Origin of the sequence: Flavobacterium notoginsengisoli (assembly GCF_042686225.1) — a bacterium.
GTDB classification, from domain to species: Bacteria; Bacteroidota; Bacteroidia; order Flavobacteriales; family Flavobacteriaceae; genus Flavobacterium; species Flavobacterium notoginsengisoli.
Genome location: NZ_JBHUOT010000012.1, coordinates 58780 through 116450 on the forward strand (window position 1 = coordinate 58780; position 57671 = coordinate 116450).

Here is a 57671-nt window from a genome sequence, read left to right on the forward strand (position 1 = left end):
AATGGCTCAAAAATGCCATGAAATCACCAAGAAACGTTTTGGAAAAACAATCCAAATGTATGCACCGTTATATCTGAGCAACGAATGCCAAAACATTTGCACCTATTGCGGATTCAGTCTCGACAATAAAATCAAACGTAAAACATTGACCGATGCTGAAATAAAACTCGAAGTTGAAGCCCTAAAAAAAACAGGTTTTGATCATGTTTTATTGGTAACAGGCGAAGCAAATTATACGGTAAATATCAATTATTTTCTGAATGCCATAAACCAGATTAAAAATGATTTTTCGATTATTTCTGTTGAAGTTCAACCTCTTTCTTTAGAAGATTATGAACGTTTGCATAATGCGGGAGTATATTCCGTTTTGGTGTATCAGGAAACGTATCATCAGGAAGTTTACAAAAAATACCATACCAAAGGAAAAAAATCAAACTTTGATTATCGTCTCGAAACTCCTGACAGAATCGGAACAGCCGGAATTCATAAAATTGGTTTAGGCGTTTTATTAGGTTTGGAAGATTGGCGAACAGACAGCTTTTTTAATGCTTTGCATTTAGATTATCTTCAAAAGAAATATTGGCAGACGAAATATTCGGTTTCGTTTCCTCGTCTCCGTCCAGCCGAAGGAATTATCGAACCCAATTTTATTATGGATGATAAAGATTTGACACAATTAATCTGTGCTTATCGTCTATGGAATGAAGATTTAGAAATCTCTATATCAACCCGTGAAAACGAGAAATTCAGAAATAATATTATTCCAATTGGCGTTACAAGTATGAGTGCCGGTTCTAAGACAAATCCTGGTGGTTATGTCGTCGATCCTCAATCTTTGGAACAATTCGAAATCAGTGATGAACGCTCTGCAGAAGAAATTTCAAAAATCATAAAAAATGCAGGCTATGAACCGGTTTGGAAAGATTGGGACAAGGTTTATAGTTGAAATGTTTCAAGTTTCAAGTTTCAAGTTTCAAGTTTGAAGACGTAACATTTTACAATTCACAACTCACAATTAAAAAATGAGCATTATACAAGAATTCCTTCGTTACAACAGGCAAACTATTCTGTCTGAAATTGGAGACGAAGGTCAGGAAAAACTAAAAAAAGCCAGAGTTTTAGTAATTGGAGCTGGCGGTTTGGGCTGTCCCATTTTACAATACATTGCAACCGCTGGAGTTGGTTACATCGGAATTATGGATTTTGATACGATTGAAATTCACAATTTGCACCGGCAGATTTTATATACTGAAAATGAAATTGGTCAGCAAAAAGCTATTGTGGCCAGAGAAGTAGTTTCAAAATTAAATCCGTTAATTGAAGCTGTTTCGATTAATGAAAAACTTACTATCGAAAATGCTTCGAAAATTATTGAAGAATATGATATAATTGTTGATGGTTCAGACAATTTTACAACGCGTTATTTGGTAAATGACACTTGTGTAAAACTCAGAAAACCTTTGGTTTATGGAAGTATTTTAAAATTTGAAGGCCAAATTGCTGTTTTTAATCATAACGGAAGTAAAAATCTTCGGGATTTATTTCCTGAAATGCCGGATCCAAAAGATGTTCCGAATTGTAATCTGAATGGTGTTTTAGGAACTTTACCCGGGATTATTGGTAATATGATGGCGCATGAAACTTTGAAATTAATTTTAGAGTTACCAACTTTAAAAAATGAAATAATAATCTTCAATACCTTAAACTGGAACTTTACAAAACTGAATTTCTAAAAAATGAGTGTGTCTCCAACCTTAATATTTCCTGAGTTCAGGCTTACGATGTTAGTACCAAATAAAACTGAATTATCTACGTTTCTGTACTTACTTAAAGTTTTCAAAGGTTCTTTTTTTAAACGTCCATTTTCTGGATCATTGTTTACCATAATACATCTTCCGCAAGGTTTTATGTTTTTAAACTGAACCTCTCCTATTTTGAAAGTTGTAAAATCATCTTCTTCGTGAGCCTTTTTTGTACTTACCACAATGTTTGGACGAAATCTTTTTATCGTAATTTTCTCTTCTAGTTTTTCATTTAAAAAATCAAGACTTTCTGTTCCTATTAACAAATAAGGATAACCATCTGCAAGACTCACATTGAAAGTTTCTTTTAGTCTAGAACTTTCGTGTTTACGAGCTCCATTTTTAAGTATTTTGACCAATTTACACTCAAAACCTAAATGCTGGCTGAACCATTTTGATGTTTCATGATTTACTTCAACCACTTCGCTTTGATCATCCCAAACATTCACTTTTAAAGTATTTCCAAAATGTTCATCAATAGAAAATTCATGTTTTTGATCTTCAAAAGTAATACTGATTTTTCCATCTGAAATCTGGGGATAAAACTGACTCATAATGCGATGCTCTCTCTGCGTTAACATTTGATTTTCAGAATTAATAAGCATCCATCTTCTGTCGTTTTCAAATCCCATTTCTTCCGCCTTTGCAGAAGAGAGACTAATTCCGGCAAGGCTTTTAATTGGATAAATATAAATTTCTGTTATAACATGACTCATACTCATCTTATTTACTGTTTAAAATAGACATAAACTCTTCGCGATCAATTTCACGACAGCCTAAACTGTCCAGATGAGGGTTATAAACCTGACAATCCAGTAATTTATAGTTTTCTTTTCTTAAATGATTCACCAGATGTATGAAACCCACTTTTGAAGCATTGGACACTTTAGAAAACATGCTTTCACCACAAAAAATATGGCCCAGATCAATTCCGTACAGCCCTCCTACCAAAACCTCATCCTGCCAAACTTCAACAGATTTAGCAATACCTTGATTATGAAGTTCGCAATAGGATTCGACTATTTCATCTGAAATCCAGGTTCCGTCCTGTCCATCTCTTAATATTTGCTGGCAGTTTAAAATTACTTCTCTAAAACGAGTATTAAATGTAACAGTAAAAACATTGCGATTCAAAATGTTGCGCATGCTTTTTGAAACATTCAGCTCATCCAGAAACAAAACCATACGCGGATCCGGAGCCCACCAAAGAATGGATTCTCCTTCATTAAACCAAGGAAAAATACCTCTTTTATAAGCAAGTTTTAATCGTTCGGGACTTAAATCACCGCCCACTGCCAATATGCCTTCTTCATCAGCTTCTGTAACAGGAGGGAAATATAAATTATCAAATAAAAAATACATCTTTTTATTATAATCAAAATCAAAAAAAATTCAATACTGAAATTTTAAATTTGCACAATTTGTGATTTCAGTTTGATACAGCACTTTCGATACAAAAAATTCCAAATTCCAAATTCAACTGAATGAATTGGAATTTGGAATTTAATATATTAGATTGTAAACCTTTAATTAGAACGGTAAATCGTCTGGTTCGTCGTCGCTTACATTTGTTGCCGGAGCAAAAGTTTCTGCTGTTGGCATTGGCGGTGCTTGTGTAGGCGCAGCGTCTGCTAATCTTTCGATTCTCCAACCTTGAATACTATTGAAATATCTAGTTTCTCCTTGTGGATTAACCCATTCTCTTCCTCTTAAATTGATAGAAACTTTTACTGCCTCTCCTTGTTTATAGCTACTCAATAAATCGCATTTGTCCTGTGTAAATTCGATTAAAATATGTTGTGGATACTGCTCCTCAGTAGTAACAACTAACTCTCTTTTTTTGAATGAGGCACTAACTTGCTGCTCTGGGTTAACCACTTTTACTTTTCCTGTAACTTCCATCTTCGTCTATATTAATTATTGTTTCTATTTCTTTTATTTCTTAGCTAAAAGCACTTTCCAAGCCGATTCTACGTCTCCTTTATCCAAATACTTTTTGGCCTCTAAGTGCACTTTTTTCTGGTCATCTGAGCTTAAAACTCCTTTGACAGCGAAATTTTCTTTCACAAATATACTAACTTCTTCTTTTGTAGGCAAGGCTTCAATATTTCCAAGTTTGCCTAAATCATTCCCGTCAAAAACAGGACTTTCTTTTACAAAATCTGGTATTGCATCTACGCCTACTCCCAGTGTTGTCAAGGGTTTTGCTACTTCAAAAAGGCCTTGATTGGATCTTGAATACCAGTTATTTCCTAATCTTGAAACCAAATCAATTTTATGCTGATCGATTGCTCCGTTTTCATCTAAAATAGATTCATGGATATGAATTTTTACTACTTCACATAAAATCAAATTCCCTGCTCCACCTTCTTCTCCTAACGGAATAATCTGCGTTACCTTGCATTCAAACTGAACTGGCGATTCTTTTACACGATAAGGTTTTACTAAATCTGAAGGAATCTGAGTTAATCCCGCTTTTATAAATTCGTTTACTCCGTCTCCATATTCTGTACTGGCTAAAGAAGTTTGCTGTACCAAATCAAAATTAACCACATTAATTACTACTTCACGGGTTGCTTCGGCATTAATTAAAGTATGTTTTATGGTATTATCACGAACACGTCTTGATGGCGAAAAAACCAAAATCGGCGGATTAGCACTAAATACATTGAAGAAACTAAACGGCGACAGATTCGGGATTCCTTTTTCGCTGATTGTACTCGCAAAAGCAATTGGTCTAGGCCCTATTGAACTCTGCAGATAGCCTTGTAATTTAGCCGTTGGTATCTCTTTTGGATTAATGCTGATCATACTTTTTGATTTAAACCAAATCTCATTTTGGTACCTGCAAAAGTATTGAAATCGTTTAATTATGAAAAATAGTTTTGCAGATAAAACAAAAAAACTTTCGGCTTCAGCAAAATATAGAATAGGTATATTTCGTTATATTTATACCACAAAAAAATGGATATGTCTTTTTCTGAAAGAACAAATACAATACGCTGGATTATTATTTCTGTCTGCTTTTTAATTATTTCTCTAATTCTTTGGAACACTTATACTTTCTTCCAAATTTTTAAAAATGAGGAACGCTTAAAAATGAAGCTTTTTGTAAATGCACAAATTACAATTCTTAATGCCAATGAAGATAGCGACCTAGAACTTCCGCTTCAAATTATGAACAATAACACTTCTATTCCTGCAATAGTAATATTGTTTGACAAAGTAGTGAGTTCCAACAATATTCCGGATGAAATTTTGACAAACAAGAAAAAAAGAAATGCTTATTTGAATAAATTAAGAAATGAAAATGAGCCAATCACTTTTGAATATGCTCCCGGGAAATATCAGACCCTATATTACGGAAATTCAGGATTACTCAATAAACTCAAATATTACCCCATTGCCTTATTTCTGATTATTGTTTTATGCGTGGCTTTGATCTATAATTTTTATAAAAGTACCAAAATGGCAACCCAGAATAAACTTTGGGCAGGAATGGCTAAAGAAACAGCCCATCAAATCGGAACACCTTTATCTTCTTTAATTGGCTGGGTTGAAATATTAAAAACGGAAGATATCGATCCGTCTATTAGTTTTGAAATTGAAAAAGATATTGAACGCCTGCAAACCATTACAGATCGTTTTTCAAAAATTGGTTCTGTTCCTGTTCTGGAGCCTCGCAACATTATTGAAGAGACCCAAAATGCTTATGAATATCTGCAATCTCGTTTTTCCAAACAGGTTTCGTTTTCATTTAAGGCTCCACAAGAGCCTATTTATGCTATGATAAATCCAACTTTACATAGCTGGACGATAGAGAATTTAGTAAAAAATGCCATTGACGCTATGAAAGGCAGAGGAACGCTGGATCTTCAAGTGGAGCAAGATGCCTTTCTTGTAAAAATCAATATAAAAGATTCAGGAACGGGAATTTTGAAAAAGCAATTTAAAACGATTTTTGAACCTGGTTTTACTACAAAAAAACGAGGTTGGGGACTTGGTCTTTCTTTAACAAAAAGAATTGTGGAAGAATATCATAACGGACACATTAAAGTTTTACAATCTGAGATTGGAAAGGGAACAACTTTTCAGATTTCACTAAATAAAAAAGTGCAGTAAAATTATCATTTACTGCACTTTATATATTTAAGAAAGACTTCGACTTCGCTCAGCCTGACAAATCTATAATCTGACAATTATAAATTAGATTGAATATCTTTTGCTAAAGCTTCAAACTCTTCTTTAGAAAGCGAAACTTTATTGATAAAACGCATTTCATCCATTTCATTTAAAGGAATCAAATGTACATGTGCGTGAGGCACTTCAAGTCCAACAACTGCAATTCCAACTCTTTTGCATGGAACCGTTTTTTCTAAGGCGGCAGCAATCTTTTTAGAAAATTTCATTAAGCCTAAATACAATTCTTCGTCCATATCAAAAATCTTATCGATTTCTTGTTTCGGAATACAAAGCGTATGCCCCTTAGCATTTGGATTTACATCTAAAAAAGCCAAATAATTATCGTCTTCAGCAATTTTGTAAGCTGGAATTTCTCCGTTTACTATTTTAGTGAATATTGAGCTCATTGTTTATTTGTTTAATCATTTATTCGTTTAACCGATTAAACAATTAACCGATTAAACAAAAGAAAATTTAGTCTCTTGAAATTTCCAGAATTTCAAATTTCAAAACTCCGTTTGGAACTGTAATTTCTGCTACTTCTCCAACAGATTTTCCAAGTAATCCTTTTCCAATAGGAGATGTTACAGAAATTTTACCTGTTTTTAAATCAGCTTCACTTTCTGCTACAAGCGTATATTTCATCTCCATTCCGTTACTTTGATTTTTTATTTTCACATTCGATAAAACCAAAACTTTAGAAACATCTAATTGAGACTCATCAATTAATCTTGCATTTGCATATACTTCTTCCAGTTTCGAAATTCTCATTTCTAATAAACCTTGTGCTTCTTTTGCTGCATCATATTCCGCATTTTCAGATAAATCTCCTTTATCTCTTGCGTCTGCAATATCTTGAGATGCTTTTGGACGCATTACACTTTTTAAGTGCTCCAATTCATCTTTTAACTTTTTTAGTCCTTCTGCTGTATAATAAGATACTTTACTCATAACTTCATCGTTTATATAAATACAAAAAATCCCATCGCGACGGGATTTTCTTACCACAAATATACTATAATTTTTAATAGTACATAATTATATGTTAATCATATAGATTTCAAATCTAAATAAATTATTTTTGTTTCACTAATTCTTATTCAAATAATGAAAAAAATCTGGTTCTTTATCGCATTTACCACTGTTTTATTCTCTTGCAGTGACAATAACAGAAGCAATAACAATCCATATATCCCGAATTATTCTGTAAACGCTTATCTTGACACCAACCTTCCAACTTACAACAAATTACTATATGTAAGCAATCCTGTGTATGTTTCCAATTACGGTGCTAAAGGAATAATTGTTATGAAAACGGGTGAAGGAACGTACACTGCTTTTGATGCTGCATGTCCAAATCAGGCTCTTACCTCTTGTACTGCCATGACAATTGACGGAATTTATGCTGTTTGTTCTTGTGACAAAACGCAGTATAATTTATTTACAGGACTTGGCGGAAAAGAATACCCAATGAAACAATATCGTGTTGAATCTTCAGGAACTGTGATCCATGTATACAATTAAAAACTACAATTTATAAGATACAGAAAATATAATAGCTCTTGGTAAAATGTAAGTTGACTGCTTACTAATCATATAATCTGAGAACTTGTTATTATATTTCTTTTTCACGTCAAGCAAGTTATTTACACTCAGCTGAAAACCAAAAGGATTATTTTTTTTCTGATAGAATAATGATGTATCTAACATATCGTAAAAGTTAGATTGATTTTTACTATATGTATTTTTTAAATAATCATAATTGATTTTATAAGTCCAAAACTTAAGAACTGTAATTTCAAATGCAGATGTAATTGCATCAGTCTGAAAATGTGACTTGGTCAAACCCAAAAAATTACTAAATCCTTTATTATACCCGACACTAAAAACCGGCCACTTTTTATGAGCTGTTTTAAAAACCAAACCAAGATTCTGACTATCTCTTTTATTAATTGTTGTAATATCATTTAATTTTTGTGAATACTCAAACCAAGAAAATCTTGTATTTAACTTTAAATTAAATCGATAAATTCGCTTAGAAACTGAACCATTAAAACTAACATTAGTTTCAGGATTATCTGTCATCACAGGAGTATTAAATTGATTTATGCCGTCCAATTCTATTTCATTTCGAATTACTTTTGTTTTCTTGGAATAATTCAGCATTCCATTCCAGGTTATTCCACGATAGGAATTCATTTTTGAATAAAACAAACTAGCTGAATGGTATTTTTCATTTTCTAATAATGCATTTCCTTTATAAACTGAATTATAGTATTGCAACGTATATCTGTCAGCCAATTGATTGGAAACTGGAAATTTATTCTCTAATTTATACGTAAAATTTATGGATTCAGAATTATTAAATTCATAGTCACTATTCCATTGTGGCTGAAAAAGTGTTTTTGCAATAGTATAGTCATTATTATTTTGAATTGTATTTAAATCATACCTGTGTAAATACAAACCTGGCTTGTTAACCCATTTTCCTATTCTGAATTTATATTCCAAACCTACATAAACATCATTTAATTGGTATTTAATGTCATTCCCAAAACCTGTTAATGCAAAGTCATTTACAGAACCATCTGTTAGAATTTGTTTTTCTGCTGTTTGAAAGGTTGAAGATTCATAATTATTACCAATGTTGGTATATAGATGATTGTTGTTATTTATAATCCAGTAATGTTTAAAAAGCGCATCAATACTATTTACATCAGATTTTTTGATTTGATTAATGGTATAAGTTTCGTCTTTTTTCAAGGGAATCAAACCTTGCAGAAACGGCTGATCTGTAAACCAGTTGTTGATTGGCGTAGTTGTATTATAAGCCTGATTAACAACAAAAGTCGTAGTATGATTTTGATTATAACTTTTATGCCATTCAATATACTGTTTTACAGAAATATTGTCGGCTTTGTTTATGGTTTCAAAAATGGAAGATCCTAAATTTGTAACTGAATTTAAGGTACTTATCAAATCATTTGTACTCGATTGATATTGTCCATTATAATACCATTTTTCTTTATTAGATGGCGAATAATCCAGCTTTACATTTCCAATACCAAGTACAGTATTGTTTTTTGCATTTCTGTCTTTATTCTCAAATGCAACAGCAGTGTTGTTTAAATATTCAATATTATTTTCAATTTTGGAAGCCATTAAAACTTTAGAAAATATTCCAAAACCTGAAACAGAAAACTTATCAGAAATATCATGACTTATATTAAATGCACCAAATTGTGATTTGTTTTTCAAAACATCGGTATTGTCATTAGAAAAAGAAGACAAATCAGATAGTGATTTCCTGCCTGATAGGAAACTACTTACTCCGCCTCCAAACCGCATTAAATCATCAAATGTAAATGTACTTTTACCAATAGTATTGGCATCGCCTATAAAGCTCACATTTGTTTTTGGACTATAATAAAACAAAGCTGTATGTGCCAGATAAAAACCGTTGTCGCCTGCTCCTACCTCTGCTCCTGCTTCTACATCTCCAAAAACAAATTTCTTTTTTTCTTCTTTAAGTTTGACATTCATAGCCAGATCATCACTGTCTGAAACCTGCTTCATAAAACCTACTTCATTAAAATGATCTATAACCTCAATTTTATCCAAAGCATCTGCCGGAATATTTTCTACAGCCAGTTTAGAACCGCCACCAAAAAATGATTTTCCTTCTACCAGCATTTTGGTTACTTTTTTGCCTTGTACCGTGACCCCGCCATTTTTATCGACCTCAACACCGGGCAGTTTTTCAAGAACTTCTTTCATTTTTCGTTCGTTTCCATTCGCAAAACTATTAACATCAAAAATCAGAGTGTCTTTTTTAACTATAATAGGTTTGAACTCGTGCTTGATGACAATTTCTTTCAGGTTTTCACCCGTTGCTTTAAGATGGAAATCATGTGTGTTTTTCTCTGAATAGGATTCCAGAATAAAAACCTCTTCAACATACCCAATATACGAAACTGTGATTTCATATTTCACTTCCTTTTCAAGCTCTAATCTGTAACGTCCTCTGTTATCAGCAATAGCAAATTTTAAACTTGCTTTTTCCTGCAAAGGTTTAGCAATTACATTTGCAGATTCTAAAGGTTTATTCAGGTCGTCAGAAACTACTCCTACAAAAGTTTTTGTCTGAGAATATGAAAATGAAAATATAAGAAAAAAAAGGAACACAAAATATTTCATACTCTAATTGCCCTGTTAAATACTACATATTATAAAAAAAATTAAGTATTGACTAAAGACCATTTAACTTATCAAAAGCTTCTTCCATTTCTTTTCTACTTAAGATTTTTATTTTGTTTAATACTCTAATATCAAAATTCTGTTCACTTTGAAGGTTGATATTTTTTACACCAAAAACGGCATTTCTTACCTGAAGCTCCAAAATTAATCCTGGCAAATTCCCATAGCCTATTGGCCCATAAGAATAGGGCAATACAGGACAATACCAGGCCGTAACAGGATGATTAAAAACTTTTGCACCATATTCAACCTTGTAAATATTGGTTGCTTTATAGCACAAATAATTATCTATTAGTTTGGTTTCGTTAGTTAAAGCCCAGTCTGTTTTTAAATCTTGCGATGTATAAACATTTTCTCCTAACTGTGAATGCTGTTCTAAAACCTTATCCTTTAAGCTATAAACAATTCCTCCATAATGTAACATCCCAAGAGCAAATCCATTTACGCCTCTATTAATATCACTCTCTAAGTTTTCTTTATTAAAAAATTTAGCTCCATTCTCTGTTATAATCAATTGAAATGTTATTTTATAACAATCAGCCATAGCTTTATCAAGAAGATTTTTGTATAATACATTATTCCCAAACAATCCTTCTTCTTTTTCAATCCTTGTACCATACTCAACAGTAATTTTTTTGCTTTGCCCTTTAATTGTGAGTGACAAAAACAGAACTAAAAAAATAATTTTATGCAATATTTCATCTTTTTGAATTATTAGAATTCTTCTCATCATTATACCTTGTAATAATTCCATCCAGCTCTTTTTCGGAAAGTATTTTACCTTTTTTCAATTTGGGTACTTCAATCTTTTCTTCTGGATTTATTGAGATTGTTTTTACTTCAAATACTGCGTCTTTTGTTTGAAGCTCCAAAATAAGTCCTGGCAAATTACCAAATTCTAAAGGACCAAAAGGCACATTTATTTCAGGACAATACCATGCTGTAACTGGAAACCTAAACGTTTTTTGGGGTGTAACTCTTACTATTTCTGTAGTGGCTTTATAACAAACAAATCTGTCTATTTTTTTTGTTTCATTATATAAAACCCAATTTTTCTCTGCTTCTTTTTTTACAATAAGATTATTTCCTAAGTATCCTAAGTTTACATCACTATAAACACTATCCTTAGTCTGCCAAATTTCGCCACCAAACTCAATTTTCAATTTAGCAAATGTTGTTTCTTTAGATGTGTCATATTTGTATATTTTATTGATATCAAAAAATGCATGTTTAGAATCAAAAATTAAGTTAAAATCAAATTGTCTGGCTCTTTCAATAAATCCTATGCTCATTTGCAAGTACATCTTATCCAAATTACTCCCATTTTCTATTGGAGTTAAACTGTAGACAATAGAACCATATTTTACTTGAGAAAAAGATGCATTAAAAAAAATGCAAAAAAATAATAGTATTAATTTTTTCATAGCTTTATTCTTTAAAACAAGTATCAATTAAAGACCGTTTAACTTATCATAAGCTTCTTCTATTTCTTTTCTGGTTAAAATTTTTATCTTATCTAATACTTTAACATCAAAATCCTGTTCACTTTGCAGGTCAATACTTTTTACACCAAAAACACCATTTCTTACCTGAAGTTCCAAAATTAATCCTGGTAAATTTCCATATCCTATTGGGCCATAAGAATATGGCAATGCAGGACAATACCATGCTGTTACAGGATGATTAAAAACTTTTGAGCCATATTCCACCTTATAAATATTAGTTGCTTTATAACATAAATAGTCATCAATCTGTTTAGTTTCGTTGGTTAAAACCCAATCTTTTTTTAAATCTTGGGATGCATAGACATTTTTTCCTAATAGTGATTGCTGTTCTAAAACTTTATCTTTTAGGCTATAAACAACTCCTCCATAACTCAACATTGCAAAAGCAAAATTTCTTACTCCAAAATTAATATCACTCTCTAAGTTTTCTTTGTTCAAAAATTTTGAACCCTTTTCTGTTATAATTAATTGAAATACTATTTGATCGCAATTTGTCATAGCTTTGTTAAGAAGACTCTTTAGCATATTATTATTGTCAAACAATCCCTCTTCTTTTTCAATTCTTGCACCATATTCAACAGTAATCTTCTTACTTTGTGTATAAGCTGTAAGTGATAAAAATAGAACAAAAAAAATAATTTTATTTTTCATTTTTTTATTTTTAAACACACCAAAATCAGTGAAATTGGTGTGTTTCTTTGATTTATACTTTTATCCTACGAATTCTTCATCTATTGGAAATAAACGCTCAGGTTCTTCTTCTAGAAAAGTGATACGTTCAAATTCAAGTCCCATACACATAAAATAAACAGAGTATGATGACGAACTTGCATAATTATGACCAAATCCTGCACTACGAGCCGCTGCATATGCAATAAACCTTGACCCCTCACAATCTGGCCCATCAACAACCTTATTTTCATTTTCTATAGGTTGCAATTCCAGCTTTTCTATCTCAACAGTATTCGCTTTTGAAATAGAACTAAATACCATTACTGCAAAAGCAGTAAAAATTAATTTTTTCATAATTAAACGGTTTAAAATTTATAAATAATGTTTTGGTTAACCGTTTCAAACATCTCAAATTAAATTAACAAAAATAAGAAAATACACATTTTTAACATTAAATTAACAAGATTTTGTATTAATTAAATCATATGTATTAAAAGTCTATTATGCCTTTAAATCTTGTAAAATCAAGGCTTATTTTAAATGTATGTAACAAAAAAGCCCGAAAGTGCATCTAAACACCTTCGGGCTTTTCATTATTTAAAAAATTCTTAGAACTTCAACGTCAAACCAGCTAAGAAATTAATTCCAGCCTGTGGATAATAATATGGATAAATATCCCACATGGCACCGTTTGAAACATATTTTTTGTCTAAAATATTATTAACCATTCCGGTAATGGTAATTGATTTGAAAATAGTATTTGGTTTTATTTCGTAAGAAACATTCAAATCGTTTACAAAGTAATCTGCCAGTTTAGCCGAAGGCAATTCGATATTATTCATGTATTGTTCTCCGACATATTTCTGTAGTAATGAAATGTATAATCTTTCGATTGGTTTGTACACAATAACATTTCCTGCGATTACTTCCGGAGAGTAAGCGATTTTGGTAGTTCCGTAATATTCACCGTCAACTGCCAGATCAACATTTTTGTTGCTGCTTAAAGTAAAGTTTGGTCGTAAGGTGAATTTTTCTGAAAGCGCTATAGTAGCATCAACTTCCAGACCTAAACGATAGCTTTTTTCTGTATTGGCACGAATTGGGGCTCCAACATCATCTAATCTTCCCGTTAAAATCAATTGATCTTTGTAGGCCATATAATACACATTAGAATTCAATTGAAATTTCTCAGAATTGAATCTCCAGCCTAATTCAAAATCATTTAGTTTTTCGGGTTTTACATTTCCTCCTTCATAATCTGTTCTGTTTGGTTCACGGTTGGCACGTGCATAAGAGAAATAAAGTGTGTTTTTTTCACTGAAAGCATAATTCAATCCTGCTTTGGGATTGAAGAAATTGAACGTATCATCAACTAAACCTGTTTCTGCACTATTTGCCTTGTAACCAACTCTTCTGTATTGTAAATCTCCATAGAAACTTAATTTCTCTGTGAATTGATAGTTTGCTTTCGCGAAAACATTCCCGTCAGTTTTAGTAGAAAAATCATCATAGTAATGATCTCCTAATTCTGAATTTGCAGAATTTCGAGCCCAAATTACTTTTCCATAATGATCACCTTCGTATTTATTCCAGGCTCCCCCCACAATCACATCCAGTTTTTCGTCTTTATATTTTGCAGAAAAAGTGGTTCCGTAAAAATCGTTATCCAACCATTTTTGACGAATTAAATCTGTTCCCGGAACTAATTCACCTAAATCATTCTCAACCATTTTTGTAGATTCAATTGGCCCATATCCTGCAATTGGCTCATCATATTTATAATTCTCAAAATAACCTTTCCCTTTAGTATAATGAAGAGCAAAGTTTGTACTCCATTTATCGGAAATCGATTCGCTCCAATGCAATTGATAATGGTCCTGATTGTAATTATCTGTTTCGTTATCATAATAACGAGTATTTCCAAGTTCATCTTTATATTCTCCGGCAGAATTATAAGTACGGTTTGTGTTTAATGTTTCTCCGTCTATTCCGTTCCAGGCCTGATAAGTTTTTTGAGTTCCTCCAAAAACCAAAGCTTTAATCAGAGTCGTTTTTCCAACATACGTTCCTTGCAGAAAATATGATTTTAAGTCGGAACTCGCGCGATCTACATAACCATCCGATTTGATTGTTGATAAACGTCCTGCAAGTTCAAAGTGATCATTTAATAAACCGGTGCTGAATTTTACAGTGTTTTTATTAGAATTGAAACTTCCGAAAGAACTTGAAATTTCTCCCGTTGGCTTAGAAGCATAACTATCTGTCAGCATGTTTAAACTGGCACCAAAAGCTCCGGAACCATTTGTAGAAGTTCCTACTCCGCGCTGTAATTGCAGACTTTCTACAGAAGAAGCAAAATCAGGCATATTAACCCAAAAAGTTCCCTGACTTTCAGCATCATTATACGGAATTCCGTTTATGGTAACGTTTACCCTTGTAGCATCGCTACCACGGACTCTGATTCCGGTATAACCAATCCCTCCTCCGGCATCGGTAGTTGTTACTACAGATGGCAAGTAGTTCATTAAAACTGGAATATCCTGACCGAGATTTCGATATTTGATTTCTTTTTTATCCATATTACTAAACGTAACCGGAGTTTTTGTTGTAACACGGACAGCAGAAACCAACACATCATCAAGCTGATTTACTTTAGTTGAATCTTGCTGTTGTGCAGAAGAAATCAGAGTGAAGAAAATAAAGAATAGAGTAAAGAAAATAGATTTGGTTCTCTTAAGATTTTCAACCTTTGAACCTTTGTTGCTTAGTACTTCAGTACCTTTAAAATAAGTTTTCATTCGTAAAGAATTACGAATAAAAGGGGGAATTATTCTTTTGTTAAATTAATAAATGTGTTTCCCGACAAAATAAAGTGTGCACGCTCGATAGTGTCGTTTTTCCCTTAGCAACATTACTCGCTCAGGTTCTTTGGGTATGATCTCAGCTCGTTATTTAGAGCACCCCTTTGAGACAGTGCAAATTTAGTGTTAAAAAATTTAAAACTCCAAAAAAGAAATTCCAAATTCCAAAAAACAGATTATATTCATTCTTTGGAATTTGGAATTTCTTTTCTATAATTTAATCCAAATTTGGTTTTCTGCGCGATTGTTTTAGATCAGAGATATTTTTTTTATCCTTTATTCTTTTCTTAATTACTGATTTTGGAACTTTTGTAGCTTTTCTAATTTTCGGGACATACAATCCTTTTTTGATTAGTTCTAAAAATCTTTTGGTAACAATTTCTTTGTTTTTAAGCTGGCTTCGGTCTTCGTCGCAATTTAAAATCAGAATATTTTCAGAAGTTAATCTCGCAGCTATATTTTCTTGTAAAAGTATTTTTTCATCTTCAGTCAGCGCTTGAGAGGCATTCAAATCAAAAGTCAAAACTACTTTTGAAGAAACCTTATTTACATTTTGCCCTCCCGCTCCACTGCTTCGAACGGCTTTGAAACTTAACTCTGATATAATTTTTTCTGCATCCATTTTTATTGTGGCTGATGAGCCGCTTTCAATAAGTCATTTACCGTTTTTACCGGATTAAAAGTAATCAGAGGAACAGCAACAAATACAGTTAACCAGTTTGCCATTGATCCGTTCCAAAGCCCAGGTAATTCATAATTTTTAACAGGTTTACCATCCACACTTTTTTCAACAATAAAACCTGTTTCCTGATCTACATATTGTAATAAATCAAATTTCCCGTTTTTATAATCTTTTGTTCCGCAAACTAAATCAACAGGATTAAAGTGAGTCGCCTCCGCCAAAATTTTCTCCTGTCTTTTATCTTCCAAATCAACTTGCGAAGTTTCTACAATCTGAAGTGACTTTACACCTTTCTTATTAAGAACCCAAAAAGGACCTCCACCTGGTTCCCCTTCATTTTTAACCATTCCGCAAACACGAATTGGTCTGTACAAAAGCTCTCTTAGCTTATTAATTTTGTTATCGAAAGTAAACTTACTAAAGTCAATTGTCATTTCAACATTAAACCTTTGCTGCAAAAAATTGACAATTTCTATGATATTATCTTCTTTGACTTCTTCTTTATCAATTAACTTCAAATACTGAAAAACCTTTTGCTGTATATCAATTAAAACTCCTGCCAAACCTTTTTTATACAATGTAATTTCATCAATATGATTTTGAATAACATTGTCAATATTTTTAATAAAAATAACATCTGCATCAAGATCATTCAGGTTTTCGATTAAGGCACCGTGTCCGCCGGGTCTGAAAATTAAATTCCCGTTTTTATCTTTTACCAGTTTATTGTTTGCATCAATAGTAATCGAATCTGTACTTTTATTTTGATAGGAATAACCAATATTAATATCAATTCCTGCAGGTTTTTCAATCTTATCTTTAACCTCCAGAACTGCTTTTTCAAACAAATCCTGATGTATTTCAGACACTGTAAAATGTAAATGAGATACATTTTTTGAAGAGGCATAATGTACACACTCATTCAAATGTTCCTCAATTGGATTGGCAATATGTGTTTTATATAAATGAAATGGTAAAACCGCTTTTGGTTTGTTTGCCGAATTAAAATAATCCGGAGAAAGTAGCAATTTTATAAAATAATAGTTTTTATGATCTCTTTCTAAACTCTCAAAATCTGGATAAATTTCTCTTAGTTTTTTATCTACTGTTTCAAAAAAAGGAAACTTCTCCATCCCTACAATAAAAATGGCAAGTTCTTTATCATTTTTTCTGTTGATATAAGCGTTTATTGTTTCTTTTGTGATGTCAAAATCATTTAAAAATGCCGTCAAAAACTTATACATTCTCGTAGCCGCACCAGAGGCAGGAACAAACTTCTTGATCTTGAACTGCTCTTTCTGAGCATCAAAAAACAAAGCTTTTTCCTGAAATTCATTTTGGGATAAATTTAAAATCCCATCATTAATGGTTGCAGGTCTGATTAGATTGCTTTTTGAAATTCCTTTTTTGAAATTTTTTAATTGCTTTAAAATAGTATCAAACGAAATTCCCTGATTATATATCTGCACAAAATCTTCCGAAGAAAAATCATTTTCTTTCGCCAGAGCCAAATCATTTATAATTGAAACTGCTTTCTTTAATCGGCATTCTTTATTCCCTGAAAGCGTTATAAAAGGTTTTTTGGTATCAATTAAAGTTTGTTTAAAAACAGAAAATACAGTTTCTCTTCCCTCCGGAGTATCCCGAATATCATCTTTTTCCCAAGGAACATCAATATCTGTTAGAAAAAACAAATCATATTCATGCTTTTTTGCTGCTTCATCTAAAAGCGGATCGCAAAAACCATAATACATTTCAGAGAAAACTTTGGTTACCATCAGATTGGTATCGCAAAACAAGTATTTATTTGCTGTTTCTAATTTTTTGTTTTCTAATGCAGTTTGCCCGTAAGCAATAGGCATCATATCGTCTGCTACACAGATATGCTTATTTTCTTCCCATTTTTCTTGTAAATAATCACGTGCAAACTCAGGAACCCATTCGGTTTTATAGTAATCTGCAAGTTGTTTTGCCAATGTGGTTTTTCCCGTACTTTCAGGTCCAAACAAAGCAATTTTTATGATAGCTGTTTTTTGCTGTCTAAGATCTTTCTCCATTCTAAATAAGCTGAAATAGCCAAAATTGTAAAAATTATATACTGAAGTGACAGCATCCCTAAACCACGATAAGCGTAGAGAGGCACAACAATAATATCACCAATAATCCAAAGTGTCCAGTTTTCTATTTTCTTTCTGGCCATATACCACATTCCTGCGAAAAATATCCCTGACGAAATCATATCGACATAATTGTCCGGATGAATTTCGTAATCAAAATAGTTATAAATCCCGAAAACTACAAAAACAGTTACAATAAACAGTAAGATTCCAATTATTTTTTCATTAAAAGTTGTACGAGTAATCGGCAGGTTATCTTCAACAGTTCCTCCTTTTGCCCAAACATACCAACCGTAAATGCTCATAATCGAAAAATACGCATTGATAATCATGTCTCCAATATAACCTGCAACATACAGCAGGTAAACCGAAATTACTGTGGCAATCAAACCAGTTGGATATACCCAAATGTTTTCTTTTTTTGCAAACCAGACACTTAAAATTCCAAAAACAAATACTAAAAACTCCAAAGCAATGTGCCATAAAGGAGCATTTTTATAACTATCCAGAAAAAAATCGATCATCTTGTGGTATTTAAAGGCGTTTAGTTTTTATTTATAAATCAAAAAAATGACTGTTATTTTCAAAAGCTGTACCAATTACAACCAAATCTGCACCGGCATTATACGCTTTTTGAATTCCCTGTAAATCTACAATTCCACCGCCAACAATTACAGGAATTTCTATATTTTGCGAAATGAGTTCGATCATTTCTAACGGAACAGGCTGCTTTGCACCACTTCCCGCTTCTAAATAAATTAATTGATTACCTAACATTTCCCCCGCCTGTGCCGTAGCCAGAACTAAATCAAGATTTTCACGACTCAAAGGTTTTGTTTTACTTACACGTGCAACGGCAGTTTCATTGCCACTTTCAATCAAAATATAGCCTGTAGAGATAACTTCAAGATTGGTCTTTTTAAGTATTGGTGCGGCCTGAACCTGATATTCTATTAAATAATCAGGATTTCTTCCGGATAACAAGGACAAAAACAAGATAGCATCGGCTTGTGGTGAAATCTGTGAAGGATCGCCAGGAAACAAAATAACCGGTAAATTTGTTTTTTGTTTTAATGCCGAAATCAATTCTCCTAAAATATTGTTTTGAACAATACTTCCGCCAACAAAAATATGTGTAGCCGGTGACTGATTGATCTTTTCAATTAAATGCCCCAAAGTTTCGAGCATAATTTTATCCGGATCCAAAAGTACTGCGAGTAACTTTTGTCCGTTATTTTTAGCTTCTAAAATCTGCTGACGAATTGTAATTATTTCTTCTTGCATCGTGGGTGTAAAAGTAAAAGTTTTTTAACGCAGAAGAACTATTTTGAATGAATTATATTTGCCTGATATCTTTTGATAACTTAAATGATACATTATGATTACAGTTGAATTATTAGAGAAATATGGTGTCATAAAAAAATCTTTTGATAAAAACGATATTATTTTCGAAGAAGGAAATCTGCCCTTAAACTATTATCAAATCATTTCCGGTGAAGTCAAAATGAGCAATTACAATGATGACGGACGGGAATTTATCCAGGGTATTTTTTATAAAGGACAGTCTTTTGGAGAACCTCCATTGTTTTTAAACCAAAAATATCCCGCAAATGCCATCGCGGTTGAGAATACTCAGATTCTTATTCTTCCTAAAGATGATTTTATGAAATTACTGGAAGAAAACCCAACAGTAAGCATTAAAATAATAGAAAATCTTGCACAACGTTTATATTACAAATCGGTTATGGCGGCCGAGATTTCTACACACGAACCGGAACATCGTGTTTTAAAATTAATTGATCACGGAATTGCTTATTTCAATTTCCAAAAAGATAAAAATGGTTATCTGATTAATTTTACCAGACAGCAAATTGGAGATTTGACCGGTTTAAGAGTAGAAACTGTAATCAGAACTATTAAATCTTTGGAAAAAAAAGGCGAATTAAAGATCATTAACCGAAAAGTATACAGATAAAAAAGTTCCTGTTTTATGATTTTAATCATAAAATACAGTTGTAATGTGGGCGTATCTTTGTCATATAAAAATCTGAATATCATGACACTATATCAAACAACATTCGACATTTTCAATAGAAATTATATGGGTTCTGCTGCAATGGCTGTTATTGGCCAAAGCTGTTTAGGAGGCGCTGCAGCAATGTACGTTTTAGCAAACGGAACTTCAATTCCTCAAATGATTCAATTAGGCATTATTGTTTTAGCCTGCGTTTTCGCAAACACTTCAATTTTAGCACAAATGAAACACAAAGTGGTCTTCAACCTTATTGCGCTAAGCACCTTCATAAGTATCTTATTTATACTTTTAAATTGTTTTGTATTGTGAAAAAGCAAATAGAAAGCAGAGAAGATATTTCATTCTTAGTAAATCAGTTCTATTCTAAAATAAGAGCCGATAAAGAAATCGGCTTTTATTTTAATGAAATGATTACGGATTGGGATTTACATCTGGAAAAACTAACGGATTTTTGGGAAACCAATTTATTTGCCGTTCGTAAATACAAAGGGAATCCGCATGCGGTTCATAATGAAGTCGACGCTCATTTTGACGAAAAAATCACAGCAAATGAATTCGGAATCTGGCTCAATCACTGGGCTCAGACTTTAGACGAACACTTTGAAGGCGAAAATGTAGAAACCTTAAAAAGACGTGCCCGCAAAATGAGCACATTTCTGTACATGAGCATGTTTCAGCACAGACAAAAAGAAAGTGAAGTTTAATTTTAAAGGCTTACGATTTACTTTGCAAAGATTCCTCTTTCCTCAGAATGGTAAATTTTCAAATTTGGAATTTGGAATTTGGAATTTTTATATTAAAATTTTATTTCTCAAAAGCATAAACCAAAGTAAAAATCCCCTCAAAATTATCCGATTTGATTTCCTGATAATGTACATCAAAATCCTTAATCAAATCATCAAAATGAAGACTTGCCTGCGTTTGGGTTTTATCTAAAGAAAAATCTGTGACCCTTATATGATCTTTAAAACTTATACCTTTTTCATTTCTGATTTTAAAGATTGCCTCTTTGGCTCCCCAGATAACGGTAAGTTTTTTTATATACTCTTCAGTAATTTTTGGCTGTAAATAATCACATTCATAATCAGTAAATTTATCAGCAATTTTCTGAATCTTTTCACGCTGCAATTCCATATCGATTCCAACCTTTTCATGGCTGATAATAATCGCCGCAAAATGATAAGAATGCGTAATTGATATATGATTATGACAATCGAAATAAGGCTTGCCAAATTCGTCATAATGCAGGTCTTTATCTGTAAAACCCATTTCCTGAATTAACATTCTCACACTCAAAAAAGCACGCTGATGCATCTGCGATTTCATTCCGTCCAGTCTGCGCTGTGTCTTTTCTTTTAATGTAACCTGACTATACAGTTCATCAAAGGATTCTGTGATTTCCCAAATTAAGATTTTAGTCGTTTCGTTAAATTGTATGGTCTGAAATAAAGGCATTACTTTTTAATTGTAAATTATAAATCGTGAGTGGTTAATTTAAACCAGATAACTGATATAAGAAAATATAACTGTTGGTTCAAAAAATGTATTAGTAAATATAAGCAATTCACTACAAAGGTAATAGTTTCAGAATCTTTTTTAAATGAACTTGCATTACTTATATGGTTTAATCAATATTTACAAACTAACATTCTAGAGATTAAGAAATTAAAGATTTCACAAATCTTAGAGAAATTAGTAAAAATAAAAAGCTATTCCTTAAATTTGCAAAAATTTTACACCTGAGCCTGAAAGGCGAACGGACGAAGTAATTATACAAATATAATATTTAAACTATAAATGAGTACAACGACTACGCCTTATGTGGCTTACAAAGTAAAAGACATTTCTCTGGCTGCTTGGGGAAGAAAAGAAATTGAACTAGCTGAAGCTGAAATGCCAGGTTTAATGGCGCTTCGTGCTGAGTACAAAGACGAACAACCATTAAAAGGTGCTCGTATTGCCGGATGTTTGCACATGACTATTCAAACTGCAGTTTTAATCGAGACTTTAATTGCTCTTGGTGCAGAGGTTACCTGGTCTTCTTGTAACATTTTCTCTACTCAGGATCAGGCTGCTGCTGCTATTGCTGCTGCAGGAATTTCAGTTTACGCTTGGAAAGGTCTTGACGAAGAATCATTTGACTGGTGTATTGAGCAAACTTTATTCTTTGGTGAAGACAGAAAACCATTGAACATGATCTTAGATGACGGTGGAGATTTAACTAACATGGTTATTGATCGTTACCCGGAATTAGTTCCTGGAATTAAAGGTCTTTCTGAAGAAACTACAACTGGTGTTCACAGACTTTACGAAAGAGTAAAAGCTGGAACTCTTCCAATGCCTGCAATCAACATTAATGACTCTGTTACTAAATCTAAATTTGATAACAAATACGGATGTAAAGAATCTGCTGTAGATGCTGTACGTCGTGCAACTGACTTAATGTTAGCTGGAAAAAGAGTGGTAGTTTGCGGATACGGTGACGTTGGAAAAGGAACTGCAGCTTCTTTCAGAGGTGCTGGTTCTATCGTAACTGTTACTGAAATCGATCCAATTTGTGCTTTACAAGCTGCAATGGACGGTTATGAAGTTAAAAAATTAAACACTGTAATTGCTAATGCTGACATCATCATTACCACTACAGGAAACAAAGATATCGTTCTTGGAGAGCACTTCGAACAAATGAAAGACAAAACTGTTGTTTGTAACATTGGTCACTTCGATAACGAAATCGACATGGCTTGGTTAAACAAAAACCACGGTGCATCTAAAATCGAAATCAAACCTCAGGTTGACAAATACAACATCAACGGAAAAGATATCATCATCTTGGCTGAAGGTCGTTTAGTAAACCTTGGTTGTGCTACAGGTCACCCAAGTTTTGTAATGAGTAACTCATTTACAAACCAGACTTTGGCACAAATCGAATTATGGAACAACAGCGCAGCTTACAAAAACGAAGTTTACATGTTACCAAAACATTTAGATGAAAAAGTTGCTGCTTTACACTTAGCTAAATTAGGCGTTGAACTTGAAGTTTTAAGAGAAGATCAGGCTGCTTACATTGGTGTTGAAGTTCAAGGTCCATTCAAACCAGAATACTACAGATACTAGTAAATTTTAGATTGAAGATTTCTGATTTTAGATTTCTTTAATTCCATATTCAAACCCGACAAGTTTTAAAAGCTTGTCGGGTTTTGTTTTCCAAATATTTTTTCTGAAAGAATATTCTCTATATTTAGCTATTTTTTTAAAATTAAATAATTATGATTTCAACTAAAGACTTTAGTTTACTACCAAATAAAAATGTCTTTCAAAACATTTGCAAAGCGATATCTGTATTAGATGCTATTATTTGTCAGGAGTGGGAATATCGATATTACTCTTACAACTCTAAATGGGGAGAAGGAGAAGAATTTTGCGAAATGCGAAATGGCTCAGGTGACTTATTGAACATTTTATTTCTAGCTGATAAATGTGTAATAAGTGGCTTTGCTCATGAGTATCAAAACAATGATAAAAAAGAAATCACAAAAAACCTTCCTGAAATTTACAACGAATTCATATTTGGTGAACCTGTTAAATCATATGGAACAACATTCTGTTTATGGCTTAATGAAAAGAATGAGTGGCAAACAGGAAACATCAAAGATAATAATGATAATTCCGAAGAAATGCTGGAAATTTTTGATGGTAATCCACAAACCTACATTGATTGGGCAAGTGAATATTTTGAAGAATCGTATAAAGAAACCGGAATTCCTTTAGAAACTGTTACAAAAATTTACGAAGGAAAAACTCTTACCAAAGAAATGATTCTTTCGATTGTTAATGAAATTGAAGACTGGCAGTTACTCGAATCTGATTTAAAAGAAATAAACTATCCTTATAATTTTAAATAGACAATAGATTATCTAAATACATATTCAAACCCGACAGGTTTTTAAAATCTGTCGGTTTTTTTAAATACTTCTAATCAATCTAAAATCAGAAATCTAAAATCATTTAGGGCGTGCCACCAACCCAATAAAAAGGGCAAAATCACTTTATGCTTATGCGCCCTTTTTATCGGGTTGCTGTCGGGCTATCCGCGCTACTTCGGTAGCCAGCTCCTATCCCTCACGCTTACGAATTTTAAGCACCTCAAATTAATCAGATTTTTTGTCTCTTTTTTAAAATATAAATATATTTTTGAGGACCAAAAACCAAATTATGAAAATCAGATTGATTGTTTTAATACTCTTATTATTTCCCATTTTTGTTCATGCGCAATACGATTATAGTATGCAATTACCAATTCGTGATCCAAGTACCGGAATGCCAATGTCCCGACCTAATACTCCTAAACTGGAAACGGTGAAACCTCTTTCAAGAAATTATAAAGAAAAAATGCAGGCCAAATTAGAAAAAGAGGAAAGAAAGCTTGTAAAACTTGCAGAAAAATCCTGGAAAATTGAACTTGATTTAAGAGAAAAAAAAGCAACATTAAAAACTCTCGAAAATAACACCAATGATCCGGATCACGAAAAAAATGTTGAAAAACAGAAAGAGCTTATCACTAAAATTGAAGAAGAACTAAAAAAGGCAAAAGCTGAAGAAGAAATAAGTTCAAAAAAAGTAGCCGATTTAGAACTTGCAGTTGAAGATGCAAAATTTAGAAGAACAGAATAGTAAATAATTTCAACCCGACAGATTTTAATAATTGGTCGGATTTACTTGCAATACCAAACTTTGTAAATGACTAACAAGACAATCTTCCAAACAGCATTCCAATTAAACGCAGAATTGGTAGAAAACATCAATTCCATGAATTTCGAAAATTTAAAAAGCAATTTTGGGATCAACTCCGCTGTTTTTGAAGAAATTAAAGAAGAATTATTCGACTATTTTGAAACCGAAGATATTCCAAAATTAAAAATCCTTGAAACTAATTTTAGTATCTTTAAATATGATTCGCTTGAAGGATTTGGAATAGAAGCAAAATTATTTACTGTCGACAACAAAGAAACCGAATTAACTTTACATACCGAATTCGACAATAATACGCTGCGTTTTAAGTTAATTGAAGTAATGTAGAATTGTCTTTTATAAATAAGAAACATAACAAAATGATTGAAAAAGTTTCATGTGAAGTACACGGTTTAAAAGAAATGTCTTTTTCCTGCATTCATATCGCAATGGCGATAGATTCAAAAGAGCAAGTCGGTTTTTTCTATTCTGAAGCTGAGGATGATTTACCCCAAATTGCCTGGTGTGGAGAATGTGAACAATATCTTTTGGATAATGGCGAAGAATGGACAGACATTTTTCAGACCAAAGCCGATTTTAAAACGCTATGCTCCGATTGTTTTGAAGAAGCAAAAAACAATGAATCAGAAGCTCATCTCCGATAAATAAATTCTCATGAAAAAGACTTTAATCCTTTGCCTGTTTTTCTGCCTTAATTTCTCCGTATTTTCACAAAATAAAGATACCTGGGTTTCCTTTTGGGATCAAGACACCACTCATATCGGATTTAAAGATAAAAATGGCGTTATTAAAATCGAACCCAAGTTTATGGGAATGACTATCGCTCATAAATTCGAAAATATTATTACTGTTACCGAAGAAAAAGGGCAAAAATGGGAAAGCTACTATTTAACCAAATCTGGAAAAATAGTCGGCCGTGACAGCTTATACGTTTTTGACAACGGACCAGATTGTGAAAATGAAGGTTTTATAAGATTTACAGATCACAAAACTGATAAAATGGGAATGTTTAACGGTTATGGAAAAATAGTTATTCCAGCAATTTATAGCAATTTGACTAAAGCCAGAAACGGAATGATTATAGCCCTGAAAGACGCGGAAAAAAAACAAGACGGAGAGCATTTTTTCTGGACTGGTGGCAAAGAATTTCTAATTGATACCAACAACAAAGTTCTAATTGAAAATTTCACTAACAACTACGATTTGAATTTTTATTCTCTTGAAAAATCAAAAGAACCGAGTAAAGATCCAATCAGAGATAGCTTTCTTGGAGTTGACGGACAGTATTATTCTTTTATAAACTTTGACAAAGAATTTAAATATTGGCTGCAAAATACACTGCTTAAAGATTTATCACAAACTGGCTTAGAAAAACATTCTTTTGATAAAATTACGTATTGGAAAGAGCCAAACGGCTGGATAAATTTACCTAAAACTAAATTTATAGATCAAAACTATACTTATCTAAAATTAAAACTTGACGAACTCAAAAATCCAAAGACAGATTATTTTGTTTCAACAGACGGATTGAATCAGTTTATTTTTGAAACGGAAGAGTATGATGTTTATTTCAACAATTGCAGGGAATCAAAAGAATGGCTTTATCCCGTTAAAAGCATCATTGTAAATCCAAAAAACAAAACCGAATTTAAACAGGATCGTTTCGAGTTTTTACGAACTGAAAACGGCTATAAACTGATTAGCGTTTCGAATGCAAAAGATAATCTTAAATAAATTTTCTCTTTTCAATAAAAGTTAACTTTGTAAAAAAAGAGTAAACCATGAAAAATTTCTTATTTCTATTTATTGCCATTGTATTCGAAATCATTGCTACCTCAGCATTAAAAAAGTCTGAAGAATTTACCAAACTGCTTCCGAGTATCATTACGATTATTGGTTATTGCGGTGCTTTTTATTGTTTAAGTTTTGCCATCAGAACCATTCCAGTTGGATTCGCATATGCCATTTGGTCCGGAGTTGGAATTGTTTTAATCACAATAATCGGCGCTATTTTCTTCAAAGAAATTCCCGATTTACCTGCTATAATTGGATTGAGCATGATTATTTTAGGTGTTGTTGTGATTAATGTTTTTTCTAAAACTACGGCGCATTAAATCAAAAAACAGTATTTTTGATAGTATCAAATGATACTATCATGAAACCTCCTTATGACATTACACCAATCATATTAAAACTGATCAGTTCTATATCTGAAAAGATTGGGGCAATAAATGCAGTATATCTTGATAAACATTCACCCCAGCTCAGAAAACAGAACAGAATTAAAACTATTCATTCTTCATTACAAATTGAGGGAAATACTTTAACAGAAGAACAGATAACCGCTCTGATTGAAAACAAACGCGTAATTGGTCCTCAAAAAGACATATTAGAAGTTCTCAATGCCATTAGAGTTTATGAAGATTTAGGAAATTACAAATCAACTTCTTCTAAGAATTTTTTAACTGCTCATCAATTGTTAATGAAAGATCTCATTTCTGATGCTGGTAAATATCGCAGACAGGGAGTTGGAATTGTAAAAGGATCAGAAGTTGCACACATTGCTCCTCCTTATGAGAATGTTCCATTTTTAATGAATGATTTATTTGAATATTTAAAGAATAAAGATGAATTGACTTTAATCAAAAGTTGTGTTTTTCATTACGAAATGGAATTTATACATCCTTTTCTGGACGGAAACGGCAGAATGGGAAGATTGTGGCAAACTATAATATTAATGGAAGAATATCCTGTTTTTGAATTTTTACCTTTTGAAACATTAATAAGTAAAACACAAGAACGTTATTACAAATCACTTGCTATGAGTGACAACGAAGGAAAATCAACTCACTTTATTGAATATATGCTCGATGTCATCAATAAATCTTTAGAGAACCTGCTTAATTACGAAAACCGAATAATAAAAGATATTGATCGTTTAGAATATTTTTGCTCTCTAAAGATTAAAGAATTTACACGAAAAGATTATATGCATGTTTTTAAGGATATTTCTGCAGCTACAGCTAGTAGAGATTTAAAAAAAGGATTAGTATTGAATCTGTTTAATATTACCGGACATCAAAGCACTGCAAAATACACTTTAGTTGAATCTTAGTTTTCTTTCATCTTAAATTATTAAAATGATTTTCAAAAAAGCCACAATTTCAGATCTTAACGAAATGCAGCAATTGTATATCGAAACAATAAAATCGGTCTGCAAAAACGATTACAATCCAGAACAAATTGAAGCTTGGATTTATGGCGTATATAATAAAGAACGCTGGATTGAAGTAATTGAAAAACAATATGTTTTACTAGCAATAATTGAAAACAAAATTGCTGGTTACGGAACTTTAAAAGATGGAAATTACATTGATTTCTTTTACATTCATAAAGATTTTCAACGACAAGGAATTGCAGATAAACTTTTGAAAGCATTAGAAGTAGAAGCCAAAAATCAGCATTCAAAAATTATAACTTCGGATATCAGCATTACTGCAAAACCTTTTTTTGAAAAGAAAGGATTTGTTGTTAAGGTAGAACAGAAAAATGTACGTTTAGGCGCAGAATTGATTAATTATAAAATGGAAAAAGAGTTCTAAATTTTTGTTTCAAGTTTCAAGTTTCAGGTTTCAGGTTGTTGTAACCTGAAACCTGAAACAAAACAAAAAAACTTCCGCAAGTTTCAGATTTTATCCCAGCAAAAACCAATCGATCTTTGTCTTATAAATTGAATGAAGATGAACACACAGGAAACCATTAATTATAATCGTATTGCTGAAGCCATCGATTATATCAAAGCGAACTTTAAAGATCAGCCTAATCTTGACGAAGTGGCTGAAAAAGTGCATTTGAGTCCGTTTCACTTTCAGAGACTTTTTAGCGATTGGGCAGGAACAAGTCCGAAAAAGTTTTTGCAATATACAAGTCTGGAACACGCTAAAAAACTACTCAAAGACAATCAGGCTACTATTTCTGAAACGGCATACGAAACCGGACTTTCGGGCACAAGCCGACTTCACGATTTATTCGTCAATATAGAAGGAATGACACCAGCCGAATATAAAAACGGCGGGAAAAACCTAGCTATAAATTACAGTTTTGCAGAAAGCCCTTTTGGGAATATTATTGTTGCCTCTACTCAAAAAGGGGTTTGTTTTATGGCTTTCGCCGAAGATGAAACAAACGGATTTTCTGCTCTAAAAGAAAAATTCCCCAATGCGTCTTTTACCCGAAAATTGGATTTGGCACAACAAAATGCCTTATTCATTTTCCAGAACGATTGGAGCAAATTGTCTGAAATAAAACTTCACCTAAAAGGAACCGATTTTCAATTGAAAGTCTGGGAAACTTTACTAAAAATCCCAATGGGACAACTTTCGACTTACGGAACAATTGCACAGCAAATTGAAAAACCAAACGCATCCAGAGCGGTAGGAACTGCAATTGGAAGCAATCCCGTTGCATTCCTTATTCCTTGTCATCGCGTAATCCAGTCGTCAGGTGTTTTTGGCGGTTACATGTGGGGAAATACCCGAAAAACAGCCATAATTGGCTGGGAAGGCGCGCAAACGAATCATCAATTATAATTTATACACAAGTCACATCTGTAGAGACGCACCGCAGTGCGTCTACGCAAAGATTGTCGACAAAGAAATCCTTTGTATAAATACAAGACGTTAGACGCACTGCGGTGCGTCTCTACAGATTAACGGTATGAATTATTTATCATTTTTTTTATTCCTCTAAAAAAATATTATGCAAAATATACAATCCAAAATTGCTTCTCAAAATTGGGAAAGTATCACCGAATCTATGCACGAAAATGGATTCGCCATAATTCCAAATATTCTCAATAACGAACAATGCGAAGACCTAAAATTCGATTACGATAATCCAATGCTATATCGAAAAACAGTCATAATGGAACGCTACAGATTTGGTTTAGGCGAATACAAATACTTCAATTATCCGCTACCCGATTTAATTCAAAACATACGAACTTCAATTTATCCAAAATTGGCTCCAATTGCCAATGCCTGGATGAAAGCGTTAAATATCAATACTTCTTTCCCAAATGAACATCAAGAATTATTGAAACAATGCCACGATAACAATCAACTGAAAGCAACGATTTTGATTTTAAAATATGGCAAAAGTGGTTTCAATACTTTACATCAGGATTTGTATGGCGATGTGTTTTTTCCTATTCAAATCGTACTTTTCCTTTCAGAACCTGACGAAGATTTTACGGGTGGCGAATTTGTTTTGACACAGCAAACTCCAAGAGCACAATCTAAAGCTATTGTTTTAAAACCTAAAAAAGGAGATATTTTAGTTTTTACAACCAATTTCAGACCTGTAAAAGGGACAAAAGGCTATTATCGCGTGAATATGAAACACGGCGTAAGCGAAGTGCATTCAGGCGAACGTTTTACATTAGGAATTATTTTTCATGATGCTCTTTCGTGAATATTTTTTTCCGCCACGAATTCACGAATTAAACTAATTCTATGCGCATAGATTTTAAAAATAATTCGTGAATTCGTGGCGAAAAAAATTAATACAAAACCAATATGATTCAACACAACAAAATTTCAGATTCAGATCTTCGAAATAAAATTAAAAAAGGCGAAATTTGTTTCGGTGGCAACCCAAAATTAAAAATCTACGGAACACTGAAATGTTCTTCCGGAAAAAGAATGAAACGAGAGAATCGTGTTTTCTTTTCCTCTGAAAATGAAGCGAAACAAAACGGTTTCAGACCTTGCGGACATTGCATGAAATCCGAATATCAAAAATGGAAAAATGGACTTATTTAATCCTCATACAGACGAAAACACCAACTTGCTTCCGCAAGACGGAACTGTAAATTACTACGGAAAATTGTTTTCGAGAGAAGAAGCCGATTTCTATCGTGATACTTTATTGGAAACAATAGAGTGGAAAAATGACGAAGCGATTATCTTTGGAAAATTAATCTTAACCAAACGAAAAGTGGCTTGGTATGGTGAAAAAGAATTTGAATATACCTATTCCAATACCACAAAAAAAGCATTGCCATGGACTCCGGAATTATTAAAACTCAAAGCGATTATTGAAGAAAAAACAGGGGAAACATTCAACTCTTGCCTTCTAAATTTATATCATTCCGGCGAAGAAGGAATGGCCTGGCACAGCGATGGCGAAAAGGATTTAAAGAAAAATGGAGCCATCGGTTCTTTGAGTTTTGGTGCCGAACGTAAATTTGCTTTTAAACATAAAGAATCCAAAGAAAAAGTTTCTCTAATTTTAGAACACGGCAGTTTATTAGTCATGAAAGATGAAACACAGACTTACTGGCTCCATCGATTGCCTCCTACTAAAACTACAGCAAAACCGAGAGTAAATTTGACTTTTAGAACTATTGTAGAGTAGAAATTTACTTAGAGACCTAACAGGTTTTAAAAACCTGTTAGGTCTGTTTAAAGCTATTTCTTCTTTGGAGCAACGTTCTTAAAAGAAAGTTTCAAAGCATCTTCAAACATTTCTGGTCTTACTCTGGCCAATTCTACAATTGTCCAGCCTTGTTTTCCCCACTTATTTGGAATTGGATAAAAAATCATTTCGCCTGAAGCGCAGAAAACAGACTGATCTATTTCGTTTAGCTTCAGGACTGCATGGTTATTTTTTTCATCAAAAGTGGCAAATATTTTTTTATTGACACGAAATGAGGTTTTCTCGAAATGGGGTTCTTCGGTTGCATTTGGAAATGACAAAGCCGTTTTTCTAAAATTCTCAATACTAACCATAATTGTAAATTTTAAAGTTAAACCTTAATTTACCAACCCTGATTCAATCCATTTTTTAAAACCTCATCGTATTTTTCTTTATCAAAAGAGTACAAATACGGTGCTTTATGTGCTACGTTACTTTTCTTTTCGTCCAGTTTAGTCAGAATTCCAATGTTGGTTATTTTTCTTAAAAAATTTCTTCGATCTAATTTTTTATCCAAAATAGTTTCATACAATTTTTGAAGTTCCGGAATTGTAAATTTTTCCGGCAATAAGTTATATCCAATCGGCATTAAATTTAATTCTACTCTCAAAGTATCCAGTGCTTTATCCAGAATTTCACGATGATCTAAAATCAGTTCGGGAACTTCTTTATGATCAATCCATTCTACGATTTCATGTCTGTTAGCCGGATTCGGGAGAATTTTTGAAAAATCTACTAACGCATAATATCCTATTGTTACAAAACGGCGCATGAGCCATTTCCCTTTTGCTTCTTCAATCTGAAGATATTCCAGTGTTTTTTTATCAAAATGCTGTTCGTTTCGTTTTACTTTTCCAAAGGTTGCAAATTGTCTCAGAAAAATCCCTTCTACTCCGGTTCTACCATTTAACACCGTAATGGCGGCAGTATCAATATCCTGATCCACAGGAATAAATCCGCCGGGTAAAGACCATTTATTCGCTCTTTCTACCTTGATCAATAAAACTTTCAGCTGATTATCATGAAAACCAAAAATTACACAGTCAATAGAAAGTCCTGGCTGATAGTTTTCGTTATTGTCTATAATGTCTTTTAACATTCAAATGTTTGTATAAATTCTTTCTTTAAATACCCTGCAATTTACTTCATTTTTACAAATCCGATTGGCTTTTTAAAAATAGACTTGCCTCTTTTAACAAAATTCAGAAGTGTATAAATCACAATTTTAACTAAAATTTAAAGTCAAATTTAAAAAAAATAATTACATTGCGTCAGAATAACACATTAATGATTTAAATCTTCGAATTTCAATCAAAAACAAAGAAAAATAATACAAGCTGTCCCATTTTTCTTCAAAGTGAGTGTAGAAAGTAAAAATGTAGAAGTTATGATTAGTAATCCATTAAAAAACATCAACCAAAAGATTAGAACCAAAATCTGGACTTCATTTGGATTTGTTTCTAAAACCTATCTTTTAGAGGCTTCTTTAAAATATAGCGCTGAACAAGAGAGAATTTTCAACGAGATGATTGTTGAAAAAGATGCCAAAAATAAAAAAGCAAAACAAGAAGCTTATGAAAAAGCATTGTTTGCTTCGTATAAAGGAATAGGCGCAATGGATTTTATAAATACCGTTTTAAAATAACCATTTACACATTTCTATAATTTATAATGCTAACCTCGCTCCTTTCCGGCGAGGTTTTTTTATTGTCATAAATTTCACATTTTTATTGAGCAAAATCAGGCATTATTACTTATTTTAGCTGTTTTAAAAGTAAGAATATACTCCTGTAAAATTATTAGATATGGAAAACATCATAGAATCAGAAAATTATAAAATTCAAAAACCGGAACACTGGGCCTCAATAATAGATGATAATCAACTGATCGAATACATACAAGAATCTGATTTCTCAAACAAACAAGTCGAAGAAGGGCGCGATTTCTGTTACTTCCTGGATAAAATTTACTATACAAGCGACACTGAAAATAGTGAATACGCTTGTGTTGCTTACACACTCAACGAACCGGGAAATCTGGAAAGTGCTTCTGCCAGAGATGTAATTGTGGAGGAAAATGAAACCTATATTATACACCGAATTAGTGTGCTTAGAGAAGGGGTTCTGATTGATAAAATTGCGGATACCAAAATTAAAGTCCTTGACAATGAAAATCAAAGTGAAGGCGGCGTTTTGAGTAGCAGCAAAAAAGTGAATATCACCATTAAAGATTTACGCCTTTATGATGTTTTAATTACCGAAGATTCAAGAGTAAAAGTTTTTACTGATCGTGATTTTCTTAGAAAAGAGTTTTTAAAATACGTTTATGTCACTCCAAATACCTATTGGGCTTACGGAAATTATAAATTTAGTTTTATTAATGACCGAAAAGAAACTATTGCGTATAAGAAAACATTCTTTAGAGATGATAATGGAGATGTTTTGAAACCAGAAATTAATTACCTGAAAAAAGGAGAACGTTTTGTAATCGAAAAGGAAAATTACATTAATTCTTTTGATGCTAATAGAGAAATTGCTCCATATATCGATTTTGCAACAGACCGCAACTGGACTGATTTGTCTAATTACATTTCGCCTTTGTATGAAGAAATCTACAGCAAATCTTCTTTAAAAGAATTTGCTCCGAAACTGGTTGAGAAACTGGATGCCATTACAGACAAAAATGAGCAACTGCAGTTTGCCATAGATTATGTACAAAATCATATTTACTATGTGTATAATGCTGATGAAATGAATGGTCACAAACCTCAGGAACCAGCCATAACTTATGAAAATAAACAAGGAGACTGCAAAGCAAAATCTGTTCTGTTGAAAGTAGTTTTAGATTACATCAATGTTGATGCTTCTGTCGTTTTAGTCAATTTTAATTCGGATCATTATATCACACATTACCTGCCTTCTTTGCTGACTTTTAATCATGTGATTGTAAAAATCAATCATAAAGGTGAGACGTATTTTATAGATGCTACAACCAGAGATGAATTTGGATTGATTGAAAATCGTGGTTTTATTTACTTTTTACATTATCTGGAAGTAAAACCAAATAAACAACTGGAAGTTAGAAAACCGCATAAATTTTCTTATTATGGAATTAATGAAAAGGTAGACCTTACTGCTAAAAATCAGAAAGGTGATCTAAAACTTATAACCACTTATAAAGGGAATCGTGCCAATTATATGCGTAAGTATTTTAAAAACACAAACAAAAGGGAGATTATAGACAGTTGGAATAATTTCTTGTTTTATACTTTGAATTATTCCGGAGACCGTGAAGGAACTGATATCAGAACAATTTTTAATAATGCCGTAATTGAAATTGTAAGTGATGACAAAAAGTTAAACGAATTCACCATTCAATACACTGCTTCTATTGATAATCCGTATTTTGTTGACAATCAAAACAACCGATTCTTAATGTACTTTGACCGAAATATGGTGAAGAATAATGCTAGAGATTTTATGCATAAAGACATTCCGTTCTGGCATAATTTCGATAATGAAAAATACGAAATCAATCTTCAGACTGATCAAAGAATAGATACTGAAGAGAAATTTACAATTCAGGAAAGTACCATAAATAATCCGTATTTTGATTTTACAAGCCGTAAAAAAGTAACCAAAAACGGAGCTTCTATAATTGTTGATTTCAAACCTTTGGTCAATTTAGAAATTCCTTCAACAGATTTTGAAAAGTTTAGAAATGATCATCATACTATCGCCGATAGTAATTTCGGGCTTGGAATTGATATTATTGAGCAAGGCTTATTGAATCGTTTGAAATTCAACTTTAAGAAACGTCTTAAATAATTCTAATAAAAAAATGGAGCTTTTAACGGCTCCATTTTTTTTATGCCTAAAAATTAAATTTATTAATTCGCAAGCAATTCAAAATCTGATCTTAGTTTAATATCTGCTGACGAAGCTCCAATCATTACTTCAAAATCTCCCGGTTCTGTTCCCCATTCTAGTTTATTATTGTAGAATGATAGTTTTTCTTTGTCAATTGTAAATTCGATTGTTTTAGATTCTCCGGCATTTAATTTTACTTTTTGGAAATCTTTCAATTCTAAAACTGGTCTTACTACAGATCCGAATTTATCTTTCAAATACAACTGAACTACTTCTTCTCCAGCCACTTTTCCGCTGTTTTTCAATTGGAAAGAAACTTTAATCGTTTCATTGCTTTTTATTTTTGTTGAAGATAATTTCAATCCCGAATAATCAAAAGTGGTATAACTCAACCCGTATCCGAATGGAAATTTAGGAGAGTTTTTCAAATCAATATAAGCCGAAACATAGTTGGTTGAATTTTCATCTTTTGCCGGTCTTCCTGTGCTAAAGTGATTGTAGTAAATTGGCACCTGCCCTACTTCTCTTGGGAAAGTCATTGGTAATTTCCCTGACGGATTGTAATCTCCAAAAAGAACATTCGCAATTGCATTTCCTGCTTCTGTTCCTAACCACCAAGTGTACACAATTGCAGGAACATTGTCTGCTGTCCAATTAAAAACTAGTGGTCTTCCGGCATTAATTAAAACCACAACTGGTTTTCCTGTTGCCTGAATTGCTTTTATCAACTCTTCCTGAACACCTGGTAAGTGAAGATCGCTTCGGCTTTTTGCTTCACCGCTCATATCGTGTCTTTCACCAACACTTAAAATTACAACATCTGCTTGTTTCGCAGTTTCAACCGCTTCTGCAAAACCATCTTTATTGTCACCCGTTACGTCACATCCTTTTGCGTACAATAACTTGGTGTTTTTACCCACTTTATTCTGCAAACCGTCCCATTGAGAAACCACCCATTTATCATAATTAACTTCTGGTAATTCTACAGCCCAAAATCCCATATTAGCTTTATATTCTTTTACCATTGGCCCGATAAAAGCAATTGTTTTGGTATTTTTTGAAAGTGGTAACGTTTGTTTTTCATTCTTTAACAAAACAATACTTTTCTCTGCCATTTCAAGAGCTGCTTTTCTGTGCTCCGGATTTACCAAAGCTTTCTCTTCTCTCTTTGGATCTGAATATTTGTACGGATCATCAAATAATCCCAATTCGAATTTCTTGCGAAGAATACGTCTTACGGCATCATCAACCAAATCAATAGAAACTCTGCCTTCTTTTACTAATTCTGCTAAATTCTTACGGTATGCATTACTTTCCATATCCATATCGCTTCCTGCTGTAATGGCAGAATAAGCTGCTTCTTTAAGATCTTTCGAGTAACCGTGAGCCACCATTTCTCCAATTGATCCCCAGTCAGAAACTACGAATCCCTGAAAGTTCCATTTTCCTTTTAAGATATCTCTTTGTAAATGTGCATTTCCGGTTGCCGGAATTCCGTTGATATCATTGAATGAATTCATAAATGTTGCCGCACCCGCATCTAAAGCCGCTTTGAATGGAGGTAAATAGGTTTCTAAAAGCATTCTTTCGCTCATATCTACAGAATTGTAATCTCTTCCGCCAACTCCTGCACCATAAGCTGCAAAGTGTTTTACGCATGCCATAACGGAGTTTAAATCACCTAATTTTGCTCCCTGAAAACCTTTTACTCTTGCGTAAGCGATTTTAGACCCCAGATAAGTATCTTCTCCTGCTCCTTCCATTACGCGTCCCCAGCGAGGATCACGACCAATATCAACCATTGGTGCAAATGTCCAGTGAATCCCGCTTGCCGAAGCTTCTGTTGCTGCCACTCTTGCTCCTAATTCAATTGCTGCTAAATCCCAGCTTGCCGCTTCTGCTAACGGAATCGGAAAAGTGGTTTTGTAACCATGAATAACATCCTGACCAAACAACAACGGAATTTTTAATCTTGACTGCATTGCCAATTCCTGATATCCTCTGGTATATTTTGTTCCAATAACATTTAGCATCGAACCAATTAAACCTTGTTTAATCTCGTTTTGTTTGTTCGGATTAATTGTAATTGGTCCTGTGGCCTGATTGTCACCAGTGTATTGATTTAACTGACCTATTTTTTCTTCAATTGTCATTTTCTTCAACAGATCATTTACTTTCTGATCTATTGACTGCTGTTGTGCCGACGCAAAAAGCGAAAACATGAACAACGTGATTGTGGTTACTTTTTTCATAAGTTTACATTTTTACCAAACGTAAGTCGCAACTGCACCTGCGTTTAGTGAGGTTGAAGTTTGTTTTTGGTTGTATTTAATATTAAATGTCTCAGCCGAAGCTCCATCATTTTCAACAATTAAAACTATTTGTCCTGATGGAGTTTTGAAAGCAACATTCTGCAATTTTCCTGCAATATTACTTCCAATTCTCACTGAACCTTCCGGAACAAATTTAGAAGCATGTCCGATAATATAATATCCTACTTCTCTTTTAATGTTTTGATTCTGATCAATCATCAAAGCTCCTTTACAGGTTGAACATCCTCCTGGTGTAAAAGGTTTATAAAACTCATCATTTGCCAATCCCCATGAAAGTGCATTTTTACTCCAGTTACGCATAGAACCAATTACTACATTTTTCACACTCCATTTCAAATCGTTTTCAAAATTACTTTCTGAACCTGTATATTGTTCGGTAAAATACAAATCTTTATCCGGAAAAGCATTATGAACAGTAGTCAAAGCACTAATATCTCCTTCATACAAGTGAAAAGCTGAACCTGTCACAAATGGATTTGCTTTTGGATCTTTCAGGATTGTTAAAGGATATTCCGGTTTATTACAATTGTGGTCGTAAACGATGATTTTGGTTTTGATTCCTGCTTTCGCGAAAGCGGGGCCTAAATGATTTCCAATAAAATCGGCCTGCTGTTCAGCCAGCATTAACAAACTCGGATTATTTCCTGGGTGTAATGGTTCATTTTGTGGTGTAATTGCGTCAATTGTAATTCCATGCGATTTCATTGCCTGAATATATTTCACAAAATACTGCGCATATACTCCATAGTATTTTGGCTGTAAGCTTCCTCCTTTTGAGCTTCCGTTGTCTTTCATCCAAACTGGAGGCGACCACGGAGACCCCATTATTTTAATTTTCGGATTTATGGCTAAAATTTCTTTTAAAACAGGAATGACATCGTTTAAATCCGGACCCAAATTAAAATGCTCCAGATTTAAATCGGTTTGGCCTTCCGGCATATCATCATACGAAAAAACTTTTTCATTCAAATCAGATGCTCCAATACTCAATCTTAAATAACTTAAACCAATCGCATCATCTTTTCTGGAAAACAATTCCTGAAGCAATGCTTCTCTTTTTGATTTGTCCAGTTTGATAATCGCCTGAGCACTTCCTCCTGTTAAAGAAAACCCGAAACCTTCAATGGTTTGGAATTTCTCTGCTGAATTTATCTCAATTGTCTGATTTGAATTTGTTTCTGAACCGAAAACTAAATCAGGCTGTTTTTTAAGTTTTGATGTTTCGTCTGTAGTCGTAATCCAGGATGCTACTTTTCCTGAATTAACCGTTCCGTTTTTTGAAGATCCACAGTTTAACTGCATTGCAATTAAAGGCAGTAAAACCAGAATTTGAAGTTTTTTGTTGATGTTTTTCATTTAATCTATTTCTATTAAAACAGGCAAATGATCCGATGGATATTTTAAATCTTTTGAATCACTTAACACTGCGTGTTTCTGAATTGTAAGTCCGCTATTTTTTGATACAAAAATGTAATCCAATAATAATGTTACGGGCTCGTTATGTTTGAAATCATTGAAAGTTCCTGACGGTCCAAACGGTTTTTCTTTAGAAACGTCTTTGGTGTCATTCATTACGTTTTTGATCTCTTTAATTTGTTTTGTGTCCGGTTCTGAGTTAAAATCTCCCATTAAAAAAACAGGATATTTTTTTATATTTAATGCTTCAATTTTAGACAAAACAAGCTGTACACCTTTTACTCTGGCTACTTCTCCCATATGATCCAAATGAAGATTAAAAACCCAAAACGTCTTTTTTGTTTTTAAATCTTTAAAAAGTCCGTAAGTACAAACTCGGTTGCAAGCGGCATCCCAGCCTCTGGAAACTACATCTGGCGTTTCAGAAAGCCAGAAAGTATTGGATTGTTCTACTTTAAAACGATCTTTTTTGTAATAAATACAACTTGCTTCACCCAATCCTCCTTCTTCTCTTCCTACTCCAAATCGGTTATAATTTGGCTGAGCCGATGCAATATCTGTCACCTGATTTGGCGTTGCTTCCTGAACTCCAAAAATGTCCGGACTGTAAAAACGGATCTGTGCATTAAAATAATCCTTTCGTTTTGGCCATGCATTTTCTCCATCAGATTCAACATCCAGACGAATATTATAGGTCATAATTTTCAGGTTTTGACCATAAAATGAATTTCCTGCTAAAAGGAATAATAATGCTAAAAGAAGTTTGTTTATCTTTTTCATGTTTAAAAATTTTAATCCCGTAAAGCTAGTCTTTACGATGCTTTAGAGAAAAAAATCCATTTAAAAGTTATGTTAATTGTACACTCTTACATAATCAATTTCGTAAGTCGCATTTTTGAAATTTGGATCTACTGCTCCACCAAAATTTCCTCCCATTGCAAAATTTAGAATCACAAAAAACTTAGCATTAAATGGTGTTGTAGTCGAATTTTTATAGGTATAAAATAAATTGTCATCTACATAAAACTTAATGCTTTCTGCACTCCATTCTGCGGCATAAATATGATAAGCTGTAGCCGAAGTCGGATTTGTAGTTGTCGCTGTATCCGGTGTATTTCCTGAACGGCCCGGAGAATGTAATGATGAATGAATTACATTAGGATTATTTCCAACTGATTCTAAAATATCAATTTCGCCACAAGCCGGCCAGCCTACAGTATCAAGGTTGTCTCCCAAAAGCCAGAATGCAGGCCAGGTTCCTCCGCCAACAGGCAGTTTTGCACGTATTTCTGCTCTTCCGTATTTGAATGAAAATTTCCCTCTGGTCAAAATTCTTGCAGAGGTAAACTGGCTTCCCATATAATCCTCTCTAATTGCCTTAATTTTTAAGATTCCATTCTCTACGATTACATTTTCCGGACGTTTGGTATAATATTGTAATTCATTATTTCCCCAGCCGTCCCCGGTTCCTGTATTGTAATCCCATTTATCAGGATTTGGTGCGCCATTAACATCGAACTCATCTGAAAAAATTAGTTTTCTTGCTACGAAAATGTTTACTGTAGTAGAAGCATTTGTATATTTTAAACCATCAAAAGCTGTAACTTCGATGGTATATACTTTTGTTCCAGGTTCTGTAAATTCGTAGGTAAAATCGTTTGTTGTAAACTCTTTTGTTTCATTATTAATCTTTACCTTATACGATTTTGCATTTGCAGCTGTAATATTCAATTTTATTTTTCCGCTGCCATCTCCATTTGGCAATTCAGCCGTTTTTCCTATTATATCAACCTGAACCGTAATTTTATCAGGTGTTACTACTTCAGGAGTATCAGTGGAATCATTACTACTGCTACAAGACTGAAATACGAATAACAGAATTAAAGTAAACAGTCCAGCTCTATTTGCGAGATTGATTATTTTCATCTTTATTTATTTTTAGTGGTTTAGTTAATAAATTGACTATCAAGATAAATATTATTTTCTCTACTTTTTTGTTTTACCCAAAACAAAGTCAAAATAGTTCAGATTGAAACTATTTTTTCTCAAATTTTTATTTCCAGGTATAAGTTCCAACAGATCCTCCTTCAAGAGAAGTTGCGACCCATTTTCCGTTAAATTTGATATTGAAAGTTTCTGTTGCACTTCCATCATTTTCAACAATTAAAACTTTTGTTCCTGAAGGAGTTATAAAAGCTACATTTTGCAGGTTTCCTCCAGAATTACTTTCGATTCTAACAGAACCCATTGGAACAAATTTTGAAGCATGGGCAATAATATAATAAGCCACATTACGCTGATAAGTATCCCCGGAAGTTATGGTTATCGCACCTTTACACATTGTACAACCACCATCCGTATGAGGACCAAAACTTGCATTATTAGCAACGTTCCATTCTAATGCATTTTTGCTATAATTTCTCATTGAACCGATAATTACATTTCGAAGATGCCATTTTAAATCACCTGCAAACTGCCCTTCTGAAGAAGTCCATTGTTCTGTGAAATACACATTTTTTGTTGGATAAGAATTATAAACATTAAGCAAAGCACTAATATCTCCCGCATACAAGTGGAATGCAGATCCGTCAACATAAGGAAAAGCATCAGCATCGGCCAAAATGGTTTTTGGATAATTTGGATTATCACAGTTATGATCGTAAGCAATAATTTTCACATTTAAGCTTGCTGCTTTGAATGCTGGTCCTAAATTATTTTTAATAAAATTTCCCTGATCAACTGCAGACATATACATACTTGGATTGTTGCCGTCGTGAAGTGGTTCGTTCTGAGGTGTTACCGCATCAATAGTGATTCCTTCTGCTTTCATCTGCTGAATATATTTCACAAAATATTTTGCATAAACATCATAATATTCTGTTTTCAGTTTTCCTCCTTTAAAACTGTTTACATCTTTCATCCAAATTGGAGCCGACCAAGGCGTGGCTAAGATTAAGATTTTAGGATTAATTGCCAGAATTTCTTTTAGCATCACAATTAGATTTTTGTCTTTTTCTAAACTAAATTTAGCCAGATTTAAATCTGTTTCTCCTGTTGCAAGATCATTGTAAGTAAAAGGTGCAGCGTTTAAATCTGAAGCTCCGATACTTATTCTGATATAACTTACTCCGATTGCATTTTCGCCTGAACCAAATAATTCCTGCAAAAGGGCAGTTCTTCTTGTTGGATTTAATTGATTGATTACATCGACACTTCCTCCGGTTAATGTGTAACCAAAACCATCAACGGTTTGATATTTCTGAGAATCTTTAACCTCTATAGTACTGTATGCATTTACTGTTGTTCCGAATCCTAATATTCCGGATTGTTTTGCCAGTAAAACACTTTGGTCCCCTTTTGTAAGCCAAAAATCAACATCGTTTGTCGTCGCCGGCGGATTTACCACAGGTGGGTTCACTACTGGCGGATTCTCAACTGCATCGTTGGAAGAAGAACATTTTACCTGAGCCAGTACGGCTGTCATAAAGAAAAATGCTTTTATGGTATTTTTAATATTCAATTTCATTTTTGTGGTTTTTAGGTTAGAGTCGCACATTTAGTACACTATAGTTTGTATCGCATGTGCTGGAATTGTAATAGTATTTTTTACATTTTGATTTTCTAAAGAATAAACAATCTCTTTTTCAGATTGGTTCATCACTATGATAATCAATTGTCCGTCAGAATTTTTAAAAGAAGTACTTAATAACGATTTATCACTTACTGTTTCTAAAACTCTTTTAGCATTTGGCCTGATAAATTTGGAGAAATGTCCAATATAATAATACATCGGAGTATAGATTAATTCATCTTTTGTAGTATCGGCATGAATGGGTGCAAAACAGAAATTACCAACATGATTAGGACCTCCATTTTGATCTAAAAGAATATTCCAGTCTGTCCAGGCCACAGTTCCATTATTGAAATCATTAAGCATATTGAGTCCGTAACGTTCTGCATTTCCCCAAAATTGATACTTTGATGCATCAAATTTTTCAATACAGCCTTCTGTAAATATTAGATTTTTGTTTGGAAAAGATTCGTGTACTTTTGCTACAGATTCAAATTGTGGAGGCCCGCCGTTCCAGGTTTCATACCAGTGAAATCCAATTCCCCATGTATATTTTGAAACTTCCGGATCTGAGAAAACCAGATTAGCACGTTTCTCTAACATGTCTCCTCTGTTATGATCCCAGATAATAATCTTTTTAGAACCTAGTCCTTCTTTTTCTAAAGTTGGTCCTAAATAATTTTTAAGAAAATCTCTCTCCGCTTCCGGCGTATAAATACACGATTCCCATCTTTGTTTTGCCATTGGCTCATTCTGAATCGTTAATCCCCAAACCGGAATTCCTTCTTTCTCATAAGCCTTAATAAATTTAGCATAATATAAAGCCCATGAAGAGGCAAACTCAGGCAACAAAACGCCGCCGTGTAAAATATCGTTATTATCTTTCATAAAAGCTGGGGGACTCCATGGACTGACAAATAAGGTTAGTTTTCCGCCGGCTGTTTCAATTGCTTTTTTGATTAATGGAATTCTATATTTTCTATCGTGATCTATGTTGAAAGTCTTCAACTCTTTATCACCTTCTGAAACATAGGTATAACTGTCACTGCTGAAATCACAGCTGTGAATATTCGTTCTTGCTAAAGTGTAACCAATTCCTTTGTTTTTATCGTAATAGGCAGCTAGAAATTCTTTTTGTCTTTTAGGAGATAATTTGGCAAAAACTTCTGCGCTTGCATCTGTAATTGCGCCTCCAATTCCGATAAAAGTCTGGTCTGTTTTTCCAGTATCTATTTTTATAGATACTGTTGATTTTTTTTGTTGTGTAGTGTTGTTGTTTGAAATTAAATCATTGGATAATGACAATTTCAAATTAGAGTTTTCTGCAGTCGTAAAAACCTTTATTTTACTGTTTTTTTGAGCTGTCAGTTTTGATGTAAAACAGCTTAATTGTATTAGGATAAAGGCTGATAGAAAGATTTGTTTTGTTTTCATGCTGTTTAAAAAGTCTTTAAATTAAAAGTAAGAGAAGACTAATCCGGATGATTCAAATTAGTCCTCCTCTATACTTAACTACAAAATATTAATAAACAAGTGTTTGTATTGCTCTTGCCGGAATTTTAACTACCGTTTTTTCAGCTCCGATAATCAAATTATAAGTAAGCTCATTTGCAGACTGGTTCATGACAATGGTTGCCATTGTTCCGTCAGTATTTAAAAATGATGTGCTTAATAACGCGCTTCGACTTGTTGCTGTACTTACTCTGACTGCATTTAAACGAATGAACTTAGAAAAATGTCCAATGTAAAAATAAGACGGTGTGTAAATTAACTCGCCTGTAGTTGTGTCGGCGTGAATTGGTGCAAAACAAAAGTTTCCAACATGATTTGGTCCTCCGTTTTGATCCAGTAAAATATTCCAGTCTGTCCAGGCAACAGTACCATTGTTGAAATCATTTATCATGTTGATTCCATAACGCTCTGCATTGCCCCAAAATTGATATTTTGATGCATCAAATTTTTCGATACATCCTTCTGTAAACATTAGTTTTTTGTCTGGATAAGCTTCATTTACTTTACCAACGTTGTCAAACATTGGTGCTCCGCCAGACCAGGTTTCGTACCAGTGAAAACCCATTCCCCAAACATATTTTGCTGCTTCAGGATCTGAGTAAATTACATTTGCACGGTAGTTCATTAAGTCACGGTTATGATCCCAAACAATGATTTTTTTATTTCCAAGATTTTCTTTTTTCAAAGTAGGTCCAAGATAGTTTTTGATAAAATCTCTTTCGGCTTCGGCGGTGTAAATACAAGATTCCCAAGTCTGTACTGCCATTGGTTCATTCTGAGTAGAAGTTCCCCAAATTGGAATTCCTTCTTTTTCGTATGCTTTGATAAACTTCACATAAAAATTTGCCCAGGTCTGATAGTATTCGGGAAGTAAAGTCCCTCCTTTTAGAACATTTTTATTGCTTTTCATAAAAGCATTTGGAGACCACGGCGCTACATATGTAGTTAATTTTCCGCCCGCTTTTTGAATTGCTTGTTTTATTAAAGGAATTCTATATTGTCTGTCATGTTCAATAGAAAATGTTTTTAATTCTTTATCCCCTTCTTCGATGTAAGAATAGCTTCCACTGCTAAAATCAGAACTTTGAATTGTTGTTCTTAGCAGAGAATAGCCAATTCCTTTTTGCTGATCGTAATAAGCGTTTAAGAATTCTGCTTGTTTTTCTTTTGAGAGTTTGGCAAATATTTCGGCACTTGCATCAGTAATAGCGCCACCAATTCCCATAAAAGTCTGAAACTTTTTAGCTGGTTCTACAAATACAGATGTTTCAGTTTCCAGAGGTTGTTTTGCTGCAAAAAAAGTCAAATTATCTGTTGATGTCAATCTTAACTTTGAGTTCTCTGCTGTAGTATAAACGGTTACTTTTTTACCATTGGTTGTAAATTCTTTTTTTGTTTTTGGCTGTTGCGCAAAAGCCGCACCAGCAAACAAAAGGCATAAAATTTTTAGACTATTTTTTTTCATTTGCTCCCAATTATTTTTGTTTTAATTGAAGTTCTGGAGAAATCTAAACCTGATTCTAATCCTTTTAAAGAATTTAAAAATAGCCCATACTCATAATGATTACGGGCTATTTTACAACCAAACTTAAACTTAAACTTAAACTTAACTCTTTATTTTCCTCTAAATTCAACCTTTGTAACAGTAATTGGTTCATTACCCGTAGCGTTGCTTCCGGATCTGATTAAAAGATAGATTGTTCCGCTTTGAGCGAATTTAACAACATTAGAAACGGTGTTAGTTACAGCGTTTTTCTTGCATCCAACTCCGGATAATCTTCCTGAAAACTTAGATAATCCACAACCATCCCAAGTACCTATACCCATCACTAAGTTATCTTTGTACTCAACACCTGGTTTTGGCACTGATGTACCTGCATAGACTTCAAAAAAAGTTTCTTTTAAACCACTAGGACAAGAAACTGTCATATCCACTGTATATTCTCTGTCTTTTACAACTTCGATAGCCTGATAAAGTCCTTCCTGAGCCCATCCTCCAGGTGAATAAATTGTAGCACCATTGGCACCGAAAGACCAAAAAGCAGCACCTGATGGACTTAATTTTGCATTTGTCCATTTAGCCTGATCTGCTGCTGTAGCAAAAGTTCCTCCCTGTACTAAGTTTCCTTTAGCCGGGTCTGTTTTTTCTACAATAATTTGTTTAGAAGCAGTTCCGGTTGCAACACCTGCTCCAATAGCAGTATGCGTAATAGTGTAAGTACCAGCATCCGGCAAAGAAATTACCTGATTCATTTTTCCAACTGAAGCTCCGTCTCCAGTATCCCATTTTGATAAAATAACTCCTTTTGTCTGAGCGGTTAGAAGATAGGTATTCATTGCTCCTTCAACCGGCGTTATAGTAAACGAAGCATCAACATCGGTAGCTGTAAGCGGATTTGTATCAACACTGTCATCACAGCTATTTAGCGTGCCTAATGCTAAAACTAGCATTAGGTATACACTCTTTCTGAAATTTATATTTAGATTCATTTTGTTTTTGGTTTATTGGTTAGAGAATACTATTGATAATTAGGATTTTGTTTCAATTTAGTACCGTTTAACTCTTTGAAAGGAATTGGAAAAATCTCATCTGTACCTGCATCAAAACCTCTGTCTGATAATGCTGCAGCGGCATCTCCCCATCTTACTAAGTCAAAAAATCTGTGTCCTTCTCCAGCCAATTCCATTCTACGCTCATTTTTAATAGCAGCTAATGTAACAGGAACAGATGGCAATCCAACTCTTGCTCTAACAGCATCTAGTAAAGCTTGTGCTCTTGCTCCGGAACCTAAAGCTTCTGCTTCCATTAAGTAAGTATCCGCAAGTCTGATTACATAAGAATTTTGCTTGTAGTTCAACTCAGCAGCTCCTCCTCCGGTTCTTACATCAGATTGTCTTGGAAGATATTTGTTAAGGAAATAACCTGTATCATGATAAGCTGGGATATAATCTGCTTTACCAGCTGCTTTTAAAGCTTTCAAATCAAAAATAGTGGCTTCAAATCTTGGATCTGTTTTCATTGCATCATACAATTTCTGAGTTGCCACGTTAAATGCCCAACCTGCAGGAAGATCTGGTGCGTCAGATTTTTCAGGTCTTGAATAACCTCTTGGTCCAACCATAACGTTTAAAGAGTTTCCTTCGTCTTTACCTTGTCCCCAGAATCCCCAGTCAGAATTACCGGCACTACTATGAGATACTTCTAATATAGATTCTGCATTAAACTTGTTTGATGTTACCCATAAATCACTAAACTTAGTAAGCAATTTATTTCCGTATTGATTTGTTGCTCCCGGTGTACCATTTACTTCGGCTAATACAGCTGCAGCTTCAGTCTTTTTGTTTTCAAACAAATAAACTTTTCCAAGAATTGCCTGAGCTGTTCCTTTGTTAAATCTTCCAGATTCTGTTTTTGCATCAAGAGTATTAGGCAAAGCCGGAATAGCTTCTAATAAGTCTTTTTCTATTTGCGCATAAATTACTTCTGGTGTAACTTGCTCCGGATCATAGATAGTCTGAGTATTTAAAGGAACCAAAACCAATGGAATATTCTTGAATAATCTTACCAGATTAAAATAATAAAATGCTCTTAATGCTTTTGCTTCTGCAGTAAATCTTGCTCTTACGTTATCAGACATAGTTGCCGTCGGAAGTTTAGAGATTAACATATTAGCTCTTGAAACACCCTGATAATGATCATCCCAGTAACTACTTGGAATACTAATTGATGTAAGAGAGTGCGTAGAAAAGTTCTGGATTCCGTTTCCATCTGTTGCGCTACCACCTCCGGCATAAAAATCATCCGAACCTGCATTTAGCATAGCTACCAGATTTTCGAAACCACCAGTATTTTTTCTTAATGGATCATAAACTCCAATTAAGGCTGCATAACATTGCTGTTCGTTAGAAAAGTAGGTACTTGAATCGAATTGTCCTTTTGGATCAATGCTCACAAAATCTTCAGAACAAGCTCCTGCTAAGGCTGCCAGTGCTACGGCAAAGTATATATATTTAAATTTTATAGTTTTCATAATTCTTTTAATTTTTAAAATTGAACGTTAGCTCCTAACAGAATAGATCTTGCTTGTGGATAAACACCTTTATCTACACCGAAAACCTGACCTCCAATTTCTGGATCATAACCAGTATATTTTGTGAAAGTGATTAAATTTTCTCCAGTTACGTAAAAACGAATTCTGTCTGCACCAACTTTAGATGATAAACCAGTTGGCATTGTATATCCAAGAGTAACAACTTTCAAACGTAAATAGTTTCCGTTTTCAAGGTAGAAATCAGACATATTACTGAAGTTTTTGTTTGGATCATTGTTAGTCAATCTAGGATAATCGTTTGAAGTTCCTTCTCCAACCCAACGTCCTAAAGCTTCTGTTTGATAGTTAGCTGTTAACATATCAAGTCTTCTTAATCCCTGGAAGATTTTGCTTCCTGCGGCTCCTTGAGTAAACGCCATGAAATCAAAGTTTTTGTAGTCTAAGTTTACAGTAAATCCGAAAGTATATTTAGGGATGTTAGTTCCTAAGTATTGCTTATCATCATCTGTAATTACTCCATCTCCATTATTATCTACCCAACGGAAATCACCTGGTCTTGCATTTGGTTGAATTAAACCACCTGAAGCATTTTTGTAAGCTGCAACTTCTGCTTCATTTTGAAAAATTCCAGCAGTTTTAAAACCGTAAAACTCATTAAATGAATGTCCAACCTGAGTTCTTGTTACTTGCCCCATAGATTGGAAACTAGCATCCCCAGCAATAAAGTTTGTAGAAGATCCTACGTAAGTAACTTCATTTTTCAAATAGGCAAAATTGGCATTAACCCCTAAATTAAAATCACCAAGTCTTTTCTTGTATCCTGCTTCAACCTCAAAACCACTGTTGTTCATATCAGCAATATTAGCGGCTGGCGCATCAACAACTCCAACGTAACCAGGAATAACAACGTCTCTTAAGATTCCGGTAGTTCTCTTTTTATAATAGTCTAAAGTAAGAGTGAAGTCATTAAAAAGTTTAGCATCAAGACCAACAGTAGTCTGTGATGTTTCTTCCCATCCTAAATCTGCATTTGGCAAAGTAGAGTTTCCATAACCTGTAGTAATTGTTCCTTCATTTCCAACAGCGTAATTGTATCCTCCAACAACTAAACCTCTATATTTAAAATCCCAAATATTATCATTTCCTACAACTCCATAACCTCCACGAAGTTTTAAAGTATTAACGATATTGTTCTCTTTCCAGAATCCTTCTTTCGAAATTACCCATCCTAAAGAGAATGAAGGGAAAACTCCAAATTTCTTGTTCTCTCCAAATCTTGTTGAACCGTCACGACGAACAATTCCTGTAAATAGATATTTTTCTTTGTAATCGTAGTTTAGACGGAAAAATAAAGATGATAACTTATGCTCAATTTTATCACTTGCTCTACTCACCATATCATCTTGTGGAAGGTTAAAATTCCACGAAGCATCTTTATAGCTTGTAATTGGCAGACCATAGAATGTAGTACCAATTGTTTTTCCAATGTTTTCTACATAAGCACCTTGTCCTACTAAAGCATTAATAGAGTGATCCCCAAATTTGTTAGAATAATTAAGCGTGTTTTCTATATTCCATGCAAATGCTTTTTCATTATTCTGGCTATAATTGTTTCTATCCGCTTTCATATTAGGATTTAGGTAGAATGTTGGAGTAAACATTTCATTACCCCAGTAAGCCAATTTACCTCCAAGTGTAGATCTTACTTTTAAATGACTTGTAATATTTGCTTCTAAATAAGCATTCCCAACAAAATCATCAGACCAGTTATAACCACCTAATCTAGTTTGTGTATAAGCTAGTGGATTTGTCATCTCCTGTTGTACTACCGGAGAAATACCGTAAGGATTTCCGTGAGAATCCAAAACAATATTTGGACTGTTATAAAAACCTGAACCAATTACTGAAGGATCTGCGATTAGAGGAGTTATAGGATCTAAGTTAATTGCAGAACTTAGTACACCACCAAATTCACTGTTAATATTTCCAATATCCTTTGTTTTTTGATGAGTATATCCAAACGTTTGTCCAAAAGTAAAGTAGTCAGAAATTTTGTGCGTTGAATTTAAACGGAAGTTTTTCTTTGTGTAGTTTGAAATATCCGTTGCAACGATACCTTCCTGATCCTGAACTCCAAAAGAAGCATAAAAAGTAGATTTTTCTCCACCACCACTAAAACTTAGCTCATGTGTATATCTAAAAGCTGAATTGTTAAAAACCGCATCTTGCCAGTCTGTACCTTTACCATAAGAAGCCGGATTTGCATACTTTATAGTGCCTCCGTCTGCAACAGACTTTTCATTCATAATTGTTGCATATTGACTTGCATCCAAAAGGTTTAATTTTTTTGCCGGAGCTGCAACTCCTGCAAAACCACTATAATTCACAGAAATTTTTCCTGACTTTCCTTTTTTAGTAGTCACTAAAATAACTCCAGTTGCTGCACGAGTACCATAAATTGCAGCGGAAGCAGCATCTTTAAGAACCTCGATAGATTCAATATCAGATTGGTTGATAAAACCAACAGCACCTGCATCAATAGCAATTCCGTCAACAACCCATAACGGATCGTTTCCACCTTCTCTAAAAGTAGTTATACCTCTAATACGAACCTTAGAAGCTGCACCAGGCTGTCCGGAAGTAGCTGCAATAGTAACACCGGCAACTCTACCTTGTAAAGCTTGTTCTACACGTCCGTTTGGTACTTTTTCAAGATCTTGTGCTTTTACACTAGAAATTGCTCCAGTAACAACAGATTTCTTTTGAGTGCCATATCCAACCACTACAACCTCATTTAAAGATTGTGATTCTGGTTTTAATTGAATTGAGATTTTTGTTCTGCCATTTACAACTTCGTTAACTGTAGTATAACCAATAAACGTAATTGTTAAAGTTCCGTTTGAAGGTACCTGCATTTGAAACTTCCCATCAAAATCGGAAGCCGTCGATTTAGTTGTACCTTTTAATAAAACGGTTGCACCTGGAACAGGCATTCCACTTTCATCGCTTATCATTCCATTTACTGTGACATCCTGAGCCACAGCTATAACCGAGAATAACAAAGACGAAATACAAAAAACAAGTAATTTTGTTAATTTCATTTTTCTAAAAATTTTGGTTAATTAATTAGTAATTCGATGCAATACTAAAACTATTTTTTTGTTTTTCGCATTTAAAAATCCATACAAAAACACATCAAATTGAAAATTTTAATATTATAAAAACACATCAAAAAAACAGTAATCAATTAATTTAGAACATTTTAAAAAAACAAAAAGTAGTACTAAAGAAAAGTTAATTTTAAAAATAAACACTACATAAATATAAGGCATCAAAATACTTGCAAAAATTATTAAACTACAACGTGATAGTATCGCAAAAACAGATATAAATGCTTATTTTACAAATATTTAAAACATAAAATCAAGCCAAATCTGCAAAATAACCAAAACAGAGAATATGATATTTTTACGTTATTTTTTTTACATTATCATTAAAAAATTTAACAGAAGAAAAATCTTATATTCATGTATTTAGGTAGATTTTACTCACAAAAACAACTTATTCAAGCTCTTTTTTTGAATTCATTTTAGTTATAAAAATGGATTTATACTTAAATTTTGAAAGATAGAAGGTCGTATCTCCAATTTCAGGACAAGTAATTCTTCAAAGAGATAAATTTAAGCTCAAATCATTCTCTAATCTGAATATTGTCTAACAAGCCTATTAAGTGAAAGAATTTAGCTCTAAATGAACTATTAAGAGTATTTACACAACAAAAACTTGACATTTTAAAATGATGTGATTAATTGATGACTATTTTCAATTATCTTAATATAATAATCTCTAAGGAAATCAAAAAACACATTCAAATGATGTAAAAGGGCAATTATAAGGAGAAAAAAATGCAATAGGTATTTTGTCTACTCATTAAACTTTAAAAGACAAATAAGACTAAAAAACAAACTTAAAGAAGAGTCAATATTACTACAGAATTCTATTAAACATAAAATACTGTCTGATAAATATTATGTTAAAAAAAATAGCCCATAATCGAAATTATGGGCTATCCAGGCAATAAACTTAACTTAAACTAACCATAGTAGTTTAAACTTTCCATTATTTTACTCTGTACTTCTGAGCAAAATAGATAAATGTTAATATAATTCGAAAAAGGAATTTTTTAATCTTCCTTTTTCGAAAATAACTAACACAAAATATTATTCAGGTTTGTAGACAAATGTCCAACCTGTACCAGGATCTTTTAAACTTCTTGGAACATACAATACTAACTTATCTGCTGTAAGCGTAATAATATTGTACTCATTTGCTGTATTACCAGCTTCATAACCTAAAAGCTTTGAATTTTGAATAATTAGCTTTTTATTAACTGGATCTAAAATAAAACCTCCCTTTTCTGCTGCTGCAGAAGCTGTCTGGTAATGATTATAGTTTGCAGCTTTATCTAAGTCAAAATGCATTTTTCCACTTACATCAAGAGGAGGACAACAGTCTCCGGCATTCCACCATGCGGTCATTGCCGAATCAGGATTATCAGGAGGTGACATAAACCAATAAGCTGCACCTGTACCCGCTGCTCCATCAAATACCCACGTTTTACCCGCTGAAGTATTTTCGCTTACCAGATTATACCAAGCCTGATCCAGACGCGTATCTAACTGATCAATCTGAACATCAATTGTTTTAGTAAAAAATTCCGCACCTAAAGTTCCAACAAAAGTAAACGTAGATTTACCAGGTATGGGATATACAACTGTCACTTCGTTTGTAAGAGCCTTTCCTAGGTTATAATCCCAATAACCGGTAACACCCGGAGTGTCCATAGTCAAAGTAATTTTATTACCTCCCGGTGTGCTGTGAGTCACTTTCAAATTAACTCCTGCGACATCTGTTGAATTTGTCAAATGCTGCTCATCTACAATTGGGTCGCATGCTGAAAAGACCAGCATAAACGCAGCAATTAATAAATATTTTATATTATAAATTTTCATCTTTCTAATTATTAATAGTTATTAAATATTACCAACCCGGATTCTGAGTATAAACTCCATTTAACACCCTCATTTCTGTTTCCGGAATTGGAACTAAACCTTTTGTCTCCGGTCTGTATTTCACACTGTAATTAGCATCTACACCAGAATTTCTAACTTGAATCACATCATTAAACGCACTCTCTACATCTCCCCAACGAAGTAAATCAAACCAGTGTAATGCTTCAAAAGCGAGTTCATGTAAACGCTCATCTTTAATTGCATCAAGAGAATATCCTACAGGACCAAGTTTTGCTCTGGCTCTTACTAAGTTCATACCATCTGCAGTTTTGGTAATTTCAGAATGCATTAATAATACATCTGCAAAACGCATTAGTATAAAATCATGAGCATGCATTAACTGCATATCCGGATTAGACCAATTGTACATCTGAACAAACATACCTACATTTGATCCAGTACCATCATTATGCTGTAATGAAGCGTATTTTTTATTAAAGAAACCTGTTTCATGATCCCCTTTATCTCTGGCATAACCTGCCGTTCCCTGATCTGCTCTTCCTACCTCCAGAATGGAACCTCTCTTTCTTGGATCAAGATCTGACCATCCACTATACAATTTTGGATTTATTGTACACCAGCCCCAACCTTCACCAAAAGGAACTTGAGAATTACCACGCATTGAGTTAAACAATTCCATCCTGTTAGTATAAATATTACCTGTACCGTTCGACCAGTTCCAGTCTCCAAAAGAAAATCTTTGTACAAACATTGTTTCATAGTTTCCAGTCCCAAAAGTCGGACTAATACCATCTTGTCCAACCCATGATAAACCTTCTGTGGTAGCCCAAGGCAATACATTGCTTCCAGCACTTATATTTACATAAGAATAAGGCCAAAGATTTCTAAAATCCGGAGTTAGTTTATGTCCACTGTTGCTAATACAATCATTTAAATAAGTAGTGACCTCTGTTGCTGTTATAACTCCGCCATCAACAAGTGGTAAATCTGTAGTAGCTTGTTTTTCAATATTTGTCATGTATCCTGTATAAAATAAAAATACGCGAGCTAAATATGCCTCGGCAACCCATTTGTTTGCATGCCCGTATCTTGCAGTTGGTATACTTGTGATAGGCGTAGCAGGCATTGTAGCTATCGCCGCCTTTAAATCCGAAGCGATAACAGCAAAAGTTTCCTGGTATGTTGATCGACCTACATATCTATCAGCATCATAAGTCATAATAAGAGGCACACCTCCAAAAAACTTTGCTAATCTGAAGTAGTAAAAAGCTCTCATAAATAAAGCTTCTCCTAATGCTTGTTTCTTAAAATCTTCTGCTTCAGCAGGAGTTTTAAAATAGGTAGAAAAATCTGCCAATGGAACTTTTTCTATAATTGCATTCGCTCTTGAAATACCATTATAAGACTGTTTCCACATGTCATGATAAGTATCTTCTGCCGGGTCTTCAAAATTATCTACCCATTTGGCTGTCTTATCATCCGGTCCACCACCACCTAACATCATATTATCCATTAGATTGGCTGCTATCTGCTCTTCACTATGAATATTTACAGTATAAATAGCATTGTAAACGCCTGCCATTGCTTCTTCAATATCTGTTGGTGTTTTATAGTATGTAAGTAAGCCTTTTTCTCCAAGGTTTTCCTGATCCAGATAATCATCACAACTTGTTGCGATAAAAATTGCTGAAACTGCTATAATATATTTTAGTTTTTTCATCTCGATTGTATTAATATTAAAAATCTGCACTAAGTCCAAACATTACAGTTCTTGCTTGCGGATACAATCCTAAGTCAATTCCCGAAGCCCAACCATAATTTGTATTATCTCCTCCCCATCGAACATCCGGATCCATCCCATCATATTTAGTAAATGTGTAAAGATTATTTACTGCAACATAAAATTTAAGATTCGAGATAAACTTAACATCCTTTAAAACTTCATTAAAGTTATAGCCAACTGTCAGATTGTTAATTCTTAGATAATCTGCATTATGCATGTAGATATCAGATATTTCATTTGAGTTTCTGTTTGATACTGAACTTAAACGAGGCATTTTGTTTGAAGTTCCTTCTCCATGCCAACGATCAAAAACATCTGATGTGTAATTTTGTTTTGGCATATCAGAAAAAGATCTGTAAGACTGCATTATCTGCATACCATATTTCCCAGCCATTGTAGTATTTAAATAAACATTTTTGTATTCAAAGTTTAATTGGATACCTAATTGAAAATCCGGATTTGGATCACCTAACATTGTTTTATCTTTTTCATCAATAACACCATCATTATTTAAATCGACAAAACGCACATCTCCAGGACGCTGATCACTGAAATAAGGTTGTCCGGTTGGACCAACATAAGCCGCTACTTCTTGTTGATTTTGCAAGATTCCTGCAGTTTTAAATCCATAGAAATAACCAATTGGGTAGCCAATCTGAGCTCTTGATACTTCTGAAGTTCCTTGTGATAATACGTGACTTAACCCATGTATTATACCATCTGCATTTGCTACTCTTGTAACTTTATTTTTGTTAGCTGCTCCACTTACAGTCAGACCATATTTAAAATCACCGATTTTATCTTTCCAGCTTACAGAAATTTCAAAACCTTTATTTTCAATATCTCCACCATTGATGTAAGGTGGTTCCGCACCAGATGTTCCAGGAGGTTTAGCAATTACAAGCCAGTTTTTGGTAGTCTTGTTATACCAATCAAATGTAAGACCTAATCTAGAATCAAATAAACTAGCATCCAAACCAAAATCTAACTGTTCTGAAGTTTCCCAAGTAACCGATGGATTTGGTACTCTTGCTGGATATGATGTCGGTCCGGAAACTGGTTTTGTATCCCCAAAAAAGTATCCAGGAAAAGCATAAGCCATTGTAGAAGAATAGTAAAAAGGAGGAATTGCCTGATTTCCATTCTGTCCCCAGCTTCCTCTTATTTTTAGGAAGTTAAGCACTTTTGATGTATTAGCCATAAAATCTTCTTTCGTAACCACCCATCCTGCAGAAACTGAAGGGAAATTACCATATTTATAACCACTTCCAAAATTAGAAGAACCATCTCGACGTATAACAGCCGAAAGCAGATATTTTTCTTTATAATCATATTGTGCTCTTGCAAAATAAGACATTATACCACCTCCACCGGCAGCAGAATCATATCCATAAGTATTAATATCTGCAATTGAAGTAGGGCTTTTAGTGTTTTTTATGTAAGCGTATTTCGGGTCACCCGGATACAATAGTCCGTTTCTGGAACCATTTAACTCGTTATTTACCACATTTTTAATTTGCTCAACCCCTATAACAGCATTAACATTATGATTTCCAAATTGTTTTTGATAGGAAAGTGTGTTGGTCCAAGTTGAATTAGCACCAAAATAAGAAGACTGAGAAGCTCCATCGATAGGATCATTATATAAAACCCCTAAATGATATGTTGGATTCATTGACCTACCGGTACCAAACCAGGAGTCTATACCAAAAACAGATTTAAATCGAAGATTAGCTATCGGCTCTATTTCTACAAATGCATTTCCTGCAATCTTATAATCTCTTGGATAATTATAATTACTTCTGTAAAATAATACCGCAAGTGGATTTGTTTGATTTGTAGACAAACCATCTAATGTTGGTGAAAAACCAAATTCACTAATATTTCTCACAACAGATGTATCCCAATAAGCCGGCTGCAAAGGATTTTGAACAATAGCATTATGCAAATCATTACCATAAATATTACCGTTTGACACTCCTCTGTTTTGACTACTTGTAAAAGTAACATTCTCACCTACAGTAATAATACTATGACTCTCATTCTTTTTCAAGACCATTTGGGTATTCATTCTTGTTGTCAATCTTTTAAATCCGGCATCTACAATATTACCTCCAATAATACCGTCCTGATCATAATAAGAGACTCCGAATGAATACGTAATATCTTCGCTTCCACCTGTAATATTAAGCGCATGACTTACAACAGGCGCGTCTTTTTTTGACATTTCATTAATCCAGTTTGTACCTTTCCAGCCATTTTGAAGCTTGTCCCAGATTTCATTACCATATTGTACTCCAGCACCGGGGTAATTATTTTCCAGCCAGCTGTTGTTTGTTAAGATTGCTTTCCAATCGTGTGGAGCTAATCCATCATTAACACGGGCTTCATCCATGATATACATATATTCCTGAGCATTTAATGGATCTACATTTTTATAAGTATTCTGAATTCCATAGAAAGAATCGTAACTAATTCTGGCTGGTTTTCCTTTACGCCCTTTTACTGTCGTAACAAGTACAACTCCATTTGCAGCTCTTGAACCATAAATAGCGGCAGAAGCAGCATCTTTCAAAACATCAATAGATTCAATATCTGACGGGCTTAAATAATCAATATTCCCAACAGTAACACCATCTACAATGTAAAGTGGATCTGAGCTTCCAATAGTACCCAATCCACGGATTGTCACTTTAGTCCCGGCTCCCGGAGCACCACTATTTCTTGTGATACTGATTCCTGGTGCAATACCCTGAAGTGCTT

At 33.5% G+C, this 57671-nt stretch carries 54 protein-coding genes (2 of these 54 only partly in view); 22 read left to right on the top strand and 32 right to left on the bottom strand.

Features of this window, described 5'->3' with window-relative positions:
• Together thiH and ACFS3A_RS22355 are read left to right on the top strand one after the other, a co-directional pair.
• Nucleotides 1-946, top strand: partial view of a 2-iminoacetate synthase ThiH gene (gene thiH / locus ACFS3A_RS22350; RefSeq protein WP_379827796.1) — the 3' portion only. The gene continues 167 nt to the left of window position 1, outside the view; 946 of the gene's 1113 nt are visible here — the last part of the coding sequence; the start codon falls outside the window, past its left edge; the stop codon is at nucleotides 944-946.
• Nucleotides 947-1022: 76 nt separating this feature from the next.
• Nucleotides 1023-1733 (top strand): HesA/MoeB/ThiF family protein, encoded by a 711-nt coding sequence (locus ACFS3A_RS22355; RefSeq protein WP_379827798.1) that lies wholly within the window; start codon nucleotides 1023-1025, stop codon nucleotides 1731-1733.
• Here the strand turns inward: ACFS3A_RS22355 and ACFS3A_RS22360 are convergent.
• The 4 genes from ACFS3A_RS22360 to ACFS3A_RS22375 all read right to left on the bottom strand — a co-directional run bounded on the left by ACFS3A_RS22360 (nucleotide 1730) and on the right by ACFS3A_RS22375 (nucleotide 4613).
• On the bottom strand, nucleotides 1730-2518 hold the full coding sequence (locus ACFS3A_RS22360; protein WP_379827800.1) for an MOSC domain-containing protein: 789 nt from the start codon (nucleotides 2516-2518) through the stop codon (nucleotides 1730-1732). The two genes, ACFS3A_RS22355 and ACFS3A_RS22360, sit on opposite strands and share 4 nt — an antisense overlap.
• A gap of 7 nt (nucleotides 2519-2525) precedes the next feature.
• Nucleotides 2526-3164, bottom strand: coding sequence for a leucyl/phenylalanyl-tRNA--protein transferase (aat, locus tag ACFS3A_RS22365; RefSeq protein WP_379827802.1), 639 nt, complete (start codon nucleotides 3162-3164; stop codon nucleotides 2526-2528).
• 168 nt (nucleotides 3165-3332) lie between these two features.
• Entirely contained in the window at nucleotides 3333-3704 is a 372-nt protein-coding gene (locus ACFS3A_RS22370; protein ID WP_091493548.1) for a DUF3127 domain-containing protein, read from the bottom strand.
• Between the two features lie 33 nt (nucleotides 3705-3737).
• Nucleotides 3738-4613 (bottom strand): flavin reductase family protein, encoded by an 876-nt coding sequence (locus ACFS3A_RS22375; RefSeq protein WP_091493550.1) that lies wholly within the window; start codon nucleotides 4611-4613, stop codon nucleotides 3738-3740.
• A gap of 159 nt (nucleotides 4614-4772) precedes the next feature.
• On the opposite strand from ACFS3A_RS22375, the gene ACFS3A_RS22380 reads away from it, so the two are divergent.
• Nucleotides 4773-5924, top strand: a complete 1152-nt coding sequence (locus ACFS3A_RS22380; RefSeq protein ID WP_379827803.1) for a sensor histidine kinase — start codon at nucleotides 4773-4775, stop codon at nucleotides 5922-5924.
• 77 nt (nucleotides 5925-6001) lie between these two features.
• Here ACFS3A_RS22380 and ACFS3A_RS22385 read toward each other — a convergent pair whose 3' ends face one another.
• Both ACFS3A_RS22385 and greA read right to left on the bottom strand, forming a co-directional pair.
• Entirely contained in the window at nucleotides 6002-6391 is a 390-nt protein-coding gene (locus ACFS3A_RS22385; RefSeq protein WP_379827804.1) for an HIT family protein, read from the bottom strand.
• 67 nt (nucleotides 6392-6458) lie between these two features.
• Complete coding sequence (greA, locus tag ACFS3A_RS22390) at nucleotides 6459-6935, bottom strand: transcription elongation factor GreA (protein WP_111288069.1); 477 nt, start codon at nucleotides 6933-6935, stop codon at nucleotides 6459-6461.
• A gap of 156 nt (nucleotides 6936-7091) precedes the next feature.
• Here greA and ACFS3A_RS22395 point away from each other — a divergent pair, with 156 nt between their 5' ends.
• The gene (locus ACFS3A_RS22395; RefSeq protein WP_379827805.1) at nucleotides 7092-7508 is read left to right on the top strand and encodes a hypothetical protein; all 417 of its coding nucleotides are present in this window, start codon (nucleotides 7092-7094) and stop codon (nucleotides 7506-7508) included.
• 3 nt (nucleotides 7509-7511) lie between these two features.
• On the opposite strand, the gene ACFS3A_RS22400 is transcribed toward ACFS3A_RS22395, so the two are convergent.
• The 10 genes from ACFS3A_RS22400 to ACFS3A_RS22445 form a co-directional block, all read right to left on the bottom strand.
• Complete coding sequence (locus ACFS3A_RS22400) at nucleotides 7512-10181, bottom strand: carboxypeptidase-like regulatory domain-containing protein (RefSeq protein ID WP_379827806.1); 2670 nt, start codon at nucleotides 10179-10181, stop codon at nucleotides 7512-7514.
• Nucleotides 10182-10233: 52 nt separating this feature from the next.
• On the bottom strand, nucleotides 10234-10995 hold the full coding sequence (locus ACFS3A_RS22405) for a GLPGLI family protein (protein WP_379827807.1): 762 nt from the start codon (nucleotides 10993-10995) through the stop codon (nucleotides 10234-10236).
• On the bottom strand, nucleotides 10940-11665 hold the full coding sequence (locus tag ACFS3A_RS22410; protein WP_379827808.1) for a GLPGLI family protein: 726 nt from the start codon (nucleotides 11663-11665) through the stop codon (nucleotides 10940-10942). Before ACFS3A_RS22410 ends, ACFS3A_RS22405 begins: the two co-directional genes overlap by 56 nt.
• Nucleotides 11666-11692: 27 nt before the next feature.
• Nucleotides 11693-12397, bottom strand: a complete 705-nt coding sequence (locus ACFS3A_RS22415) for a GLPGLI family protein (protein WP_379827809.1) — start codon at nucleotides 12395-12397, stop codon at nucleotides 11693-11695.
• A 60-nt stretch (nucleotides 12398-12457) separates the two neighbouring features.
• Nucleotides 12458-12772, bottom strand: a complete 315-nt coding sequence (locus ACFS3A_RS22420) for a hypothetical protein (RefSeq protein WP_379827810.1) — start codon at nucleotides 12770-12772, stop codon at nucleotides 12458-12460.
• A gap of 254 nt (nucleotides 12773-13026) precedes the next feature.
• Entirely contained in the window at nucleotides 13027-15216 is a 2190-nt protein-coding gene (locus ACFS3A_RS22425) for a TonB-dependent receptor (RefSeq protein WP_379827811.1), read from the bottom strand.
• A 280-nt stretch (nucleotides 15217-15496) separates the two neighbouring features.
• Nucleotides 15497-15901, bottom strand: coding sequence for an alternative ribosome rescue aminoacyl-tRNA hydrolase ArfB (gene arfB / locus ACFS3A_RS22430; RefSeq protein ID WP_379827812.1), 405 nt, complete (start codon nucleotides 15899-15901; stop codon nucleotides 15497-15499).
• Between the two features lie 2 nt (nucleotides 15902-15903).
• A complete protein-coding gene (locus ACFS3A_RS22435) occupies nucleotides 15904-18018 on the bottom strand; it encodes a DUF4301 family protein (protein WP_379827813.1) in 2115 nt (704 codons plus the stop codon).
• A complete protein-coding gene (pnuC, locus tag ACFS3A_RS22440; RefSeq protein WP_379827814.1) occupies nucleotides 17979-18602 on the bottom strand; it encodes a nicotinamide riboside transporter PnuC in 624 nt (207 codons plus the stop codon). The genes ACFS3A_RS22435 and pnuC overlap by 40 nt, the downstream gene beginning before the upstream one ends.
• A 31-nt stretch (nucleotides 18603-18633) precedes the next feature.
• Nucleotides 18634-19362, bottom strand: coding sequence for a geranylgeranylglyceryl/heptaprenylglyceryl phosphate synthase (locus tag ACFS3A_RS22445; protein WP_379827815.1), 729 nt, complete (start codon nucleotides 19360-19362; stop codon nucleotides 18634-18636).
• Nucleotides 19363-19456: 94 nt separating this feature from the next.
• On the opposite strand from ACFS3A_RS22445, the gene ACFS3A_RS22450 reads away from it, so the two are divergent.
• The 3 genes from ACFS3A_RS22450 to ACFS3A_RS22460 all read left to right on the top strand — a co-directional run bounded on the left by ACFS3A_RS22450 (nucleotide 19457) and on the right by ACFS3A_RS22460 (nucleotide 20817).
• Nucleotides 19457-20053 carry a Crp/Fnr family transcriptional regulator gene (locus tag ACFS3A_RS22450; protein WP_379827816.1) on the top strand — a complete coding sequence of 199 codons (597 nt, stop codon included), beginning with the start codon at nucleotides 19457-19459 and terminating at the stop codon, nucleotides 20051-20053.
• Between the two features lie 81 nt (nucleotides 20054-20134).
• Nucleotides 20135-20422 (top strand): hypothetical protein, encoded by a 288-nt coding sequence (locus ACFS3A_RS22455; RefSeq protein WP_179003138.1) that lies wholly within the window; start codon nucleotides 20135-20137, stop codon nucleotides 20420-20422.
• Complete coding sequence (locus ACFS3A_RS22460; protein WP_379827817.1) at nucleotides 20419-20817, top strand: group III truncated hemoglobin; 399 nt, start codon at nucleotides 20419-20421, stop codon at nucleotides 20815-20817. The genes ACFS3A_RS22455 and ACFS3A_RS22460 overlap by 4 nt, the downstream gene beginning before the upstream one ends.
• Before the next feature lie 100 nt (nucleotides 20818-20917).
• Here ACFS3A_RS22460 and ACFS3A_RS22465 read toward each other — a convergent pair whose 3' ends face one another.
• Nucleotides 20918-21568, bottom strand: coding sequence for a 4'-phosphopantetheinyl transferase family protein (locus ACFS3A_RS22465; protein ID WP_379827818.1), 651 nt, complete (start codon nucleotides 21566-21568; stop codon nucleotides 20918-20920).
• A gap of 342 nt (nucleotides 21569-21910) precedes the next feature.
• Between ACFS3A_RS22465 and ahcY the strand changes: the two genes are divergently transcribed.
• From ahcY to ACFS3A_RS22530, 13 genes are all read left to right on the top strand, one after another.
• Nucleotides 21911-23227, top strand: a complete 1317-nt coding sequence (gene ahcY, locus ACFS3A_RS22470; RefSeq protein ID WP_091493592.1) for an adenosylhomocysteinase — start codon at nucleotides 21911-21913, stop codon at nucleotides 23225-23227.
• Nucleotides 23228-23379: 152 nt separating this feature from the next.
• On the top strand, nucleotides 23380-24015 hold the full coding sequence (locus tag ACFS3A_RS22475; protein WP_379827819.1) for a hypothetical protein: 636 nt from the start codon (nucleotides 23380-23382) through the stop codon (nucleotides 24013-24015).
• A gap of 310 nt (nucleotides 24016-24325) precedes the next feature.
• Nucleotides 24326-24784, top strand: coding sequence for a hypothetical protein (locus tag ACFS3A_RS22480; protein ID WP_379827820.1), 459 nt, complete (start codon nucleotides 24326-24328; stop codon nucleotides 24782-24784).
• Nucleotides 24785-24850: 66 nt separating this feature from the next.
• Entirely contained in the window at nucleotides 24851-25189 is a 339-nt protein-coding gene (locus tag ACFS3A_RS22485; protein ID WP_379827821.1) for a hypothetical protein, read from the top strand.
• A 32-nt stretch (nucleotides 25190-25221) separates the two neighbouring features.
• The gene (locus ACFS3A_RS22490; protein ID WP_379827822.1) at nucleotides 25222-25506 is read left to right on the top strand and encodes a hypothetical protein; all 285 of its coding nucleotides are present in this window, start codon (nucleotides 25222-25224) and stop codon (nucleotides 25504-25506) included.
• Between the two features lie 10 nt (nucleotides 25507-25516).
• Nucleotides 25517-26596 carry a hypothetical protein gene (locus ACFS3A_RS22495; RefSeq protein ID WP_379827823.1) on the top strand — a complete coding sequence of 360 codons (1080 nt, stop codon included), beginning with the start codon at nucleotides 25517-25519 and terminating at the stop codon, nucleotides 26594-26596.
• A 47-nt stretch (nucleotides 26597-26643) separates the two neighbouring features.
• Entirely contained in the window at nucleotides 26644-26976 is a 333-nt protein-coding gene (locus ACFS3A_RS22500) for a DMT family transporter (protein WP_379827824.1), read from the top strand.
• Between the two features lie 41 nt (nucleotides 26977-27017).
• On the top strand, nucleotides 27018-27977 hold the full coding sequence (locus ACFS3A_RS22505; RefSeq protein WP_379827825.1) for a Fic family protein: 960 nt from the start codon (nucleotides 27018-27020) through the stop codon (nucleotides 27975-27977).
• Nucleotides 27978-28002: 25 nt separating this feature from the next.
• Nucleotides 28003-28464 carry a GNAT family N-acetyltransferase gene (locus tag ACFS3A_RS22510; RefSeq protein ID WP_379827826.1) on the top strand — a complete coding sequence of 154 codons (462 nt, stop codon included), beginning with the start codon at nucleotides 28003-28005 and terminating at the stop codon, nucleotides 28462-28464.
• A gap of 138 nt (nucleotides 28465-28602) precedes the next feature.
• Nucleotides 28603-29451 carry a bifunctional helix-turn-helix domain-containing protein/methylated-DNA--[protein]-cysteine S-methyltransferase gene (locus ACFS3A_RS22515; protein WP_379827827.1) on the top strand — a complete coding sequence of 283 codons (849 nt, stop codon included), beginning with the start codon at nucleotides 28603-28605 and terminating at the stop codon, nucleotides 29449-29451.
• A 169-nt stretch (nucleotides 29452-29620) separates the two neighbouring features.
• Nucleotides 29621-30334 (top strand): 2OG-Fe(II) oxygenase, encoded by a 714-nt coding sequence (locus ACFS3A_RS22520; protein WP_379827828.1) that lies wholly within the window; start codon nucleotides 29621-29623, stop codon nucleotides 30332-30334.
• 104 nt (nucleotides 30335-30438) lie between these two features.
• Nucleotides 30439-30684, top strand: a complete 246-nt coding sequence (locus tag ACFS3A_RS22525; protein WP_379827829.1) for an Ada metal-binding domain-containing protein — start codon at nucleotides 30439-30441, stop codon at nucleotides 30682-30684.
• Nucleotides 30671-31279 carry an alpha-ketoglutarate-dependent dioxygenase AlkB family protein gene (locus ACFS3A_RS22530; protein WP_379827830.1) on the top strand — a complete coding sequence of 203 codons (609 nt, stop codon included), beginning with the start codon at nucleotides 30671-30673 and terminating at the stop codon, nucleotides 31277-31279. Before ACFS3A_RS22525 ends, ACFS3A_RS22530 begins: the two co-directional genes overlap by 14 nt.
• 53 nt (nucleotides 31280-31332) lie before the next feature.
• Here ACFS3A_RS22530 and ACFS3A_RS22535 read toward each other — a convergent pair whose 3' ends face one another.
• Both ACFS3A_RS22535 and ACFS3A_RS22540 read right to left on the bottom strand, forming a co-directional pair.
• Complete coding sequence (locus tag ACFS3A_RS22535) at nucleotides 31333-31653, bottom strand: MmcQ/YjbR family DNA-binding protein (RefSeq protein ID WP_379827831.1); 321 nt, start codon at nucleotides 31651-31653, stop codon at nucleotides 31333-31335.
• Between the two features lie 29 nt (nucleotides 31654-31682).
• Nucleotides 31683-32438: an NUDIX hydrolase gene (locus ACFS3A_RS22540; protein WP_379827832.1), complete on the bottom strand. Its 756-nt coding sequence runs from the start codon at nucleotides 32436-32438 to the stop codon at nucleotides 31683-31685.
• Nucleotides 32439-32726: 288 nt separating this feature from the next.
• Between ACFS3A_RS22540 and ACFS3A_RS22545 the strand changes: the two genes are divergently transcribed.
• Together ACFS3A_RS22545 and ACFS3A_RS22550 are read left to right on the top strand one after the other, a co-directional pair.
• Nucleotides 32727-32984 (top strand): hypothetical protein, encoded by a 258-nt coding sequence (locus ACFS3A_RS22545; RefSeq protein ID WP_379827833.1) that lies wholly within the window; start codon nucleotides 32727-32729, stop codon nucleotides 32982-32984.
• A 160-nt stretch (nucleotides 32985-33144) separates the two neighbouring features.
• Entirely contained in the window at nucleotides 33145-35166 is a 2022-nt protein-coding gene (locus ACFS3A_RS22550; protein WP_379827834.1) for a hypothetical protein, read from the top strand.
• A gap of 62 nt (nucleotides 35167-35228) precedes the next feature.
• Here the strand turns inward: ACFS3A_RS22550 and ACFS3A_RS22555 are convergent, their stop codons facing one another.
• The 13 genes from ACFS3A_RS22555 to ACFS3A_RS22615 form a co-directional block, all read right to left on the bottom strand.
• Nucleotides 35229-37460 (bottom strand): glycoside hydrolase family 3 N-terminal domain-containing protein, encoded by a 2232-nt coding sequence (locus tag ACFS3A_RS22555; RefSeq protein WP_379827835.1) that lies wholly within the window; start codon nucleotides 37458-37460, stop codon nucleotides 35229-35231.
• A gap of 12 nt (nucleotides 37461-37472) precedes the next feature.
• Nucleotides 37473-38897: a glycoside hydrolase family 30 protein gene (locus tag ACFS3A_RS22560; protein WP_379827836.1), complete on the bottom strand. Its 1425-nt coding sequence runs from the start codon at nucleotides 38895-38897 to the stop codon at nucleotides 37473-37475.
• Nucleotides 38898-39737: an endonuclease/exonuclease/phosphatase family protein gene (locus ACFS3A_RS22565; RefSeq protein ID WP_379827837.1), complete on the bottom strand. Its 840-nt coding sequence runs from the start codon at nucleotides 39735-39737 to the stop codon at nucleotides 38898-38900.
• 72 nt (nucleotides 39738-39809) lie between these two features.
• A complete protein-coding gene (locus ACFS3A_RS22570; protein WP_379827838.1) occupies nucleotides 39810-40883 on the bottom strand; it encodes a glycoside hydrolase family 16 protein in 1074 nt (357 codons plus the stop codon).
• A gap of 127 nt (nucleotides 40884-41010) precedes the next feature.
• A complete protein-coding gene (locus ACFS3A_RS22575; protein WP_379827839.1) occupies nucleotides 41011-42483 on the bottom strand; it encodes a glycoside hydrolase family 30 protein in 1473 nt (490 codons plus the stop codon).
• Between the two features lie 30 nt (nucleotides 42484-42513).
• Complete coding sequence (locus ACFS3A_RS22580) at nucleotides 42514-43962, bottom strand: glycoside hydrolase family 30 protein (protein WP_379827840.1); 1449 nt, start codon at nucleotides 43960-43962, stop codon at nucleotides 42514-42516.
• An 88-nt stretch (nucleotides 43963-44050) separates the two neighbouring features.
• Nucleotides 44051-45505 (bottom strand): glycoside hydrolase family 30 protein, encoded by a 1455-nt coding sequence (locus ACFS3A_RS22585; RefSeq protein WP_379827841.1) that lies wholly within the window; start codon nucleotides 45503-45505, stop codon nucleotides 44051-44053.
• Nucleotides 45506-45654: 149 nt separating this feature from the next.
• Nucleotides 45655-46530 carry a hypothetical protein gene (locus ACFS3A_RS22590; protein ID WP_379827842.1) on the bottom strand — a complete coding sequence of 292 codons (876 nt, stop codon included), beginning with the start codon at nucleotides 46528-46530 and terminating at the stop codon, nucleotides 45655-45657.
• Nucleotides 46531-46559: 29 nt separating this feature from the next.
• On the bottom strand, nucleotides 46560-48071 hold the full coding sequence (locus ACFS3A_RS22595; protein WP_379827843.1) for a RagB/SusD family nutrient uptake outer membrane protein: 1512 nt from the start codon (nucleotides 48069-48071) through the stop codon (nucleotides 46560-46562).
• Between the two features lie 14 nt (nucleotides 48072-48085).
• Nucleotides 48086-51193, bottom strand: a complete 3108-nt coding sequence (locus tag ACFS3A_RS22600; RefSeq protein WP_379827844.1) for a SusC/RagA family TonB-linked outer membrane protein — start codon at nucleotides 51191-51193, stop codon at nucleotides 48086-48088.
• A 1119-nt stretch (nucleotides 51194-52312) separates the two neighbouring features.
• Nucleotides 52313-53104: a hypothetical protein gene (locus ACFS3A_RS22605; RefSeq protein WP_379827845.1), complete on the bottom strand. Its 792-nt coding sequence runs from the start codon at nucleotides 53102-53104 to the stop codon at nucleotides 52313-52315.
• A gap of 28 nt (nucleotides 53105-53132) precedes the next feature.
• Complete coding sequence (locus tag ACFS3A_RS22610) at nucleotides 53133-54845, bottom strand: RagB/SusD family nutrient uptake outer membrane protein (RefSeq protein WP_379827846.1); 1713 nt, start codon at nucleotides 54843-54845, stop codon at nucleotides 53133-53135.
• 16 nt (nucleotides 54846-54861) lie between these two features.
• Nucleotides 54862-57671, bottom strand: partial view of a SusC/RagA family TonB-linked outer membrane protein gene (locus tag ACFS3A_RS22615; RefSeq protein ID WP_379827847.1) — the 3' portion only. 418 nt of this gene lie beyond the right edge of the window; 2810 of the gene's 3228 nt are visible here — the last part of the coding sequence; its start codon lies beyond the right edge, outside the window — the gene reads right to left on this strand; the stop codon is at nucleotides 54862-54864.

Coding starts and splice junctions, on each gene's coding strand:
- ACFS3A_RS22380 (WP_379827803.1), top strand. CDS start 4,773: ATGTCTTTTTCTGAAAGAACAAATACAATACGCTGGATTATTATTTCT.
- ACFS3A_RS22490 (WP_379827822.1), top strand. CDS start 25,222: ATGATTGAAAAAGTTTCATGTGAAGTACACGGTTTAAAAGAAATGTCT.
- ACFS3A_RS22545 (WP_379827833.1), top strand. CDS start 32,727: ATGATTAGTAATCCATTAAAAAACATCAACCAAAAGATTAGAACCAAA.
- ACFS3A_RS22585 (WP_379827841.1), bottom strand. CDS start 45,505: ATGAAAAAAAATAGTCTAAAAATTTTATGCCTTTTGTTTGCTGGTGCG.
- ahcY (WP_091493592.1), top strand. CDS start 21,911: ATGAGTACAACGACTACGCCTTATGTGGCTTACAAAGTAAAAGACATT.
- ACFS3A_RS22475 (WP_379827819.1), top strand. CDS start 23,380: ATGATTTCAACTAAAGACTTTAGTTTACTACCAAATAAAAATGTCTTT.
- ACFS3A_RS22510 (WP_379827826.1), top strand. CDS start 28,003: ATGATTTTCAAAAAAGCCACAATTTCAGATCTTAACGAAATGCAGCAA.
- ACFS3A_RS22520 (WP_379827828.1), top strand. CDS start 29,621: ATGCAAAATATACAATCCAAAATTGCTTCTCAAAATTGGGAAAGTATC.
- ACFS3A_RS22485 (WP_379827821.1), top strand. CDS start 24,851: ATGACTAACAAGACAATCTTCCAAACAGCATTCCAATTAAACGCAGAA.
- ACFS3A_RS22505 (WP_379827825.1), top strand. CDS start 27,018: ATGAAACCTCCTTATGACATTACACCAATCATATTAAAACTGATCAGT.
- ACFS3A_RS22495 (WP_379827823.1), top strand. CDS start 25,517: ATGAAAAAGACTTTAATCCTTTGCCTGTTTTTCTGCCTTAATTTCTCC.
- ACFS3A_RS22580 (WP_379827840.1), bottom strand. CDS start 43,962: ATGAAAACAAAACAAATCTTTCTATCAGCCTTTATCCTAATACAATTA.
- ACFS3A_RS22355 (WP_379827798.1), top strand. CDS start 1,023: ATGAGCATTATACAAGAATTCCTTCGTTACAACAGGCAAACTATTCTG.
- ACFS3A_RS22360 (WP_379827800.1), bottom strand. CDS start 2,518: ATGAGTCATGTTATAACAGAAATTTATATTTATCCAATTAAAAGCCTT.
- ACFS3A_RS22450 (WP_379827816.1), top strand. CDS start 19,457: ATGATTACAGTTGAATTATTAGAGAAATATGGTGTCATAAAAAAATCT.
- ACFS3A_RS22600 (WP_379827844.1), bottom strand. CDS start 51,193: ATGAAATTAACAAAATTACTTGTTTTTTGTATTTCGTCTTTGTTATTC.
- ACFS3A_RS22590 (WP_379827842.1), bottom strand. CDS start 46,530: ATGAATCTAAATATAAATTTCAGAAAGAGTGTATACCTAATGCTAGTT.
- ACFS3A_RS22550 (WP_379827834.1), top strand. CDS start 33,145: ATGGAAAACATCATAGAATCAGAAAATTATAAAATTCAAAAACCGGAA.
- ACFS3A_RS22500 (WP_379827824.1), top strand. CDS start 26,644: ATGAAAAATTTCTTATTTCTATTTATTGCCATTGTATTCGAAATCATT.
- pnuC (WP_379827814.1), bottom strand. CDS start 18,602: ATGATCGATTTTTTTCTGGATAGTTATAAAAATGCTCCTTTATGGCAC.
- ACFS3A_RS22515 (WP_379827827.1), top strand. CDS start 28,603: ATGAACACACAGGAAACCATTAATTATAATCGTATTGCTGAAGCCATC.
- ACFS3A_RS22445 (WP_379827815.1), bottom strand. CDS start 19,362: ATGCAAGAAGAAATAATTACAATTCGTCAGCAGATTTTAGAAGCTAAA.
- ACFS3A_RS22415 (WP_379827809.1), bottom strand. CDS start 12,397: ATGAAAAATAAAATTATTTTTTTTGTTCTATTTTTATCACTTACAGCT.
- ACFS3A_RS22530 (WP_379827830.1), top strand. CDS start 30,671: ATGGACTTATTTAATCCTCATACAGACGAAAACACCAACTTGCTTCCG.
- ACFS3A_RS22370 (WP_091493548.1), bottom strand. CDS start 3,704: ATGGAAGTTACAGGAAAAGTAAAAGTGGTTAACCCAGAGCAGCAAGTT.
- aat (WP_379827802.1), bottom strand. CDS start 3,164: ATGTATTTTTTATTTGATAATTTATATTTCCCTCCTGTTACAGAAGCT.
- ACFS3A_RS22595 (WP_379827843.1), bottom strand. CDS start 48,071: ATGAAAACTATAAAATTTAAATATATATACTTTGCCGTAGCACTGGCA.
- greA (WP_111288069.1), bottom strand. CDS start 6,935: ATGAGTAAAGTATCTTATTATACAGCAGAAGGACTAAAAAAGTTAAAA.
- ACFS3A_RS22375 (WP_091493550.1), bottom strand. CDS start 4,613: ATGATCAGCATTAATCCAAAAGAGATACCAACGGCTAAATTACAAGGC.
- ACFS3A_RS22410 (WP_379827808.1), bottom strand. CDS start 11,665: ATGAAAAAATTAATACTATTATTTTTTTGCATTTTTTTTAATGCATCT.
- ACFS3A_RS22570 (WP_379827838.1), bottom strand. CDS start 40,883: ATGAAAATAATCAATCTCGCAAATAGAGCTGGACTGTTTACTTTAATT.
- ACFS3A_RS22435 (WP_379827813.1), bottom strand. CDS start 18,018: ATGGAGAAAGATCTTAGACAGCAAAAAACAGCTATCATAAAAATTGCT.
- ACFS3A_RS22400 (WP_379827806.1), bottom strand. CDS start 10,181: ATGAAATATTTTGTGTTCCTTTTTTTTCTTATATTTTCATTTTCATAT.
- ACFS3A_RS22560 (WP_379827836.1), bottom strand. CDS start 38,897: ATGAAAAACATCAACAAAAAACTTCAAATTCTGGTTTTACTGCCTTTA.
- ACFS3A_RS22425 (WP_379827811.1), bottom strand. CDS start 15,216: ATGAAAACTTATTTTAAAGGTACTGAAGTACTAAGCAACAAAGGTTCA.
- ACFS3A_RS22465 (WP_379827818.1), bottom strand. CDS start 21,568: ATGCCTTTATTTCAGACCATACAATTTAACGAAACGACTAAAATCTTA.
- ACFS3A_RS22610 (WP_379827846.1), bottom strand. CDS start 54,845: ATGAAAAAACTAAAATATATTATAGCAGTTTCAGCAATTTTTATCGCA.
- ACFS3A_RS22605 (WP_379827845.1), bottom strand. CDS start 53,104: ATGAAAATTTATAATATAAAATATTTATTAATTGCTGCGTTTATGCTG.
- ACFS3A_RS22405 (WP_379827807.1), bottom strand. CDS start 10,995: ATGGAATTATTACAAGGTATAATGATGAGAAGAATTCTAATAATTCAA.
- ACFS3A_RS22540 (WP_379827832.1), bottom strand. CDS start 32,438: ATGTTAAAAGACATTATAGACAATAACGAAAACTATCAGCCAGGACTT.
- ACFS3A_RS22420 (WP_379827810.1), bottom strand. CDS start 12,772: ATGAAAAAATTAATTTTTACTGCTTTTGCAGTAATGGTATTTAGTTCT.
- ACFS3A_RS22535 (WP_379827831.1), bottom strand. CDS start 31,653: ATGGTTAGTATTGAGAATTTTAGAAAAACGGCTTTGTCATTTCCAAAT.
- ACFS3A_RS22455 (WP_179003138.1), top strand. CDS start 20,135: ATGACACTATATCAAACAACATTCGACATTTTCAATAGAAATTATATG.
- arfB (WP_379827812.1), bottom strand. CDS start 15,901: ATGGATGCAGAAAAAATTATATCAGAGTTAAGTTTCAAAGCCGTTCGA.
- ACFS3A_RS22565 (WP_379827837.1), bottom strand. CDS start 39,737: ATGAAAAAGATAAACAAACTTCTTTTAGCATTATTATTCCTTTTAGCA.
- ACFS3A_RS22395 (WP_379827805.1), top strand. CDS start 7,092: ATGAAAAAAATCTGGTTCTTTATCGCATTTACCACTGTTTTATTCTCT.
- ACFS3A_RS22480 (WP_379827820.1), top strand. CDS start 24,326: ATGAAAATCAGATTGATTGTTTTAATACTCTTATTATTTCCCATTTTT.
- ACFS3A_RS22385 (WP_379827804.1), bottom strand. CDS start 6,391: ATGAGCTCAATATTCACTAAAATAGTAAACGGAGAAATTCCAGCTTAC.
- ACFS3A_RS22575 (WP_379827839.1), bottom strand. CDS start 42,483: ATGAAATTGAATATTAAAAATACCATAAAAGCATTTTTCTTTATGACA.
- ACFS3A_RS22525 (WP_379827829.1), top strand. CDS start 30,439: ATGATTCAACACAACAAAATTTCAGATTCAGATCTTCGAAATAAAATT.
- ACFS3A_RS22555 (WP_379827835.1), bottom strand. CDS start 37,460: ATGAAAAAAGTAACCACAATCACGTTGTTCATGTTTTCGCTTTTTGCG.